General features: G+C 57.8%; 49 protein-coding genes (1 of these 49 running past the window's edge). 31 read left to right on the top strand and 18 right to left on the bottom strand.

The window, feature by feature from the left end; translation table 11 throughout:
- From ACESMW_RS05550 to ACESMW_RS05530, 5 genes are all read left to right on the top strand, one after another.
- Positions 1-441 carry the 3' portion of a hypothetical protein gene (locus tag ACESMW_RS05550; protein ID WP_372986066.1) on the top strand. 309 nt of this gene lie to the left of the window's left edge, so the window shows 441 of its 750 coding nt (coding positions 310-750); its start codon lies off the left edge, out of view; it ends in the stop codon at positions 439-441.
- Between the two features lie 603 nt (positions 442-1,044).
- The gene (locus tag ACESMW_RS05545) at positions 1,045-2,760 is read left to right on the top strand and encodes an NADH-ubiquinone oxidoreductase-F iron-sulfur binding region domain-containing protein (RefSeq protein WP_372986065.1); all 1,716 of its coding nucleotides are present in this window, start codon (positions 1,045-1,047) and stop codon (positions 2,758-2,760) included.
- A gap of 11 nt (positions 2,761-2,771) precedes the next feature.
- Positions 2,772-5,651: a formate dehydrogenase subunit alpha gene (gene fdhF, locus ACESMW_RS05540; protein ID WP_372986064.1), complete on the top strand. Its 2,880-nt coding sequence runs from the start codon at positions 2,772-2,774 to the stop codon at positions 5,649-5,651.
- 142 nt (positions 5,652-5,793) lie between these two features.
- On the top strand, positions 5,794-7,065 hold the full coding sequence (locus ACESMW_RS05535; RefSeq protein ID WP_372986063.1) for a diguanylate cyclase: 1,272 nt from the start codon (positions 5,794-5,796) through the stop codon (positions 7,063-7,065).
- 10 nt (positions 7,066-7,075) lie between these two features.
- Entirely contained in the window at positions 7,076-7,744 is a 669-nt protein-coding gene (locus tag ACESMW_RS05530; protein WP_372986062.1) for a phosphoribosyltransferase, read from the top strand.
- Here ACESMW_RS05530 and ACESMW_RS05525 read toward each other — a convergent pair.
- From ACESMW_RS05525 to ACESMW_RS05500, 6 genes are all read right to left on the bottom strand, one after another.
- Positions 7,725-10,601 carry an EAL domain-containing protein gene (locus ACESMW_RS05525; protein WP_372986061.1) on the bottom strand — a complete coding sequence of 959 codons (2,877 nt, stop codon included), beginning with the start codon at positions 10,599-10,601 and terminating at the stop codon, positions 7,725-7,727. The two genes, ACESMW_RS05530 and ACESMW_RS05525, sit on opposite strands and share 20 nt — an antisense overlap.
- Positions 10,602-10,715: 114 nt before the next feature.
- The gene (locus ACESMW_RS05520; RefSeq protein WP_372986060.1) at positions 10,716-12,275 is read right to left on the bottom strand and encodes an FGGY-family carbohydrate kinase; all 1,560 of its coding nucleotides are present in this window, start codon (positions 12,273-12,275) and stop codon (positions 10,716-10,718) included.
- 1 nt (position 12,276) lies between these two features.
- Positions 12,277-13,854: a glycerol-3-phosphate dehydrogenase/oxidase gene (locus ACESMW_RS05515; protein ID WP_372986059.1), complete on the bottom strand. Its 1,578-nt coding sequence runs from the start codon at positions 13,852-13,854 to the stop codon at positions 12,277-12,279.
- A gap of 3 nt (positions 13,855-13,857) precedes the next feature.
- Entirely contained in the window at positions 13,858-15,462 is a 1,605-nt protein-coding gene (locus ACESMW_RS05510) for an FAD-binding oxidoreductase (protein ID WP_372986058.1), read from the bottom strand.
- Positions 15,463-15,578: 116 nt separating this feature from the next.
- The gene (locus ACESMW_RS05505) at positions 15,579-16,238 is read right to left on the bottom strand and encodes a transglutaminase-like cysteine peptidase (protein ID WP_372986057.1); all 660 of its coding nucleotides are present in this window, start codon (positions 16,236-16,238) and stop codon (positions 15,579-15,581) included.
- An 8-nt stretch (positions 16,239-16,246) separates the two neighbouring features.
- Complete coding sequence (locus ACESMW_RS05500; protein ID WP_372986056.1) at positions 16,247-16,894, bottom strand: type II secretion system protein N; 648 nt, start codon at positions 16,892-16,894, stop codon at positions 16,247-16,249.
- Positions 16,895-17,100: 206 nt separating this feature from the next.
- Between ACESMW_RS05500 and gspE the strand changes: the two genes are divergently transcribed.
- From gspE to gorA, 11 genes are all read left to right on the top strand, one after another.
- Complete coding sequence (gspE, locus tag ACESMW_RS05495; RefSeq protein WP_372986055.1) at positions 17,101-18,609, top strand: type II secretion system ATPase GspE; 1,509 nt, start codon at positions 17,101-17,103, stop codon at positions 18,607-18,609.
- A gap of 3 nt (positions 18,610-18,612) precedes the next feature.
- On the top strand, positions 18,613-19,824 hold the full coding sequence (gene gspF, locus ACESMW_RS05490; protein ID WP_372986054.1) for a type II secretion system inner membrane protein GspF: 1,212 nt from the start codon (positions 18,613-18,615) through the stop codon (positions 19,822-19,824).
- Positions 19,825-19,890: 66 nt separating this feature from the next.
- Positions 19,891-20,343, top strand: coding sequence for a type II secretion system major pseudopilin GspG (gene gspG, locus ACESMW_RS05485; RefSeq protein ID WP_372986053.1), 453 nt, complete (start codon positions 19,891-19,893; stop codon positions 20,341-20,343).
- A 6-nt stretch (positions 20,344-20,349) separates the two neighbouring features.
- Positions 20,350-20,877, top strand: coding sequence for a type II secretion system minor pseudopilin GspH (gspH, locus tag ACESMW_RS05480; protein ID WP_372986052.1), 528 nt, complete (start codon positions 20,350-20,352; stop codon positions 20,875-20,877).
- Positions 20,877-21,251, top strand: coding sequence for a type II secretion system minor pseudopilin GspI (gene gspI / locus ACESMW_RS05475; protein WP_372986051.1), 375 nt, complete (start codon positions 20,877-20,879; stop codon positions 21,249-21,251). Before gspH ends, gspI begins: the two co-directional genes overlap by 1 nt.
- Positions 21,251-22,018: a type II secretion system minor pseudopilin GspJ gene (gene gspJ / locus ACESMW_RS05470; protein WP_372986050.1), complete on the top strand. Its 768-nt coding sequence runs from the start codon at positions 21,251-21,253 to the stop codon at positions 22,016-22,018. The genes gspI and gspJ overlap by 1 nt, the downstream gene beginning before the upstream one ends.
- The gene (gene gspK / locus ACESMW_RS05465) at positions 22,015-23,028 is read left to right on the top strand and encodes a type II secretion system minor pseudopilin GspK (protein WP_372986049.1); all 1,014 of its coding nucleotides are present in this window, start codon (positions 22,015-22,017) and stop codon (positions 23,026-23,028) included. Before gspJ ends, gspK begins: the two co-directional genes overlap by 4 nt.
- A gap of 2 nt (positions 23,029-23,030) precedes the next feature.
- The gene (gene gspL, locus ACESMW_RS05460; protein WP_372986048.1) at positions 23,031-24,335 is read left to right on the top strand and encodes a type II secretion system protein GspL; all 1,305 of its coding nucleotides are present in this window, start codon (positions 23,031-23,033) and stop codon (positions 24,333-24,335) included.
- Between the two features lie 4 nt (positions 24,336-24,339).
- Positions 24,340-24,870 carry a type II secretion system protein GspM gene (gene gspM, locus ACESMW_RS05455; RefSeq protein ID WP_372986047.1) on the top strand — a complete coding sequence of 177 codons (531 nt, stop codon included), beginning with the start codon at positions 24,340-24,342 and terminating at the stop codon, positions 24,868-24,870.
- A 14-nt stretch (positions 24,871-24,884) separates the two neighbouring features.
- Entirely contained in the window at positions 24,885-25,556 is a 672-nt protein-coding gene (locus tag ACESMW_RS05450) for a GNAT family N-acetyltransferase (protein WP_372986046.1), read from the top strand.
- A 26-nt stretch (positions 25,557-25,582) separates the two neighbouring features.
- The gene (gene gorA / locus ACESMW_RS05445; RefSeq protein WP_372986045.1) at positions 25,583-26,944 is read left to right on the top strand and encodes a glutathione-disulfide reductase; all 1,362 of its coding nucleotides are present in this window, start codon (positions 25,583-25,585) and stop codon (positions 26,942-26,944) included.
- A gap of 39 nt (positions 26,945-26,983) precedes the next feature.
- Here gorA and ACESMW_RS05440 read toward each other — a convergent pair whose 3' ends face one another.
- From ACESMW_RS05440 to ACESMW_RS05430, 3 genes are all read right to left on the bottom strand, one after another.
- Positions 26,984-28,939 (bottom strand): ATP-binding protein, encoded by a 1,956-nt coding sequence (locus tag ACESMW_RS05440; protein WP_372986044.1) that lies wholly within the window; start codon positions 28,937-28,939, stop codon positions 26,984-26,986.
- Positions 28,936-29,730, bottom strand: a complete 795-nt coding sequence (locus ACESMW_RS05435) for an ABC transporter substrate-binding protein (RefSeq protein ID WP_372986043.1) — start codon at positions 29,728-29,730, stop codon at positions 28,936-28,938. The genes ACESMW_RS05440 and ACESMW_RS05435 overlap by 4 nt, the downstream gene beginning before the upstream one ends.
- Before the next feature lie 211 nt (positions 29,731-29,941).
- Positions 29,942-32,092 (bottom strand): TonB-dependent receptor plug domain-containing protein, encoded by a 2,151-nt coding sequence (locus ACESMW_RS05430; RefSeq protein WP_372986042.1) that lies wholly within the window; start codon positions 32,090-32,092, stop codon positions 29,942-29,944.
- A gap of 133 nt (positions 32,093-32,225) precedes the next feature.
- Here ACESMW_RS05430 and ACESMW_RS05425 point away from each other — a divergent pair, with 133 nt between their 5' ends.
- Entirely contained in the window at positions 32,226-32,900 is a 675-nt protein-coding gene (locus ACESMW_RS05425; protein WP_372986041.1) for a J domain-containing protein, read from the top strand.
- On the opposite strand, the gene ACESMW_RS05420 is transcribed toward ACESMW_RS05425, so the two are convergent.
- From ACESMW_RS05420 to ACESMW_RS05405, 4 genes are all read right to left on the bottom strand, one after another.
- Entirely contained in the window at positions 32,871-33,881 is a 1,011-nt protein-coding gene (locus ACESMW_RS05420; RefSeq protein ID WP_372986040.1) for a bile acid:sodium symporter family protein, read from the bottom strand. The genes ACESMW_RS05425 and ACESMW_RS05420 overlap by 30 nt on opposite strands.
- Entirely contained in the window at positions 33,878-34,561 is a 684-nt protein-coding gene (locus ACESMW_RS05415; protein WP_372986039.1) for a FadR/GntR family transcriptional regulator, read from the bottom strand. The genes ACESMW_RS05420 and ACESMW_RS05415 overlap by 4 nt, the downstream gene beginning before the upstream one ends.
- Before the next feature lie 86 nt (positions 34,562-34,647).
- A complete protein-coding gene (locus tag ACESMW_RS05410; RefSeq protein ID WP_372986038.1) occupies positions 34,648-36,126 on the bottom strand; it encodes a flavin-containing monooxygenase in 1,479 nt (492 codons plus the stop codon).
- A 107-nt stretch (positions 36,127-36,233) separates the two neighbouring features.
- Positions 36,234-37,133, bottom strand: coding sequence for a LysR family transcriptional regulator (locus ACESMW_RS05405; protein WP_372986037.1), 900 nt, complete (start codon positions 37,131-37,133; stop codon positions 36,234-36,236).
- 115 nt (positions 37,134-37,248) lie between these two features.
- Here ACESMW_RS05405 and ACESMW_RS05400 point away from each other — a divergent pair, with 115 nt between their 5' ends.
- Entirely contained in the window at positions 37,249-38,865 is a 1,617-nt protein-coding gene (locus tag ACESMW_RS05400; RefSeq protein ID WP_372986036.1) for an NADH-quinone oxidoreductase subunit L, read from the top strand.
- Positions 38,862-41,291, top strand: a complete 2,430-nt coding sequence (locus ACESMW_RS05395; protein ID WP_372986035.1) for a YbcC family protein — start codon at positions 38,862-38,864, stop codon at positions 41,289-41,291. The genes ACESMW_RS05400 and ACESMW_RS05395 overlap by 4 nt, the downstream gene beginning before the upstream one ends.
- A gap of 39 nt (positions 41,292-41,330) precedes the next feature.
- On the opposite strand, the gene ACESMW_RS05390 is transcribed toward ACESMW_RS05395, so the two are convergent.
- Positions 41,331-42,299: a beta-ketoacyl-ACP synthase III gene (locus ACESMW_RS05390; protein WP_372986034.1), complete on the bottom strand. Its 969-nt coding sequence runs from the start codon at positions 42,297-42,299 to the stop codon at positions 41,331-41,333.
- A 186-nt stretch (positions 42,300-42,485) separates the two neighbouring features.
- Between ACESMW_RS05390 and ACESMW_RS05385 the strand changes: the two genes are divergently transcribed.
- Positions 42,486-42,728, top strand: coding sequence for a YdcH family protein (locus ACESMW_RS05385; RefSeq protein ID WP_372986033.1), 243 nt, complete (start codon positions 42,486-42,488; stop codon positions 42,726-42,728).
- 13 nt (positions 42,729-42,741) lie between these two features.
- Here ACESMW_RS05385 and hemG read toward each other — a convergent pair whose 3' ends face one another.
- Positions 42,742-44,196, bottom strand: coding sequence for a protoporphyrinogen oxidase (hemG, locus tag ACESMW_RS05380; RefSeq protein ID WP_372986032.1), 1,455 nt, complete (start codon positions 44,194-44,196; stop codon positions 42,742-42,744).
- 303 nt (positions 44,197-44,499) lie between these two features.
- On the opposite strand from hemG, the gene ACESMW_RS05375 reads away from it, so the two are divergent.
- The 3 genes from ACESMW_RS05375 to ACESMW_RS05365 all read left to right on the top strand — a co-directional run bounded on the left by ACESMW_RS05375 (position 44,500) and on the right by ACESMW_RS05365 (position 46,902).
- Positions 44,500-45,375 carry a hypothetical protein gene (locus ACESMW_RS05375; protein WP_372986031.1) on the top strand — a complete coding sequence of 292 codons (876 nt, stop codon included), beginning with the start codon at positions 44,500-44,502 and terminating at the stop codon, positions 45,373-45,375.
- Complete coding sequence (locus tag ACESMW_RS05370) at positions 45,372-46,124, top strand: ABC transporter permease (protein WP_372986030.1); 753 nt, start codon at positions 45,372-45,374, stop codon at positions 46,122-46,124. Before ACESMW_RS05375 ends, ACESMW_RS05370 begins: the two co-directional genes overlap by 4 nt.
- Before the next feature lie 139 nt (positions 46,125-46,263).
- Positions 46,264-46,902: an ABC transporter ATP-binding protein gene (locus ACESMW_RS05365; RefSeq protein ID WP_372986029.1), complete on the top strand. Its 639-nt coding sequence runs from the start codon at positions 46,264-46,266 to the stop codon at positions 46,900-46,902.
- 57 nt (positions 46,903-46,959) lie between these two features.
- Here the strand turns inward: ACESMW_RS05365 and ACESMW_RS05360 are convergent, their stop codons facing one another.
- Together ACESMW_RS05360 and ACESMW_RS05355 are read right to left on the bottom strand one after the other, a co-directional pair.
- A complete protein-coding gene (locus ACESMW_RS05360) occupies positions 46,960-47,526 on the bottom strand; it encodes a tyrosine-type recombinase/integrase (RefSeq protein WP_372986028.1) in 567 nt (188 codons plus the stop codon).
- Between the two features lie 308 nt (positions 47,527-47,834).
- Positions 47,835-48,746 carry a LysR family transcriptional regulator gene (locus tag ACESMW_RS05355; RefSeq protein WP_372986027.1) on the bottom strand — a complete coding sequence of 304 codons (912 nt, stop codon included), beginning with the start codon at positions 48,744-48,746 and terminating at the stop codon, positions 47,835-47,837.
- A gap of 333 nt (positions 48,747-49,079) precedes the next feature.
- Here ACESMW_RS05355 and torT point away from each other — a divergent pair, with 333 nt between their 5' ends.
- Genes torT through ACESMW_RS05315 form a run of 8 tightly spaced genes read left to right on the top strand, consistent with a single transcriptional unit; the run spans position 49,080 to position 56,999 of the window.
- Positions 49,080-50,153 carry a TMAO reductase system periplasmic protein TorT gene (gene torT / locus ACESMW_RS05350; protein WP_372986026.1) on the top strand — a complete coding sequence of 358 codons (1,074 nt, stop codon included), beginning with the start codon at positions 49,080-49,082 and terminating at the stop codon, positions 50,151-50,153.
- 3 nt (positions 50,154-50,156) lie between these two features.
- Positions 50,157-51,704: a sugar ABC transporter ATP-binding protein gene (locus ACESMW_RS05345; RefSeq protein ID WP_372986025.1), complete on the top strand. Its 1,548-nt coding sequence runs from the start codon at positions 50,157-50,159 to the stop codon at positions 51,702-51,704.
- Positions 51,704-52,738, top strand: coding sequence for an ABC transporter permease (locus tag ACESMW_RS05340; protein WP_372986024.1), 1,035 nt, complete (start codon positions 51,704-51,706; stop codon positions 52,736-52,738). The genes ACESMW_RS05345 and ACESMW_RS05340 overlap by 1 nt, the downstream gene beginning before the upstream one ends.
- Before the next feature lie 12 nt (positions 52,739-52,750).
- On the top strand, positions 52,751-53,479 hold the full coding sequence (locus tag ACESMW_RS05335; RefSeq protein WP_372986023.1) for a LamB/YcsF family protein: 729 nt from the start codon (positions 52,751-52,753) through the stop codon (positions 53,477-53,479).
- Positions 53,480-53,516: 37 nt separating this feature from the next.
- On the top strand, positions 53,517-53,756 hold the full coding sequence (locus ACESMW_RS05330) for an acetyl-CoA carboxylase (protein ID WP_372986022.1): 240 nt from the start codon (positions 53,517-53,519) through the stop codon (positions 53,754-53,756).
- Positions 53,757-53,763: 7 nt separating this feature from the next.
- Positions 53,764-55,161, top strand: a complete 1,398-nt coding sequence (locus ACESMW_RS05325; RefSeq protein WP_372986021.1) for an acetyl-CoA carboxylase biotin carboxylase subunit — start codon at positions 53,764-53,766, stop codon at positions 55,159-55,161.
- Positions 55,154-56,029: a 5-oxoprolinase subunit B family protein gene (locus tag ACESMW_RS05320; protein ID WP_372986020.1), complete on the top strand. Its 876-nt coding sequence runs from the start codon at positions 55,154-55,156 to the stop codon at positions 56,027-56,029. The genes ACESMW_RS05325 and ACESMW_RS05320 overlap by 8 nt, the downstream gene beginning before the upstream one ends.
- Positions 56,019-56,999, top strand: a complete 981-nt coding sequence (locus ACESMW_RS05315) for a biotin-dependent carboxyltransferase family protein (RefSeq protein WP_372986019.1) — start codon at positions 56,019-56,021, stop codon at positions 56,997-56,999. Before ACESMW_RS05320 ends, ACESMW_RS05315 begins: the two co-directional genes overlap by 11 nt.
- 371 nt (positions 57,000-57,370) lie before the next feature.
- Here ACESMW_RS05315 and ACESMW_RS05310 read toward each other — a convergent pair.
- On the bottom strand, positions 57,371-57,671 hold a 301-nt coding region (locus ACESMW_RS05310; RefSeq protein ID WP_372986018.1), incomplete at its 5' end, for a tyrosine-type recombinase/integrase.

Raw genomic sequence — 57,671 nt, 5'->3', positions numbered from 1 at the left:
GGTCTGTTTCCAATTACAACGCTTTTTTTGACTTTCGCATACTTTGTTACTAACTATCTAAAATGGCTAGTTTTTTATCCATATATGTTTCTATTTTTCTTTGGAGGGGTTTTTGTAATATTAATTGTTGCCTGCGGTGGCGGCATAAAAAGAGTGGCAGTTCGACTGCTACGGCTGTGCGTTATAGTTGTGTTCGTTAGTTCAGCTAATACAAGTGTAGCTATGTTTGAAGAGTATCTGCCAGCACTCACCAAGGGAATTGCTGTAAAATCAGACTTCAATAGCCAGCATCGCTGCGGTGATTTTAATGGTGCGCCGGTGAAAAATGTTCTTTTCATGCCAAATGGAAGCGTTTTAGCTCAATTACAAACTGGGCATAACACGGAAGCGAATTGGGAGTTTAAGGTCATGGCATGCAAGAGTATAAATTCTAATCAATGAATCAATCCGACCGTGATGCACTGGCGCTCCAAACGGCGTCTTATTCTGGCATTGACGCTGTAGAAAATCCGAAATCTCCACTTCGGTTTGGTAGCATCAGGCAAGCGGAAAGGGAGGTGTTAGCTTACCCCGTTTCAAGCATTATCACTACGGCGGGTACGCCATGGTCGCGATTAACTACCATTCAAAAAGCTGAGAATGGCAAAACGTGGGTGCACTACGAACTTAAGTTGCAGCTATGGAAGTTCAAATCTCCACCCAAAAAATGAAAACGCAACTTATTGAGCGGAAACGTTTTTATCAAAATTGAACGGGCGTAGTTTCACTTGAAAGAAACATCAGTAAGTTGCTGTATTTAAAGAACAATAAATATTCAGGAGGTTCGTCCTGCAACTCCGTGTACGCCGGTTCGATTCCGACCCGCGCCTCCATTATTTCCCCCAACTTCCCGTACCTTGAAAGTTTCAGGTCAGGGTCGACTCCCTATCCAAACAATTTGCGATCATCTGGCGGCAGCACAGGCTGATATGCTTCAATGATTCGTAAATAGTCAGGCCAGCCTACACGGCTGTCTTTTTGTACCTCGGGGCCTGGTCAAAAACAATGAAAACAGAGCAAAAGAAGGTCAAACCCCGGCGCGTTTCACCTCGCGGTCGCCAACTCGAACCCGTCTTACTGGCGGAGCTGCGGGATCTGATCGGTGACGAACGTATCGATTCGACGTTGCGCAACCGGGATCGGCTGATCGAGCACCTGCATGCTCTGCAGGACGCCTATCGTTACCTCTCCATGCCCCGACTCCGGGCCCTCGCTGCTTTCATGAATCTGCCCATGGCCGACATCTATGAAACGGCCACTTTCTACGCCCATTTCGACGTAATTCACGACGAGCAAACGCCACCACCCGAGATAACTCTGCGGGTTTGTGACTCGCTTCCCTGTCGTTTGGCCGGGGCGGAAGCGCTGCATCAAGCGCTGTCTGATGGAGCTGATCCCGAAACGGTGAGGGTACTGCGCGCGCCCTGCATGGGGCGCTGCGACACTGCGCCCGTGGTGGCCGTCGGTCATCATCATGTGCTGAATGCCAACGCCGAGAATGTTGAGGCCGCGGTAGAGCAGGGACAGGTCCAGCCAGAGGAGGCCTCCTGGCAACGTTTGTCAGAATATTGTTCGGCCGGTGGTTATCAGCTGCTAACAGATTGCCGTGAAGGCCGGGTGAGCATCGAATCGCTGGCTAAGGAACTCGAGCATGCCGGCCTGCGTGGCCTCGGCGGTGCCGGATTCCCCACGTTCCGAAAATGGCAGGCCGTTCGAGCTGAGCCGGGACCGCGCTACGCGGTGATCAACGCCGATGAAGGCGAGCCGGGTACGTTCAAAGATCGTTATTACCTGGAACGCGAACCCCATGTATTCCTGGAGGGCGCTCTGATCAGCGCCTGGGCGGTTGAGGCGCAGTCCCTCTACATTTATCTTAGGGACGAATACCCCTGCCTGAACAGGGTGCTGACCGATGCCATCGTCGAGCTTGAGTCGGCCGGCATTGTCGAGTCGGGCTTCGTTATCTTGCGCCGTGGCGCCGGAGCCTATATCTGCGGCGAGGAATCCGCCCTGATCGAATCCCTGGAGGGCAAGCCCGGTAAGCCACGACATCGCCCGCCGTTCGTGGCCCAGAAAGGGCTGTTTGGTCAGCCCACCCTGGTCAATAACGTCGAGACGGTTTACTGGATTCCGCTCATCCACGCCAAGGGCGCCGAGTGGTTCGCCAGTCAGGGGCGGCGTGGTCGTCGCGGTCTTCGCAGCTTTTCAGTCTCCGGTCGGGTTGCCCGGCCCGGGGTTCACCTCGCCCCCGCGGGCATCGCCCTCAATGAATTGATAGAGGAATACTGCGGCGGCATGGCGGAAGGGCATCGCCTGCTGGCCTATCTGCCCGGCGGGGCCTCCGGCGGCATACTGCCCGCCAGCAAAGCAGACATTCCCCTGGATTTCGATACGTTGCAGGAGCACGGCTGCTTTATCGGCTCTGCTGCCGTAATCGTTTTGTCTGATCAGGACGATTTGGCCGCGGTAGCCCGAAACCTTCTGAGCTTTTTCGCGGATGAATCTTGCGGGCAGTGCACTCCCTGCCGTGTGGGTACCGAGAAAATGCTCACGTTGCTGGAACGCGATACCTGGGATGAGCAGACGCTCCAGCAGCTGGCCAGGGTGATGGCAGATGCCTCCATTTGCGGTCTGGGCCAGGCCGCACCCAATCCGCTGCTGAGTCTGCTGCGAGATTTCCGCAGCGAACTCGCCAGCAGCAATCTGATAGCGAAAGGTTAGGGGAGGCAGCCATGAGCCATCGAAAAACAGCCATGAGCGATGCGACAGCAAGCTTTACCCTGACGCTCGACGACGTTGAAGTTCAGGCCTTCGCCGGTGAAACCCTGTGGCAGGTGGCCAAGCGCGCTGGCGAGACCATTCCGCACCTGTGCTTCAAAGACGCGCCAGGTTACCGGGCTGATGGCAATTGCCGCGCCTGCATGGTGGAGATAGAAGGGGAGCGGGTGCTCGCCGCAAGCTGTATCCGCGAGGCAGCGCCCGGCATGGTTGTGCGCAGTGCGGGCTCCGCCCGTGCCCGGGAGGCCCGCAGGGCGGTGCTGGACCTGCTATTGGCTGACCAGCCTGAACGGGCAAAGAGCCCGGATCGATCGAGCCATCTGTGGAATCTGGCGGATGAATTGGCCATCGATGCCAGCGCCGCGCGACAGCGCCTCCCGGCCCGTTCAGAACGCGACGAGCCCACGGTTCACCATGTTGTGCCGCGGTCAGATTCGCTGGCCCACGCCCGGGGCCATGACACCAGCCATTCCGCCATGAGCGTCAACCTGGACGCCTGCATCACCTGCGGCTTGTGTGAGCGCGCCTGCCGCGAGGTGCAGGGCAACGATGTTATCGGCCTGGCGCACCGCGGCGCTGCGTCCAAGGTCGTGTTTGATTTCGATGACCCCATGGGGGACAGCACCTGCGTTGCCTGCGGCGAATGCGTGCAGGCCTGCCCGACCGGGGCGCTGATGCCCGCCACCCTGATTGATGCCGAGGGCCGCGGAGACTCCGGCGTTGCTGATCGCACCGTTGACTCCGTCTGCCCTTATTGCGGGGTGGGCTGTCAGCTGACCTATCACGTAAAAGAGGAGCCTTCTCAAGCAGCAGAGCAGGGGGAGCGCATTCTCTTTGTCGAAGGCAGAAATGGGCCGTCAAATCAGGGCCGGCTCTGTGTAAAGGGGCGCTTCGGCTTCGATTACCCCGCGCACCCGGCACGGCTTACCCGGCCTCTGATCCGCCGGGAGGGCGTGCCCAAGGGGCTCGACCCTGACTTTGATCCCACCAATCCGTTAACTCACTTTCGCGAGGCAAGTTGGGAAGAAGCACTGGATCTCGCGGCAAGCGGATTAACCCGGCTCAAAACACAGCACGGACCAGATGCGCTGGCCGGCTTCGGCAGCGCCAAGTGCTCCAACGAAGAGGCCTGGCTGTTCCAGAAGCTGGTTCGTACCGGTTTCGGCTCCAACCACGTTGATCATTGTACGCGACTCTGCCACGCCAGCTCTGTGGCGGCGTTGATGGAATGTCTGGGATCTGGCGCAGTCACCGCTTCTTTCATGCAGGCGCTCGAGGCCGATGTGGTAATCCTGACCGGCTGCAACCCGGCGGTGAACCACCCGGTGGCCGCTACCTATTTCAAGCAGGCGGCAAGAAACGGCACCAAACTGATTATCATTGATCCCCGCGGCCAGGCCCTGGATGCCTATGCCTGGCGCAGCGTTCGTTTTTCGCCGGGAGGCGACGTGGCGTTATTCAACGCCATGCTCCATGTGATTATCGATGAGGCACTCTTTGACCAGGCCTACATTGATGCCCATACCGAGGGTTTCGAGGCACTGGCAGCGAGTGTTGCGGATATGTCGCCAGAGGTGATGAGCCCGCTCTGCGGCGTTGAACCACAGGCCATTCGTGAAGTGGCCCGCGCCTACGCCGGCGCCGAAAGGGCGATGATCTTCTGGGGCATGGGCATTTCCCAGCATGTGCACGGCACCGACAACGCCCGCTGCCTGATTTCACTGGCCCTGACATGCGGCCACACGGGCCGGCCCGGCACTGGCCTTCACCCGTTGCGTGGGCAGAACAACGTTCAGGGCGCCTCGGACGCCGGCCTGATCCCCATGGTACTGCCCGATTACCAACCAGTGGGAGACGCCCAGCTGCGCGCCGCCTTCGAGGAACTCTGGGGCACCGAACTTGATCCCGAGCCGGGGCTCACGGTTGTCGAGATTATGAACGCCATTCTGGCGGGGACAATAAAAGGCATGTACATCCTCGGCGAAAACCCTGCGATGTCCGATCCGGATCTGACCCACGCCCGGGCCGCGCTCGCCGCCCTTGAGCACCTGGTGGTGCAGGATCTGTTCGTCACGGAGACTGCCCAGTTTGCCGACGTTATCCTGCCGGCCGCCGCCTGGTCGGAAAAATCAGGCACCGTCACCAACACCAACCGGCAGGTGCAAATGGGCCGTGCCGCGCTGGCGCCGCCGGGAGAGGCAAAGGCCGACTGGTGGATTACCCAGGAGGTGGCCCGGCGTTTCGGGCTGGGTTGGGACTACTCCGGCCCTGAGCAGGTGTTCGCCGAGATGAAACAGGGCATGCACTCACTCGATCATATCTCCTGGGCTCGCCTGGAACGCGAAGGTTCCGTCACCTATCCATGCCCCGCCGACGACGCGCCAGGGCAGGACGTTGTCTTCTCTGATGCCTTCCCACGCGCCGGGGGCCGGGCCAGGTTCTCGCCAACTCGGCCGCTGCCACCGGATGAGCCGGTGGATGAGGCCTATCCGATTGTGTTAACCACCGGGCGATTGCTTGAACACTGGCACACCGGCGCCATGACTCGTCGCAGCCGGGTACTGGACGAGCGAGAACCTGAAGCTGCAGCTTTTCTGGCACCTGCGGAGTTGGGTCGCCTGGGCGTAGCGTCGGGGGATGCAATTGAGATTGCCACCCGGCGCGGCAGCATCACCCTGATGGCACGGGCCGATCAGACCATGCCCGATGGCATGGTGTTCGTACCCTTCGCGTTTGTGGAGGCGGCAGCCAACCTGCTCACCAACCCGGCGCTGGACCCGGATGGGAAGATTCCGGAGTTCAAGTATGCAGCGTGCCGACTGAGGCCAGCGTAACTCTCGTCCCCGTCTGTGCATCCCGTTTTCAGCTACACTTATTAGTCTGAATGTTTGTTGGATTTTCAGGTCGCCGGATTGCGTCCGCCGTTAGCTGTCGGGGAGCGCTGGTTGGCCCGAAATACCAAGTCAGAGGGAAAGGATGCAGCTATCTCCGGAAACCCGCCTCAAGGCCATTCTGGATGGCACAGGTGCAGGCACCTGGGAATGGAACCTTGACACCAACGATGTCATCTTCAACGAGCGTTGGGCGAGCATGTTGGGCTACACGCTCGATGAGCTGGCTCCGGTGACCTTTGGTACCTGGGAGCGTCTGTGTCACCCGGCAGACCTTGCCCTGGCCTGGAAAGCCTTACAGAAGTATCTGGATGGCAAGGGGCCGCAGTTTGAGTGTGTCATCCGGATGCGGCACAAGGACGGCCGATGGCGTCACATCCATACCCGCGGGATGCTGCTCAACGGCACACACACTGAACATCCGCGATGGCTCATGGGGACTCATCTCGATGTGACCGAAGAGAAGGTCACCGAGCACCGGCTATCGCAACTGGCGGAATCCCTTCCTGGCATTATCTACACTTTTGTCATGGAACCGGACGGCCGTTACTACTTCACTTACATGAGCAGAAAGGTCGAGGATTTCTTTGGGATTACCCCGGAGGAAGCCTGTTCGGACGCCGGACTGATTTTCCAGCATATTCACCCTGAGGACCTTCAGGCAGTTCACGACTCCATCGCTGATTCATTCAGCAGTCTGGAACAATGGGAATGCGATTACCGGGTCATCAACAGCGGAATGACAGGTTGGCTTCGGGGCGTGGCGAAGCCGGAGCGCGAGCCGGACGGCAAGGTGGTCTGGCAGGGTATGGTGATAAACATTGACGATGAAAAACGCCTGGAGCTGGAGCTCGAACGACTCTCCGTTACCGATGAGCTTACCGGGCTTTTCAACCGCCGCTACTTCATACGCAAACTGGAAGAGACCGCTGCCCAGCAGGACCGTTATGGTGGCGAGTTTTCCCTGGTTGCAGTGGATCTCGATCACTTCAAGGCAATCAATGACGCCTACGGCCATCCAGTCGGAGACGCGGTCCTGCAGCGTTTTGGTGAGTTGATCCTGCGCCGGGTGCGAAAATCCGACGTGGTAGCCCGGACCGGTGGTGAGGAATTTCTCATACTGATGCCGCAAACGTCCCTGGAGAACGCAGCACAGGTGGCCGAAGACCTCCGGCACGCCATTGAGAACGAGAGCTTTGTCAGTGACGAGAGCCGGGATTTCCGGGTCACCCTGAGTGCCGGGGTCGTCAGTTGCAGGGACGAGGTCGTGACGGTTCGTGATTTGCTTTCAATCTGCGACCGATCCCTTTATCGGGCAAAGCGACAGGGACGCAACCGTGTGATGGTTCATCAATGAGGTGTCAGGGATGGCTGATATGCGCTTCAGGGACAGGAAGGACGCCGGTGCCAGGTTGGCGGAGGTGCTGGCAGATATGGGTATTGAGCCCAACGCCGTGGTTCTGGGGCTCCCCAGGGGAGGTGTTCCCGTCGGGTATGAAATTGCCCGCCAGCTGAACTTGCAACTGGATTTCCTTAACATTCGCAAGCTCGGGGTGCCCTGGCAGCCGGAAGTCGCCATGGGTGCCGTGGGAGAGGACGGTATACCGCACCTGAATTCGGATCTGGTGCGTTCGCTGGCGATCGCCTCGGAGCAGATAAAACGGGTAAGGGATCGGGAGCTGAGCGTCATCCGAGAGCGGAAAAAGGCCTATCGGGGCTATGCGCCAACGGCGGATCTTCAGGGTCGGCAGGTGATTCTGGTCGACGATGGCATCGCAACCGGTGCCACCATGGACCTGGCGATTGAAATGGTCAGAACCGCCGGAGCCAGATCACTGATTGTCGCCATTCCGGCCGCGCCGGAGGGCACGACCGACAAATACGGGGATATAGTGGATCACTGCATCTGCCTGCAGGAGCCGGCAGACTTTAACTATGTCGGCCAGTTCTACCGGAATTTTGACCCGGTGACCGACGAGGAAGTGTGCGAGCTGTTGCGGGCAAGCTTTGAGGCTCTCAATCGGGGAGCGTTGTGACCCCATTGCTTAGCAGGCGCTGAAACGTGGCGGCAGGCATCGGCTTGCCGAGGTGGTAGCCCTGCACTTCATCACAGGCCAGTCTGTCGAGCTGCTCCAGCTGGGATGCATTCTCTACGCCTTCGGCAATGACTTTCAGGCCCAGACTATGGGCCATGCGGATGATCGCAAGCACGACCGACGAATTATTGGGATCCGAGCCCATGTCACGGATGAAGGAGCGATCGATCTTGAGTTTATCCACCGCGAAGCGGTTGAGGTATGCAAGGCTGGAATAGCCAGTGCCAAAGTCATCAATGGCGAGATGGATGTCGCGCTGCTTCAACCCCTTAATGGTGTCAACCACCCGCTTGTGGTCACCAATCAGGATGGATTCCGTCAGTTCGAGCTCCAGGTAACGGCCCTCGAAGCCGGTTTCGTCCAGTATCCCGCCAACCGTGTCACACAGGTCACCCCGCTGGAACTGGATCGCAGAAAGGTTGACCGCCAGGGTGATCGGCGGCATACCCTGATCCATCCAGGCCTTACCCTGCCGGCAGGCTTCCCGCAGTACCCATTCGCCGATCTCCACGATCAGGCCGCTTTCTTCGGCAATCGGGATAAAACGTGACGGGGATACCCATTGCAGCTCGGGGTTGTTCCAGCGCAAGATCGCCTCTGCGCCGATGATTTTGCGCGTGGCAAGGTCCATCTGGGGTTGGTAAAAGACTTCCATTTCCTTTCTTTCCAGCGCCCCCCGCAGCTTCGCCAGCAGATTCTGCCGCTCGAATGCCTTCTCCTGCATGGTGGGATCGAACCGGCGGAAGGTGTTTCTTCCCTCCATCTTGGCAGCGTACATGGCGGTGTCCGCATTGCGGGAGAGCGCCGTGAAGTCATCGCCGTCATCGGGGAACAAGGCCACGCCCATGGAGACGGAGGTCGCCAGGTGGTGCCCGTCTACTTTGAAACTGTTGGCGAATAACTGATGAAGCCTCTCCATTTCATGCACGTAGGCCTTCTCTTCGGGCCCGAGCTTGGCCAACACCATGAACTCATCCCCGGATGCACGGGCAATAACATGGGTTTCCGGGGGTAGAGAGCCCAGACGGCGGGAGACTTCCTTCAGCAGGTTGTCGCCTATGGTATGGCCCAGCGAATCATTGATGTCCTTGAAGTTGTCCAGGTCCAGATAGACCAGGGCGTAGCGACTGCCTCCGGGTCTGGCTTGCGCGAGACGGACGTTGACCAGTTCCTCGAATCGGGCCCGGTTCGGAAGCCTGGTCAAGGGATCGAAATGGGCGAGGAACTCGATTCGGGCCAGGTTGGACTTGCGTTTTGTGATGTCCCGCACGAAGGAGAAAAAGCCCGAGGTGAATGTGCCGTCAAAGACGTGGGCGCTGATTTCCACATCCCGGATACTGCCATCCTTCCGGCGCCAGCGGCTTTCCAGGCGCCCGGAGCCTTCAACCATGACCTGGTCCAGCGAGCGCTCGATGGCTGCGGCGTCCAGGTCGGCTTCCAGGTCACGGATATTCATTCCCAGCAGCTCGGTCTGGCTGTATCCCGTGATCTCCTCTGTCGCACGGTTGACCTGGATGAAGTTTGCTTCGTAGTCCATTACCAGCAGACCATCCATGGCGGCCTGAACCATCAGCTCGTAGTTGGCCTGGGTCCTGCGATGGTCGGTAACATCAGTGGCGATGGCTCCGCTTCCGGATAGCTGGCCGTTTTCATCGAGGATCGGGAAGTGCACGGCCTCGAACATCCTCGGCTCATTCTCGAATTCCACGATATCGGTCACCGTGATCGGCTTGCCCAGTTCCCGTGCCCGCTGGTCCTGGCGGTTGATCGATTTGGCCGCAGTGGGAGGAAAGACATCATATACGCTCTTGCCCAGAATCTGCTGATCTTCCAGTCCGAGCAGCTTGCGGAACGCAGGGTTGGTGAGCGTCACGCGGCCCTCTGCATCCATCAGATAGATGAGCGCCGGCGAATGTTCAATGAAGGTTCTGGTCAGGGATTCGCTGCGGGCAAGCTGTGCGGTACGTTCGGCAACCAGTTCCGAGAGGTGCTCTTCGTGGCGTTTCAGGTCCCGGAACAGAAACTGGTAGGGCCTGATCAGACCGGTCACCAGCACGCCCCGGTAGATCAGGTAGGCAGACACCAGGAGTAAATAATGGCCCAGTTCGTTGGCAAAGCCATAGACACTGACATACCGGGTAAGTGTCAGGGTTGCCAGGATGTTGAATATCAGGGAGGTCTGGATCAGGTAGAAGACCGGTGTGGCGAAGCGACGTCTCTGGCGGTATAGCAGTGCCATGGTGACCGCGAAGATCCCGGCAATGATGTACTCGGAGGTAACCTTGAAGGGGGTCAGTCCGGTGCCTTCCAGGTAGCTGTCCGGAAATATTCCGGAGAATACGGCTAGTCCCAGAATCACGGCGGCCGCGCCAAAGACCGCGAACGGTAACATCAGGCTGATACGCCACCTCACCGCCATCACCCCGATCAGGAAAGCAACTGCTTCGAGGTAGCGGAAGGCAATCCACAACTGGGTCGGCAGATTACCGTCATCCTCGGGGAATATGCCGATGCCCTTGTAGCCGATGGTATGAAGGAGCTCAAGGGATGCGATGAAAATAGCGGCTGTGCCGATAACTCCGAGAAAGCTGTTGGTGGCCCAGTGCCGGGTGTGCCAGGCAAGTGCGAACAGCCCTGCCAGCACGACAATACGGAGCATCTCTACGAGGGTATGGAAGAGCAGAAAATCGTTACGGGCAATCAGGTGCAGGGAGAGCAGGACAACAACAAGCCCGACGACTTGCGGCAGGGCAATCGGCAGGTCGGTTTTTGGGGCTTGGCTCTGGTACCGTGACATGGGCCTTCTGCAATCAGACTTTCAAGGGTTCAAGTCTATACCACTGCGACATTTTCGGCTCGGGTCTGATGGAAATTACTGACCTCCGGAGACCATGGCCAGTGCTGTGAATTATCAGTGGGGATAGCCCGTTATGTCACGAATTTTTCGGTAGATGGGCTGCAAACGCGGGTACATGTCCAGGTACACCTCGGAATAGAGCCGGTTATACAGCGCATGGGTTTCCGGATCGGGCTGGAAGCTGTCGCCAACGCGGGTCATGGCAGAGACGGCGGTTTCAAAGTCCGGGTGCAGGCCCAGCCCCACGGCCGCGTCGATGGCGGCGCCCAGGCCTGACGTTTCGTAGGTGTGGGGTCGCTCAGCGGGCAGGCCGAAAATATCCGCAGTCAGTTGCATGGCCGCATCGCTCTGGGAACCGCCCCCGGCAACGCGAAGCCGGCGGATGGGTACGCCACTGCGCTTCTCAATCCGCTCCTTGCCCTCGCGCAGGGCGTAGGCCAGGCCCTCCAGGATCGCCCGGTAGATGTGTGCCCGGGTATGCACGTCCCCGAAACCGATGATGGCACCCTTGGCTTCCGGCCCGGGTTGGCGGACACCAGGCGACCAGTAGGGTTGCAGCATGAGCCCCATGGAGCCGGGAGGCACATCGCGCACCAACTCATCGAAGAGGATTTCCGGTTCAATGCCTTGCTGTTCGGCAATTTTCCGCTCCCTCAGACCGAACTCCCGCTTGAACCAGCTGACCATCCAGAATCCACGATAGATCATCACCTCCGTGGAATAATGCCCGGGCAGGGCGGCCGGATAGGGCGGCATCAGGCGCACAGGCTCCACGTAACGCGGGCTCGTGGTATTGATGGTTGCCGTTGTGCCGTAGCTCATGCAGCCAATGTCCGGGGTCAGACCGCCGGACCCCAATACCTCACAGGCCTTGTCCGATGCCGCTGCAATGACGGGGAGTCCCTCGGGCACGCCGAGGTGCCGGGCGGCCTCCGGGAGCAGGGCGCCGAGCGTGTCACCGGGGGACACCAGTTCCGGTAGCTGCTCGGGAGTGATCGGCATGGTCTGCCATTTGAAATCACGTTTGCCCGCCCAGCGGTGCTTTTTGTAGTCAAATGGCAGATAACCGACCTGGCTGCCGGTTGAATCCCGGTATCTGCCGGTCAGGCGAAAGTTGAGGTAGCCAGAAAGCAGCAGGAATTTGTGGGTTTTCGCCCAGATTTCTGGCTGGTTCTGGACGATCCAGTTGGCCTGGGTTTTCTCGCGAAAGCGGGCAATGGTGTCTTCCAGACGGGCCAGTTTGAACAGCCAGCCCCAGGGACCTCTGATTGGCCCGTCAACCCGGGCGTGACGCTGATCGAGCCAGATGATGGCCGGGCGCAAGGGACGGCAGTCACGATCCACGTTGATGACTGTGCCCCGCTGGCTGGTGACGGTGACGCCGGCCACCTGTTCCGGGCTGGCATCGGTGCTTTGCCAGAGCCTGTTGCAGGCTGCCCCGAGGCTCTCCCAGAAATAATCCGGATTCTGCTCGGCCCAGCCGGGTTGTTCCGAGAAATAGGGCTCGATTTCCTGCTTGCCCTTGCCAACGAGGTTGCCCTGGGTGTCGAACAGCAGGGCCCGGACACTCTGGGTGCCGTTATCGATGGCCAGGATAAGTGGTGTATCGCTCATGTCAGGCCTCACCCTCCGGCAGGCTGTAGGCCTGCGCATACAGCTTGAGGTAGCGTTTTTCTTCCTGCTCCCATTGTTGGTCGGACCAGCCAAGCAGCGGCTGACAATGGCGCGTTATCTCTGGCAGCAGCTCCGCCGCGCCGCCGGGAACCACCAGGCCGAGGCGGGTCCGGCGCAGCAGCAGGTCGTCGAGATGGACAACCTGCTCATGTTCGCAGGCCCAGGCGAGCTCTGCCCAAAGCACTCCGGTATGGCCAATGGGCCCGAGATTGGTAGCCGCAACAAGGGCCTGGGCGTTGGCGCCATACCAGCCCTGCAGGCGCTGCCAGGTCAGGAATGGTATCCCGGCCGGTCGCTTTGTGGGCGCCGGCCGGGTGAATACCGGACTGGAATCGGGGCGTAGAAGGTTCCGGCGCTTCTCGCCGAGGCCGAGTTCAAGTGCCTCCCGGGCAATGCGCCGGAAGGTCGTGAGCTTGCCGCCGGCAATGCTGACCAGACCGTTATCCTCACGCAACACATGCTCCCGGCTTTCCTTTGACTCGGCCTTACCGGACCCATCGGTCACCACGGGGCGTACGCCGGCCCACGTGGACAAAATATCGTTACGGTCCAGGCCAGCCGAAGGGAAAAGCCGCCCGGCAATAGTCATCAGGTAGTCCACTTCTTCCGGGGTAATGCCGGGCTCACGGTTAAGATCTCCGTTGTGATCGAGATCGGTGGTGCCAAGTACCGTGGTTCCTGCCCAGGGAAAAGCAAACACCGGCCTCCGGTCTTCCGGATGCAGCAGAGAGACGGCACAGGACACCGGCAACCGGCGCCAGGGCACCACCAGGTGGCTTCCCCGTAGTGGCCGTATTTCCAGAGGTTTTGTGGTGTTTGCCTGTTTTTGAAGCACCGAGGCCCAGGCGCCCGTGGCGTTGATGACCAGAGGTGTTTTGACCGTCACTGTATGTCCGTCTTCGGTATCCACCAGCTCAATACCGCTGATCCGGCCTTCGTGCCGGCGCAGGGTTCTGGCCTCGGTGTAGTTCAGGCAGACTGCGCCGTCCCGCCGGGCCTCGTCCAGGATGCGAAGCACCAGGCGGGCATCGTCGGTCACGCCATCCAGGAACAGGCTGGCACCGTTCAGGCACTTTGGGGTGAGTCCGGGCACCCATTGCAGGGCTTCCTGATGATTCAGGTAGCGCCGGGTTCTGACGCCGGCAATGCGATCGTAGATGCCAAGCAACAGCTGAAATAGCTTCGGGCCGGGAAAGTTTTTCCGGAAATGGGGCATAACAAACGGGAGTGGGTCCACCAGCCCCGGTGCCTCTTGCATCAGGCGCTGTCGCTCGGTTACCGATTCCCGGGTTAATCGGATTTTTCCGCTGCCCAGATAGCGGAGGCCTCCGTGGACCATCTTGGAAGACCGGCTGGATGTGCCCCAGGCGAAGTCTTTCTGTTCCACCAGCAAGGTCCGGAGCCCGCTGCCCGCAGCTTCCCGGGCAACCCCGGTACCGGTGATTCCGCCCCCGACCACAACCACATCGAATTCCGGATTGGCGGTGGCCAGATCTGCAAGGCTTCCCTTTCTGGCCATGGTTTACTCCACCAGTGTCTTGGGGTTGAGCAAGGCGTCGGGATCAAATTGGTGACACAGGGTCCGGATGGCCTCCATCCCCAGCTCGCCTTTTTCGACCGGAAGGTAGGGCGCATGATCCTTGCCGACGCCATGTTGATGACTGATCGTGCCGCCATTGTTGACGATCAGTTCGGAGGTTGAATGCTTCAATTTCTGCCAGCGTTGCAGGGTTTGCTCGTAGTTGTCACCGACGCGGAACACGTATGTGGTGTAGATGCTGCAGCCCTGGCCGTAGAAATGGGAGAGGTGAGTGAACACGTGGGTTCGTTCCTGCTCGTCTGAAAGGCCTTCACGAAGATTGGATTCGATCAGGTGCATCAGGTTGTCCACGTTCGACCAGTCAGTGGCGGTTTCCAGGGTGTCCACCGCATAGCCGATTTGCCAGAGGGCCTCGCGCAGATAGGGCATGGTGAAGCGTTTTTCGGCCCACTTTTCACCCATCCGGGTGCCGGTGTAGATGCCGGAATATTCCTTGCAGACAGCCCTGACCTGGCTCAGTGCGGCCTTGCACTGGCGCTGGGTGCCGGTAACTCCGAAGGTCATCATGCATTTGCCCTGGCCCGCTCCGCGGAACGCCAGGAAACGCTCAAGAAGACCGATCAGGGCCGGGTGTCCGGCCAATGCCAGCTGGGTTTCGGTTTCCACCGGGTTACTCAGGCGCAGCATGGACAGTTGCGTTCGTTGCTGGACCAGCTTCCGGCAGGCGGTGCGGGCACTGTCCCAGTCGGGAAAGAAGGCTACATGGAAGCTTTCATGTTCCGCCAGTTCGCTGACCCGGACTTTCACCTCGGTAATGATGCCCATGCGGCCTTCCGAGCCCAGGATCATTTCCCGGATGTCCGGGCCGGCGCTGGAGGCCGGGACTGTGGGTATTTCCAGGGTGCCCTTGAGCGTTTCGATACGGCCACCGGCAAACATCTGCTCGATCCGGCCGTAGCGCAGGGACTGCTGGCCGCTGGAACGGGAAGCCACCCAGCCGCCGATGGTGGAGAGTTCGAAGGACTGGGGAAAGTGGCCGAGGGTATAGCCATGGGCACGAAGCTGGGATTCCACCAAGGGGCCGGGAGTGCCGGCACCAAAGGTCGCGATCTGACTTTCCCGGTCCAGATCGGTCAGCTGGTTCATGTTGGCAAGGCTCACAGTCAACACCGGCTTGCCGGTGTCTGCCGGATTGATGTGGCCGGCGACGCTGGTTCCACCACCATAGGGGATCAACTGAATCCCGTGCTGTCGCGAATAGCTGAGTATTGCCTGGATATCATCATTGGTGCGGGGCAGGGCAACGCCGTCCGGGAATCGGCCAATGTCGCCGCTACGCATCGCCAGCCAGTCCGGCAGGCTCTGACCCCGGGCGTGGCGGACCCGGGCTTCCGGCGTGAGGTCGATCAGTTGCTGGATATCCGGGCCGGGGGCGAGCCGGGATTCGGGAACACCGGCACAGACAGCCTCGAGAGTTGTGTCACTCAAGGGCTGTCCCTGCCCGATACGTCCACCGAGAAAGGCCTGACCTTCCCTGGGTAGCTCAAGTGAAAACTGGTCGTCGCCCCAGCCGTTCCAGCGTCTCATGCAGTACTCCGTCTGAATCCTTGGTTGGTCTGGCATTCTAGCGCTTCAGGTCTGCCCGTCATTGTCGGGTGACGACATTCGGGGTGTCATTTGCCGCCATTCCATTGTCGGGGGTATCAGGGCCGGAGGGACTGGTCCAGGCGTTTGTTGAGTTCTTTCCAGCGCGAGAGTTTTTCGGATTCCCCCGCTCGCGTCTGCTCGCCGCCGGATTTATTGAGCCAGAGGCCCTCTCCGTTGAAGCTGTAAACCGGTTCCAGATCAGTGCGTTCTGAAGCAGGTTTAATGTCATTTATAAGGTTATCAAGAATCAGCGGATCGGCATCCGGCTCGGGGTACCAGGCCAGAACCATGTGTGCCTGGTTCAGTTCGAGTGCTTTTACATAAACGATCCGAAGCTGGCTGTCGGGGACGCCCATGGACTTGAGGGTGAGGTATTTTGCAATGGAAAAATCCTCGCAGTCCCCAGCGTTCGTGGTCAGCAGTTCAATCGGGGTTGCCCAGTAATCCTCTTCTCCCCAGTGCCGGATATCACTGACAAAATTGACCCGGTTGAAGAACGAGTTGACCAGCCGGAGCTGACGGTCGATTGGCGCATTGGTGGCCAGGTCGTGCAGCCGCTGCCAGTCTTCCAGGCGTTGGTGGGCCTCCTGGCCAAACTCCTGAAGCACATAGTTCATCAGGCGGTTGCCCAGCTCCAGGGCACTGACCAACGAGACAGCAAGCAGCAGGGGGACCCAGCCGGAGCGGCGGCACAGTCCTGGCGCTGCCGTGGTCATGGCTGGACCTAGTTGTTGTTCCGGAGGCGTTCCCGGAGCTGTTCGAGACGCCGGCGGATTTCCTCACGCCGTTGCTCATCGGCGCTCGGGGTGGTGGGCGAGTTGGCGGTCTGGGACGAACCGGAGGCTGCCGTATCGGCTTGCTCGGCCTGGTCGTCAGCAGTGAAGGACATGCCGGAGCGATTGGCCTCTTCGGGGAAGTACAGATTCTCCAGCTTGCCGGAGCGTTCGATAATCACCCGGTTAGGGAATACGGACCGCAGGGTGGCATTGCCGGGGAGTTCGTCCCCCACCAGGTAGACTTCGGTCTTGCTCTTGTCGTCCTCGATCAGCGCGCTGCCGGGAAATTCACCACTGGCGGCAAGCACACCGCGCAGGAACAGCCTGAGATTGGTCTCGGGCAGGTTTTCGGTATCAAGTTCGGCAGGCTCGCTATCGGCGTTCGGGGAACCAAACAAGGTGAGGGCTGCCAAATCCACATCGGGAACATCCCGGGCACCCGGCAGGGATTGTTGAGCGGGCTGGCCGTTGGCAGAGAGGGTCGGCTGGCGTTCTGTCTGCCAGAACCGGTATCCCTGCCAGGCGGTAACGGCCAGCATGGCTGCTCCAGCAACCGTCGCGAGAACCATGGGGAGCCGTGGGTGAATTGACAGCATCGATCATCCTGAGTGCTTGGTGGGCCATTAAAAGGCCCACAGGTTATCAGACTGCAACGTTTTAGTGGCAGTATAGTGTATAGAGTTATTCAGCGGGTCCATATCCTGTGGTAGCCTTTCTGAATTAGTTGAATCAAAAAGGGTTTCCGGGCCAATGAGGCTTGGATTGCCGACAAGAAGATTGCCTGACGAAAACGAGGACGACCTTGACCACCGAGACCGAAGTTCAGCCGCAGGATGCTCCGCTGGGACGTCTTCCGTTTACCTTCGCCAAGCGCAACGGGGTGATCCTGACACGTTCCGAAGACGGTGAGCCGATCATCCTGGTACGTCCTGGTGCGTCCCACTCGGCGGTTGCGGAGGCCAATCGTCTCAGCGGTGGCCGGGCCAGGTTCTCCGCCATCGATCCCGCGCGCTTCGATCAGGCGCTGAACGCGGCCTACCAGAGTGATTCCGCTGAAGCCATGCAGATGGTTGAGGGTATCGGCGATGACATGGACCTCGCGTCCCTGGCGGATTCGGTGCCGGAGACCGAAGACCTGCTGGAACAGGAAGACGATGCCCCGATTATCCGGCTGATCAATGCCATTCTGACCGAAGCCGTGAAGACCAACGCCTCGGACGTTCATATCGAGACCTACGAAAAGCAACTGGTGGTGCGCTTCCGGATCGATGGTGTGTTGAGAGAAGTGGTGCAGCCCAAGCGGGCGCTGGCGCCGTTGCTGGTATCCCGGATCAAGGTCATGGCCAAGCTCGATATCGCCGAGAAACGGATTCCCCAGGACGGCCGGATAGCCCTGCGAGTGGCCGGTCGGGAAGTGGATATCCGGGTCTCCACCATGCCATCCTCCAGTGGTGAGCGGGTGGTACTGCGCCTGCTGGACAAACAGGCCGGCTCAATTCGCCTGGAATCGCTCGGTATGGCCGGGCGGGATCTCAAGGTTCTCCGCAAACTGATCTATCGTCCCTATGGCATCCTGCTGGTGACCGGTCCTACCGGCTCCGGTAAATCCACCACGCTGTATGCGTCGCTGCAGGAGATCAACGACCGCAGCCGGAACATTCTCACCGTTGAGGATCCCATCGAGTACAACCTGCCCGGTATCGGCCAGACCCAGGTCAATACCAAGGTGGACATGACGTTCGCCCGGGGCTTGAGGGCGATCCTGCGCCAGGACCCGGACGTGGTCATGATCGGTGAGATCCGGGACCTGGAAACCGCCGAGATCGCGGTGCAGGCCAGTCTGACCGGTCACCTGGTGCTTTCGACCCTGCACACCAACACGGCGGTCGGTGCCATTACCCGTCTGATGGACATGGGAATCGAACCCTTCCTGATTTCCTCGAGTCTGGTGGGCATTGTCGCCCAGCGCCTGGTTCGCGTGCTTTGCCGGGAATGCCGGGAGCCCTACACGCCGAGCGAGGAGCATTGCGAGTTCCTGCAGCAGGACCCGGCCAATCCACCGACGATTTATCGCGCCAAAGGCTGCGAACACTGCAACCAACTGGGCTACCGGGGACGTATCGGTATCTATGAGGTGGTGGAGATCAACGAGGAAATTAGCTCGCTCATCCACAAACGCGCCGGTGAGCTTGAGATGGAAAAAGAAGCACGCAAGGGCGGTCCGAGCATCCATGCCGATGGGGTTCAGAAAATTCTTGATGGCGTCACCACGGTGGAAGAGGTTCTCCGTGTAACCCACCGGAGCCAGTAAGCCATGCCAGCATACGAATACAAGGCTCTGGATGCCCGAGGCAAACAGAAACAGGGTGTACTTGAGGCCGATGCCCCCAGGGCTGTGCGCCAGCAACTCCGTGAAAAGGGATTGACGCCGCTGGCGGTTGAGCCGGCGGTGGAAAAACAGCGCCGGGCCAGTCCGCTCAGTGGCCGGGGGTCACTGACTGCCTCCGATCTTGCGCTGGTGACCCGTCAGCTGGCGACGCTGATCCAGTCCGGTATACCGGTGGAGCAATCGCTCAGTGCAGCAGCACAGCAATCCGCGAGGCCACGGATCCGCAGCATGCTCATCGCAATCCGGGCCAAAGTCATGGAGGGCTATAGCCTCGCAGACAGCCTGGGCGAATTCCCGAAAGCGTTTCCCCGCCTCTACCGCTCCACCGTTGCCGCGGGCGAGCATGCCGGGCACCTGGACCTGGTGCTGAATCGCCTGGCCGATTACACCGAGAACCGGCAGGAAGCCCGTCAGAAAATCCAGCTGGCGGCGATTTACCCCATCATTCTCAGCTTCGTTGCCATTGCCATCGTGGTCTTCCTGCTGACCTATGTGGTTCCGGACATCATCGAGGTGTTCCTGAAACAGGGCCAGGAGCTGCCGGCACTAACCATGGCCATGCTGGCCATGTCGGAATTTCTCGGCACTTATGGTGTCTATCTTCTGATCATTCTGGTTGTGGCGCTGGTCAGTTTCCGAGTGGCCTTGCGCAAACCCGGTTTCCGGAAGCGGTTTCACAAGCGGTTACTCCATCTGCCACTGGTTTCCGGCATGGTGCGGGGGGTGAATACCGCCCGTTATGCCAGTACCCTGAGCATCCTCACCACCAGTGGTGTGCCGTTGGTGGAAGCCATGCGAATCGCTGGTGAGGTGTTATCCAACGATTACCTTCGGGAACGGCTACGGGATGCCGCCCGCAAGGTGAGCGAAGGCGGGTCGTTACACAGATCACTGGATCAGACCGGCTACTTCCCGCCGATGATGCTGCACATGATTGCCAGCGGTGAGGCCAGTGGCGAACTTGATAGCATGCTGGAACGAACAGCCCGGATGCAGGAAAACACCCTGCAGTCCAAGATTGCAGCCATTGTCGGCCTGTTTGAGCCGATGATGCTGCTGGTCATGGGTGTGGTGGTTCTGATTATCGTGTTGGCAATCATGCTGCCGATCCTGAATATGAGCAACCTGGTTGGCTGACATCCGGGCCCGGGGCCCGGCAGTTCTATTCCGGGAAAGGAATCCATAGCAACGACGAGTGAGAAAATGACGAGCAAGACTATGCACAAACGTTTCACACAGCGCGGTTTCACCCTGATTGAAATCATGGTGGTCATGGTGATCCTCGGCCTGCTGGTGGCGATCGTGGCCCCCAACATCATGGGCCGGAGCGACCAGGCCAAAGTCACCATTGCCGAGACACAGCTCAAGAACATCCAGAGTGCTCTCGACCTGTATCGGCTGGACAACAGCCACTATCCCTCTACTCAGCAAGGGCTGGAAGCCCTCGTGTCCAGGCCCAGTGGCAGCCCGGAGCCCAAGAACTGGAACCCGGACGGCTATCTCAAAAGTGTTCCGGAAGATCCCTGGGGTAACCAGTTCCAGTACGTGAGTCCCGGCACTGAAGGCCCTTACGATCTGTATTCCTATGGTGCCGACGGTCAGGAAGGCGGTGATGACGCCGCCGCAGATATCAGTGTCTGGAAGACCAAAGGCTGATCGGCTGTGCAGCACAGGACAACGCAAAGCGGCTTTACGCTAATCGAAATTCTCGTTGTCCTGATCGTGGTGGGTCTGCTTGCCTCCCTGGCGGTATTCACCCTGGGAGGCAGTTCCCAGCAGAGGGAGCTGGAAAATGAGGTCCGGGAGCTTTATCTCCTAATGCAGACCGCCTCCGAACAGGCGGTGCTCAACAATCTCGAGATGGGAGTCAGGCTGGAAGAGGGTGGTTACCAGTTCGTGGCCTTCCAGGACCGAAACGCCGAGTGGAAAGCTTCCGGCGAAAGGATTTTCCAGCCCAGGGCGTTCCCGGATTGGCTGGTGGCGACCGAATACATTGAGAATGATGCCCCCAGGCTGGCGTCCGACGAGGATCGCCAGCTGCCCGATATCGTGTTTTTTTCCAGTGGTGAAACCACGCCCTTCCAGATCGAGTTTACCGTGGGCTCGGACACCGACTACATGCATGTGCTGGAGTCTGACGGAGTCACCGGAATCCATTGGCGCAAACCCGGCTCAGAGGACGAGCTCTGATGGAACGCTCCCGCGGTTTTACCCTCATTGAGGTTCTGGTTGCGTTGCTCGTTTTCGGCCTGATTGCCACCGCGGCCGCCGAAGTGGGCAGCCAGTATATTTCCAGCTTCGAACGAATCAGGGACAAGACCCTGGCCGGATGGATCGCGGACAATCGCATCAACGCTATCCGACTCCAGGAAGAGCTTCCCGGCATCTCCGAGAATTCCACCGACACGGATTATGGGCCTTTCCGGTGGCAGGTAACGACAGCGGTGAAAGCCACGGCGGAACCCAGTATGCGCCGGATCGAGGTGTCGGTAGCCAAGTACACAGACGAGCGAAGTGATCCGGTGCCACTTCACACGCTGTCGGCATTTGTGGGGGAACAGTGATGCGCCAGTCCGGCTTCACCCTCATGGAAGTGCTGATTGCGGTAACCATCACCGCAGTGATTGGCCTCGGTGTCTGGCAGGTCATCAATGGTGTGGTCAATTCCAGGGACCGGGTCAATGAGCTGGCCGGAGAGTTCGACCGCATCCAGCGCGCCATGCTCCTCCTGGAGCGGGATATCACCCAGGTAGTGAATCGTTCCGCCCGGGATGTGTATGGTGACTTCCAGCCTGCACTGACCAGCCGCGAGGAAGGGTATGCTTTGTTGCTGACCCGTCAGGGCTGGCGTAATCCGCTTGGACTGCGGCGCAGCGGATTGCAGAGAGCGGGCTGGGAATACACCGGCACTGAGCTCTTTCGCCGTTACTGGCCCACGGTGGACCAGGGCCAGGAAGACAACAGCGAGAATGTTCTGCTTCTCGAGGACATTACCGCCTTTGAGGTGCGTTTCATGAACAGTGAACGCAGCTGGCAGGAAGACTGGCCATCGGACGATGACCTGGCTGGCCTGAACCCCGGGGACCGCCCGGAATTCCCGTTTCCCCTCGGTATTGAAGTCACCATAGAGCACGAGCGGTTTGGCGAGCTGGTCCGTACCTTTGCCCTGCCGGACTTTGATCCGGCGGCAGCTCAGGGCCTGGTCAACCAGGTTAACGAGGCGGCCACGGAAACAGACGAGGAAGAAGAGGACGAACAACAACCCGAACAGCCAGGGCAGCCGCAACCAGGCCAGGAAACCACTACCCAGCAGGGTGGAGCTGCGGGATGATGTTGTTTCGGGATCGCTCATTCGGAAACCGGCAGCGCGGTGTTGCTCTGGTGATGGTGCTGCTGGCAATGGCCCTGGTGGTGATGCTTGCCTCAGGCATGACCCAGCAACTCAATATCCGTGTCTTCCAGGCCGGGCATTACCTGGCCCAGCAGCAGGGGCAGAGCATCGCCCTGGGTGCCGAGGCGTTCGCCCGGCGAATCCTGGTCCGGGATTTCGAGGAGGACAAGGAAGATGGAGCGATGGTCGACAGTCTCGATGAGTTCTGGGCGATGAACGCGGCTATCCTTCCCCTCGATGATGGCAACAGTGTGGTTGAAGTGCAGATTGATGATCTGGGTGGCCGGTTCAATCTGAACGATTTGGTCACGCCGGCCGGGCAGGTGGACACCCTCGCCAAGGATCGGTTTACCCGACTTCTTATGGTTCTGGGGGTCTCCAGCATTAACGCGGATGCCCTGATCGACTGGATCGACAGCAATGACCAGACTATCAGTGCCTATGGCGCCGAAGATGGCCAGTACCTGATGGCCGACCCCGGTTACCGGGCTGGTAACCAGCCGTTTGTTGACGTTACTGAGTTGCGGCTGATCGAGGGCATGACCGAGGAAATCTACCAGGCTTTGCGGCCCCATGTCGCTGCGCTACCGGTCAGTGGCGCGGGAATCAACGTTAACACCGCGACTGGTCCCGTGCTGCAATCCCTGCACGAGGAATTATCCGAGGCGGCGATTGCCTCCGTCCTGGAAAAACGGGAAGAGGAAGCCTTCGGGAATCTTCAGGATTTCCTCGCCTTACCGGAGTTTGCCGGCCTCGGGCTCAAGACCACAGGGCTGACCCTGCAAACCCGTTTTTTTGAAGTTGTTTCAAGGATTACCTACGATAATCGTGTTGTTAATATGGTCAGCACCGTTTTCCGTAACGGGGAAGGTGAGGTCCGGACGGTTCACAGGGATACCGGACAGAAAAACCGAATTACCAAAGAGCCGTTTACCATTTCAGAAGGATAGCCATGTCTTATCGCCTTTTTGTCCGGCCGGTCCCGCCCTTTGCGGATATCGACGCTAATCCGGATGCCCAGCTGTACAATTGGGTGCTGCAGGATGCCACCGGTGATGCTCAGGCCCGCGGCACCGGGGATAACCGGGACACCATCGAGCAGACCCTGGCCCAGAACGCGCTGGAAAACGTGTTGCTGGTGGGTCTGATACCCGGCGAGGACGCGCTTTTCTGCATCGCCGATATCCCGGCCAAGCAGAGCCGTTTCATCCTTCAGGCTCTGCCCTATGCGGTGGAAGAGCAGATCGCCCAGGATATCGACTCTGTTCACCTGGCCCTGGGCAAGCATTCCGAAGAGGGCTACCGGGTCGCTGCCATCGATCGGGAGCGCATGGGGAACTGGATCACCCTGTTCTCGGGGTGGGAGAATGCCCGCCTTGATGCGATCTATCCGGATGCGTCACTTTTGCCATCGACTGACGGTGGCTGGAGCATCTGCCTGGATGGCGAGGTAGCCATGCTGGTCAGCGATCGTGGCGAGTGGTTAAGCATGCAGGCTGCCAATCTTGGCATGTTCGCCCATACTCTGGCCGTACCGCCGACTGAGGAGGTGATGGCCGAGGTTCCGGTTACCGTGTACGGAACGCAGGACGAACTGGAGTATCACCAGTCAGTGATTGCGGAGCTGAGAGCACCGGGGCGGCTCGTGGTCCGTCAGGAAGAGCTGGATCTGATGCCCCTGGAGCTGCTTGCCCATGCCCATCACCATCATCTCTGTCAGCCGATCAATCTCTGCCAGGGCGCATTCTCGGTCAAGGCCGGCAAAGACAGTCCCTTCAAACCCTGGAAGCCGCTGATTGCGGTGGCTTCAATCTGGTTTGTCATTCAGGTGGCGTTCGAGGCCGGAATGGGCTTTTATTACCAGGGGCAGGCGGAAGAACTTGAAGAACAGGTCATGGCCATTTATCGCGATGCCTTTCCCGATGACCGTCGCACCCATGCCGGTAACGTCCGGCGGGTTCTTGAAGGTCAGCTAAGGGTTGCCGGATCCCGGGGCCCTGAACTCGACTTCATCGCGCTGATGAAATACACCGGTCAGCAATACTCACAGTTACCGTCCTCCGGCTCGGTGACCTTCAACTCGGTCAACTACAGCAAGGATCGGGGCGAACTGGTAGTGGACATCCGTGCCGACAGTTACGATCGTCTGAGCGCGCTTCGGAACGGCTTGTCGGGGCAGGGGCTTGAGGCCCAGATCGGGTCGGTCGTCAACGAATCCGGCGGCGCCCGTGGCCGTTTGACGGTATCGGGAGGATAACGGAATGTTGGAACGTTTGAAGGAACAGCCTGCCGTCGCCAAGCTGGTAGCGCAGTACGACCAGTTGCCCCGTCGTGACCAGCAGGCGTTGAGCGTGCTCGCGATTGCCGTCCTGGTGGGGATTCTCTATTTTGCCGTGTGGCAGCCGGTTGCGGGATTCCATGACCAGGCGGTCAGCGCCCGCGATAATGCGGCGGAATTGCTGGGCTGGATGCAGGCCAACGAACCAGTCATCAAGGGATTGGCGGGGACCTCGTCGTCCACCTCTTCGACAGCGGTAGACAAGCCGGCCGACGGCCGGGCGCTGATGGCCCTGGTAACCAGTTCCGCCCGCGAGGCAGGTCTGGCATTGCAGCGTTTTGAACCCAGTGGTGACGATGCAATCCGTGTCTGGATGGACGGCGTACCCTACGCCGATGTTGCATCCTGGCTTGAAAGGCTCAACACAGAACATGGCGTGGTCATCGACCAGGCTGCCATGGACCGGGGCAATGACCCGGGTAAGGTTTCAGTTCGTTTGACACTGACCATTTGAGAAAGGGGAAGGCGATGACTGACGGCAAAGACAACAATAACAATCCCGAGCCGGTAATTGTGCGTCTGGACGATACCGCCCGGAACGAAGCACAATCCATTCTTTACCACGCTTATCGCAATGAGCCGACGTTCCAGTACCTGTTCGATCACCGGCGACCGGGCTACGACCAGCGTATCCGCGCCACGGTACGGGAATTGATCGACCTTTACTTTGAGTATAATCAGGACGCTATCGGCGTCATGGTGGATAATACACTGGTGGCGGTGGCTTTCGTGGGAGAGCCCGAACTGCGGATGAACCTGGCCGAACAGTTCAGCTGGCGCATCCGCATGGTGTTGACTACCGGTTTTGCATCCACCCGCCGTTACCTCGATTATCACGAGAAAATACGAAACATGCTGCCCCAGCCCCAGGCGCACCAGCTGCCGCTGATGGGGGTGGATCCGAAATACCAGAATCGTGGCTATGGCCGGTTACTGCTGAAGACGGTTGAACGGCTTTGTAGCGAAAATCCCCGGGGCAGCGGCCTGGTATTGGATACCGGCAATAGCCGCTATCTGCCATTCTACGAATCCGAAGGGTTCAGGAGCCTGGGCAAGATTCGTCTGGGTGATTACGAGGACCACGTGCTGTTCCGGGAACTGAAACCGGAAAGCAAAGCAGCAGCCTCTGGACCCGGTTGAAGTCATTTTCGTCAACAGGAGAAACTGTGTCTGACAGTCTGGATTATGATCTGATCGTTATCGGCGCCGGTTCCGGCGGTGTCCGCCTGGCCCGGATGTCCGCCCAGCGAGGGGCGAGGGTAGCTGTCGTCGAGTCGCGATATCTCGGTGGAACCTGTGTCAACGTCGGCTGCGTCCCGAAAAAGCTGTTTGTCTACGGCGCACACGTGCACGATGAGCTGGAAGACGCAGCTGGTTATGGCTGGAACGTTCCCCTGGGTGATGTCAGTTTCGACTGGTCCACGCTCGTGGCCAACAAGAACGCTGAAATCGAACGCCTCAACGGCATCTATGGCCGCCTTCTCGAAAACGCCGGGGTAACGATAATTCAGGGCAATGCGACCCTGCAGGATGCCAATACCGTTCAGGTTGGCGATACCTCCTACACTGCCAAACACATCACCGTTGCCACCGGCAGCTGGCCGGTTGTTCCTGATGTACCCGGCAAAGAGCACATCCTGACTTCAAACGAAATGTTCTACCTGCCGCAGCTGCCGAAACATGCGGTGGTCTGGGGTGGCGGCTACATCGCGGTGGAGTTTGCCGGCATCCTGGCCGGCCTGGGTATTGAAACCACCTTGCTCTACCGGGGAGAGCTGTTCCTGCGCGGCTTTGATGACGACATTCGTCATTTTACAGAGCAGGAGATGCGCAAGAAAGGCGTCAACCTGCAGTTTGGCACGACGATCGAGGCTGTCGAGCCCAACGATACCCACTACCAGGTCAAGCTCAGCACTGGCGAAACCCTGGACACCGGTCTGGTCATGGCGGCGACCGGGCGCCGGGCTCTGGTTGACGGTCTTGGTCTGACCGACCTGGGCGTGGAGCTGAGTGCCTCAGGCCATATCGTGGTGGATGACGCTTTCCAGACCGCCGTTCCTTCAATCACTGCGCTTGGCGATGTGATTGGCACTCCTCAGCTGACACCGGTGGCCCTGGCACAAGCCATGGTGCTGTCCCGTCGACTGTTTGGAGACGGGCAGGGCGAGATGGACTACACCGCGATTCCAACAGCGGTTTTCTGTCAGCCAAATATCGGAACCGTCGGCCTGACCGAGTTCGAGGCCCGGGATAAAGGCCACAAGCTGAGAATCTACCGATCCGAGTTCCGACCGATGAAATACATTCTGAGCGGCCGTGACGAGCGCTGCCTGATGAAGCTGGTGGTTGACGACGACTCCGACAAGGTGCTCGGTGCCCATATGGTGGGTCCGGATGCCGGCGAGATCATTCAGGGCCTGGCGGTTGCCATCAAGGCGGGAGCGACGAAGGCGGAGTTTGATTCCACGCTTGGCATCCACCCGACCTCCGCAGAAGAGTTTGTCACCATGAGGGAGCCTGTCGCCTGACAGTCCGGGCCAGCCTGACGAGAGGGCTGGCCCTTCCCCTTATTCTTCCCGAATGACCGTCCAGCGGCCCAGAACTTCCTGAAGATTCTCCTTCCGGACTGGTTTGGCCAGGAAATCATTCATTCCGCTACCAAGACAGATGGATTCCGTCGCCGGCAGCACGTCCGCCGTCAGCGCAATGATCGGAATACCCTGCTGGCCGTTACTGCGTTCCCATTCCCGGATACGGCGGGTTGCCTCGTAGCCATCCATGACCGGCATCTGGCAGTCCATCAGGATCAGGTCATAGCCGGTATGATTGCGTTGGACGATATTGACCGCTTCTTCGCCGTTTGCCGCCGTGTCAGTGCGAAATCCCAGGCGATTCAGCATTGCCGACGCTACGCGCTGGTTTACCGGGTTGTCTTCCACCACCAGGGCATGGGATACCCCATCGTCCGGGCTACGGGCAGGGGCTGTTTTCCTGGTGGCTCCCGAGGTGACTGTTGGCCCCAGCTCGAAGGGCAGCTCAAAGCGGAAGCAGGAGCCCTGGCCGAGGTCGCTCTCAACATGGATGTGACCACCCATCAGTTCCACCAGTCGCTGGACCAGTGAAAGGCCGAGGCCGGTGCCGCCATATCGGCGGGTATTGCCGGAATCCAGCTGTTGGAAGGAATTAAAAATGTCATGCATACGCTCGGCGGGCATACCCGTTCCCGAGTCGTTTACAGCACAGTTGAGCACAATGGTGTTCTCCTCCAGGGGAAAACAGCCCGCCCGGACAGTGATGGTGCCCTCGGAGGTAAACTTTATTGCGTTGTCCAGCAGGCCCGCGATGATCTGCCGCATTCTTCCGGGGTCACCAACGACAAGGGCTTTCTCGGGCCACTCGCCATATAGCTCTACGCTCAGAGACAGACCGTGCTGCTCGGCCTGGTGGCGGTAGGAGGCCGCGCAGTTGTTGATGACATTACGGAGATCAAACTCACGGTTTTCCAACCGTATCTCGCCACCATCCATCTGGGCATAGTCGAGGATGTCGCTGATAACGGTCAGCAGGTCTTCGGTGGATTGTCGGGCCGTTGTCAGGTAGTCACGCTGCCGGCTGCTCAGCGGTTCCTCTTCAATCAGGTCGACCATTCCCAGAACGCCATTAAGGGGGGTACGTAGTTCATGGCTCATGGTGGCAAGGAACTCAGATTTCGCCTGATTGGCGGCTACCGCTTTCTCCCGGGCCGATTCCGATGCAGCCAGCACCTGATCATGGTTTGCCTTGAGGGTTGCAAGGTGTTCAGCAAGCTTATTAAGTTTATTCTCTATCAGATTGATATCACGGGAACTTCCGGAAGTTCTCGAAACGGCCTTAGCGTAATCACGGTTGATCAGACGGTCGATCCGTTCCGACAGAGCCTGAATGGGCGAGAGAATATTGCCGAGGAAGTGCCGTACCACCAGAACCGTAAACAGCAGCAATGAGGAACCAACGGCGATGGAGGTCCACAGGATTTCCTGTTGTCTTGCCTGTAGGGCAAGCGTACTGACGCCGACCTCAATGGTACCGACCCTCAGTGCCCCTGAATCAAATCCGAACTCTGGTGCAAACCACTCGTTTGCGTCATTGGCCCCGATCTTCAGAGGCACTTGCAGGATCTCCGTTTCGAATGTCAGGTAGTCTCCGGCTTCTTCTGGTGGGGGCTCGCTGGTGGCCCGGACCATGCCGATTTCTTCTCCCATGACATCTGTTACCCGAACCCAGGCTGCGTTACTGTATTTGAGGGATTGGGAAAGAATCTGTTCCAGCGCAATGCTGTTGCCCGACACTACCGGATACTCCAGCGCGGGAGCGAGGCTGTCAGCGAGCATTTGTCCGCTCGCCATCAGATCCCTGCGCGCGTCCTCGAGCCGGGCCGAGGTGAAAAAGACCATCAGCACGATGAACATCACCACGGCGGGTAGGGCGCCGAGAAGCAAAAGTTTGCGGGAAAGGGAAATCCTGGTGGTTGTGGCCCTGCTCATTCTTCAGAACCCTCATACTGCGACCGTGCCTGATCCAGCTCTTGTTCGAGGGTTTCCTTGTCAGGCAATGGAATGTTCAGGGATCGTGCCACCTGGCTGTTAATCTCCACGCTGTATTGATCAGGGTAGTCCGGAGCCGGCAACTCACCGGCGCCAAAGTAATGATGCAGCTGTTCTGCAGCGGCTTTCGCCATGGCAGGGAAAGGTGCGTACCCCGATGCCAGTGCCCCCGCCTTGACATAGGCGTGGCTCGGGCCAATGACGATCCGGTTGCGACGGTAGGTGGTCAGCAGGATGTGCTTGATGGTACTGGGGTTATAGATACGGTCATCGGGCCCGGCGAGCAGGAAATCCCCGTAACTCAAAGCCCTGACCAGGGTCGGAATAAGATCCTTCTGGGAATCAACGATGAAGACCCGGGGCTGTAGACCCATGGCAGGCAATTTATCGAGCACCGGCTCATATAGCCCGGCCGTCTCGGTACTGGCAATGATGGCCACCTTGGTCGCCTGGGGCAGGACTGCCTTGCCAATCAATGCCTGAAGTTCCAGGGGAACATCGTAATAAACCGCTGATATCTGGCCCGGGCTGCGTAACGCATAATCCTTTATGAAAGGCCGTTCCACCAGCATGGCAAGGATAGGGGCGCGGCGATTGGCCTGGCGCACCCTGGAAAAGGCTGAGGGGCCGATGGTTACGATCGGGTTGTCATCCGGGGTTGCAGTCTGCCCATTGGTCAGTGGGCGCACCACGATGTTCTCACCCAGCGCACCCCCCAGCAATTGGGTCATGTGCTGGTCCAGGGCGGAGTTGCCAGAGCCCGCCAGGTAGACAGTACGAGGGCCAGATTCCTGACACCAAGCCAGGGTTGAAAACAGAAGAAACAAAAGGCCATACAGAGAGCTGCGATTCCGGGCCCTGCTATTCTGATTATTGACCTGCTGCAGTTGAACGATCCTTTTCATACCTTCCCGGGTCACAGGCTATCCTTGGCTGAAAAACTCAGAACCGGATTCCGGCTTCAACGAAAAACTGGTTATGATCCTCAATCCGGTTGTCCGGACTCATCCATGCCTGTGGATTCAGATAGTGTTGCATCGTGAGCGCCAGCACGTAACTGTAGTCTGGCGCGTCCACCCGTTTGGCGAGCCGGAAATCCGCACGCTCAAAACGGGTATCCCTGACCTCGTTCGTCCAGTAATAGGCCACCGAGGAAGTGAGGTCCATCGGGAGTTCCTGGATCCAGGCGAAGCTGCCGGAGTGCCGGGCGGATAACCGACCCAGCAAATCAACTGCGTACTGTTGATCGCTTTCGTATAGGGCGGCTGGATCACCAATGTAGCGGCCATCCTGGTCGAGATAGCCGTAGGTTGCGCGCAACATCGTCCCCGGAAACTCCAGTGAGGTTTCAATTTCAAATCCCTCCTGGTCCAGATCAACGTTGTTGTCGATGGTCCATTCCTCTTCGTTGAGCACGCCGCTGATCATGTCGTTCAGGTCATCATTGAAATAGCGTATTTCCGTGGAAAACAGCGCATTATCCAGATGAAACTGGCCGAAATAACTAATCTCGCGAGATGTGATCCATTCCTCCTCAAGGTCCTCACCAAGGGTTGAGGTTTGGGGGTCGACTAGATCCTCGATAAGAAACCGCACCCCTTCAAGCGCCGTAAATGGTGGCTGGACATTGGCTGGACGGTATGACCAGTCCGGATCCTGCTCAAACGCATCCGGTGTTCGCACGGCACGGGAGTACACAAACCGAAGCGCGTGGTTATCATTGAAGATGAAATTCGAGGCGGCCCGGGGAGAAAAATAACCTTCACGGGTTGTTGTGGTTTTCTCGTAGTTCCCGCCGGCGTTGAATGTTACCCACCGGGTCGGGGAGTATTCCACGTTGGCGAATACCCGGCTCTGGTAGTTGTTGCCCCGTCCATTGAAGAAGGTTTCCGAATCGAAGGTATCCTTACGATAGCCTACCCCTGATACCAGCTTCAGTTCCGGATTGATCAGCAGCGTATCCTGCAATTCGAATTCCTGTCGGGACTCTTCAATGTCCTCGTTCAGATCAGCGATGAAGAAGAGATCCGGGTCGCTCGGAAAAGGGTTGTCCGGCGGCAAAAGCGTAGAAAATTCGTCTGCGGGGATGGCAATGGACCAGCGCTGTCGTCGTTTCTGGTCCTGATAACTTGCTTGCAAATGGTAGAAGTGGTTCTGGGATGTCCCGCCACTAAAGCGGATCTGAAGGTAGTAATCGTCCATGAGAATATCCGGATTGGTCACTGCTCCCAGTTTTCCGGATTTATTTTCGTCCTCTTCATTGACTCCCTCCAGAACACCTGCCCGGAAGTCAACAGAGTGCCGATTATCGATTTTCAGAATGCTGTCAAAGTTGAAATTGTTGGTGTCATGGCCGTCATGGAACGGAACCGGCTCGCCGCCCTCCAGCTGAGAGTCGAAGCCGTTGGATTTGCGTTTTTCGTAGGACAGTCGCCAACTGCCACCGGGACTGGCATCTCCGACAGAGGTAAACGTTCTCAGATAACCCCGGGAACCGGATGCGGCATAGGCCTCGACACCGGCCGTGTCGTCGGGTGAACGGGTAATGATGTTAACGGTACCAAGAAAGGCGTTGATACCATAGGCGGCAGAGTTGGGGCCCCGGCTGACCTCGATGCGTTCGATATTCTCCAGCGCCACCGGCATGGCTAACCAGTCCACATCAGCAAGACTCGCGCGGTATGCTGTACGTCCATCGATCAGGACCTGAAGCCGGCGCTGTTCATACTGAGATGTGCCGTGGTACGTTGCCACGGGATTGGTACTGCCCCGGTCGCCTACGACCATCCCGGGTACCAGTCTCAAGGCTTCCACCAGGTTCATGATTCCGAGGTCGCGAATCATGTCACCGGTAAGAATGGTAGTGGTACCGGGTACCTTGAGCTTGGATTGCCTCAGCCGGGTAGTGGTCAGCACTTCAGGAAGTTCGGAGAGTTCGCCATCAAGGGCGAAGATTTCTGACGATAGTAAGGGGTCGGAAACCTGGGCATGGGCCGGCAAAGATGCAGCGGAGACCAGCATCAGAGCGTAAGGGAATGACCGGCGGCGCGGCAGGTTTATGAAACTTAACTGCAATCTAGTCGAAACACTCATGAATCACGTTCTATAATCTGCCGGTCTCAGGGGGTTAAACACTGTATTCTTGTTGTTTTACCTATCGTAGGGGACTACACACGGTTTGTCTCTCAATATTGTAATCAATCTCGGGGCTGGGAGTTACAGCTATATGAATTGCTGGGAAATCCTTGGAATCGAACCAACCAGTGACCGTCAGCGAATACAGCAGGCGTATGAACAGCAGCTGAAATTTGCCTCCGCGGATGAGGCCGAAGCGCTCCGCAGAGCGTTTCAGGAGGCCAGCGGTGAGTCGGCACCGGAGTCTGCCGCCGTCGTTACGTCAGAGCCGGGTTATGGCACTGCGCAAGAGGAAGATCGTGGGGAAGCCGTCGAGGCGGCAGCTCCTGTCAGAGAAAGGCCCCTGGACGCGGAGGAAAGTCAAATCGTCCGTGAGGTGATCATCCAGATTAAAGCGTTGCTGAATGATTCCCAGCGGAGCAAGGATGTGGGTATCTGGAAGGCGATTCTGTGCGACCCGCCTGCCGACAAGCTGGCGCTGCGCCGGGAGATTGCCGGTCAGCTGGAGCCGCAGTTGCGACCGATGGCGGAAAACGGCAGCCTGGCAGCCCCGGTCACCCGTTTTCTGGGCGAGTGGTTCGACTGGTACAGCCTGCAGGACGTACCTGAGGAACCGGCTGATGAACGAAACTACCCGGAACCCGGCATGGCCGAGGATCAGCCGGAACAGCCGCCCCAGATGGTGAACTTCTGGCCGGCTGTCATCGGCTGGATTGTGGGGCTGATCATCCTGGCGTCAATTTTCGGCGGTATGGGCGGGGGATGATTCCCTCGCCTGTTCAATCTTCTCGCGATATTTCTGGGCCAGAATGGCCCCGACAATCACCTGGATCTGGTTGTAGCACATGATCGGCAACACGATCATGCCGAAGCCGGGGTGACCGGAAAACAACACCTTGGCCATAGGTAGCCCCGATGCCAGGCTTTTCTTTGATCCGCAGAACACCACGGCAGTCTCATCCTCCAGGCTGAAGCCGAAGCGCCGGACCAGGAACCGCGCCATCACCATGAAGAAGCCCAGAAGTGCAAAACACAGGGCGATGGCAAAGACGATGGCCTGCAATGGCAGGTTCTGCCAGAGCCCGCTTACGACCGAATGGGAAAATGCGGAATACACGATCAGCCAGATCACGCATTGATCGTAGCGCGCCATGAGTTTCTCGTTCCGGGCCAGGTAACCTCCCAGCCAGGGCCGCATTGCATGGCCCACGGCAAACGGCAGCAACAGCTGCATCACGATATCCTTCAGCGCCTCGGCCACCGAAAACCCTCCCGCACCGGACGTACTGACCAGCAACAATAACAGGAACGGTGTCAGCATCATGCCGAAGACATTCGAGGCTGCCGCGCTACAGATCGCCGCCGGGACGTTGCCCTTCGCCATCGCGGTGTAGGCAATGGAAGAGGAGACCGCCGAGGGCAGAACACCCAGGTAAAGGAAGCCAAGCCCAAGGTCTTTCGGCATCCACGTGGGGATGATGTCCGAGAGCGCGTTGATAGGCAGAACGGCCAGCGGAAAGAAGACGAAGGTGAGGGCGGTGATCAGGATGTGCAGGCGCCAATGGGTCGCGCCGGCAATGATCTGTTCCCTGGACAGCGCGGCCCCGTGAAAAAAGAACAGGAGAGCCACGGCAACAGTGCCGGCCGTTGTCAGCCAGTCCGCTGCAGAACCGGTAGCAGGAAGGAACGAGGCAAGGACGATGGCCCCGAGTAACAGCAGGGTAAAGGTATCAACGCGCAACTTCATGAAATGGCAGCTCCCGGATTGAGGGCATCAAGGCTGGGTTGCAGCAGTTCCCGGGCCAGTTGCCCGGCCTTCGGGGCCTCACCGCGACGGATGGCGGCCAGCAGCAGTTCGTGGTCTTCCTGGGACGGTTCGGGAAGATCGGCATCCATCTCGGTGCGCTCGATGGTCTGGCTGACTCCATGGGAAAAATAATCATAGAGCTCGAGCAGGGCAGGGTTGTGGGAGGCCATGACCACGGCATGGTGAAATCGCTCATCGTGTTTGATGCGCTCCTCAAGGTTGTTGGCGGAGCGCGCGCGGGCATCAAGGGCATCGGTCATGCGCTTGAGATCGTCCTCCGTTCGCCTCAGTGAGGCCAGCTTGGCGGCCTCGGATTCAAGCATGATGCGGACCTCCAGCTGGTCGGCCAGCTCGGTGCGGGCAATACGCCGCAGCGTTTCGCCGGCATCCCGTGTGGCGCGCACATAGGTACCGTCGCCCTGACGGGTTTCCAGCATTCCCACGTGTACCAGCACACGGACGGCCTCACGGACGGTGTTACGGCTCACGCCGAGGGACTCGGACAGCTCCGACTCCACGGGGAGCTTGTCTCCAAGGCCCCAGTCTCCTTTCTCGATCGCCTGCCTGAGACTCTCGATGGCGGTTTCCACCAGAGAACCTTTTCGGATTCTTTCCAGCATAACATGATCATCCTTCTATAATATGACCCAATCATCCTATGAATAGCTGGAGAATTCAAAGGCAGCGGAACTGCCGTTGGAGGTGGTCAGTTGGCGGGGTTCAGGAACTGGTAATCGGCGGTCTCCACGTGCCGGGTGGCAAACCGGTAGGTGAAGGTAAAGCCCGGCCAGTTCACGGTGTTCTTGCCATTCTCATCCAGGTACCAGGAAGTACAGCCGGTATCCCAGACTGTTCCCTCCAGCCCGGTCTGAACCACCTGGGAGAAACGCTCCTGACGGTCCTCGCGGACATCCATGGCGGCTCCCGGGTACTTGTCCAGTGCTTTCAGGCAATCGAGAACGTAGTGGAACTGGGATTCGAGCATGTACAGAATGGAGTTGTGGGCCAGGTTGGTGTTGGGCCCGTAGAGCATGAACATGTTGGGAAACCCGCTGACAGTGATGCCTTTGAAAGCCACCGCGCCGTCCTTCCAGGCCTCATTCAGGTTCCTGCCGTTGCGCCCGATAATAGTGATCGGTGACAGGAACTCGGATGCCCGGAAACCGGTCGCCAGTATAATGGCATCGGCCGGGTAGTGAGCACCGTCGGCGGTGACCACACCGTCCGGTGCAACCTCTCGGATAGCGTCGGTGACCAGGTTGACGTTGGACTGGTTGATGGCCGGGTACCAGTCGTTGGAAATCAGGATTCGTTTACAGCCAATCTGATAATCCGGGATGATCTTCCGGAGTTTTTCCGGGTCAGTAACCCGTTTCTGCGCCTCCTTCCGCGCCTGTCGGGCAAAGATCTCCAGCAGGCCATTGAAACGAGTGAAGGCCAGTGCCCGGCTTTCGTTCTTCCAGTAGATCAGGTATCGGTAGAGCCGGTCCCAGACCGGCAGCTTGCTGAACAGCCACTGCTCCCAGGGCTTGAACGGGCGATCCGGTTTGGGCAGGACCCACGCCGCGCTGCGCTGGAAGAGGTTGAGTGTGTTCACCTGTTTGGCGATTTCGGGCACAAACTGGATGGCGCTCGCACCGGTGCCGATCACGGCGACCTTCTTCCCGGTGAGATCGTAGTCGTGATCCCAGCGGGCGGAATGGAACATTCGTCCCCGGAACTGGTCCAGGCCTTCGATGTTGGGCCAGGCGGGCTGGTTCAGCTGCCCCGTCGCGGTGATGAGAATGCGGGAGGTGAGCGTTTCCCCGGAGGTCAGGGTGACGTTCCAGCGATTCAGACACTGATCAAAGTTAGCCTCTGAAACCTCCGAATTGAACCGGATGTGCTCAGCAAGCCCGTACTTTTCAACGCAGTGCTCCATGTAATTCAGGATTTCACTCTGCAGGCCGAATTTGCGGGACCAGTCGTGCTTGGGCTCGAAGGAATAGGAATAGAAGTGCGACTGGACGTCACAGGCGGCGCCGGGATAGGTGTTGTCGCGCCAGGTACCGCCTACCCGGCTGGCTTTTTCCAGCAGAGTAATGTTGTGGTAGCCCGCTTTCTTGAGCTGAATCGCCATCCCCAAACCGCCAAAACCGGTGCCGATGATGACTATGGACGGGGACTCGGTGTTTGCTCTTTGCATGATTCTCGCTGCCCGGATGTTGTTATTTTCATGGACTCATCCCGAGTATACGGCGACCTACGAAAGGAATGTATGACTTATTCGCACATTGGCGTTAGTCAGAATTCTCAACCGGGCAGGGAGGTTAGCAGCTCATCTGCAGGTTGAGTCAGCAGTTCCGATACCAGCGATTGCTGGAACTGGCGGCGGATGCTGATCGCATAGAACTCCTCGTAGACACCGGGCAGGGCTCCGTAATCCTGCAATACCCCGGCTCGCAGTTCATCCCTGACCACAACCGGCGGCAACACCGCAAAGTTTCGGGTATCACGGGTAAGCAGTCGCATCATGGCCATGTCATCCACTTCCGCGATGATGTTCGGGTAGATGCCGTGGTATTCGCAGATCTGGTCGAAGGCCTGACGGATATGATTGTCCGGGCCGGGCACGATCAGGTTCTTCCCGTGCAGGAATTTGGGCAGGTCAGGCATGCTGTCATCACTCGGCGGGCCGATAACACTCACGGGTTGCCGGGCCAGGCGCCTGGAACGCCAGGGATTCTGCTCATCGCCCTGGACCGGCTGATTGGAGAGAATCAGGTCCAGCCGGTGGGCAGACAGGCGCCTGAGCAGATCATCAAGGCTACCGCTCTGGAGCTTCAGTTCCAGATCCTTTCGCCCCAGCAGCGGCCTCAGAAATCCCTCCTGAAAGTTCCTGGATAGCGTGGCAACTGCGCCGACCTTGAGAATCTCCCGATTGGTCTGGCTCCCGGAACGGAACAGCGCAGCCAGTTCCTCTCCCTGCCGGAAAATATCCTCGGCGTAGTTGAAGGCAACGCGTCCCGCCTCAGACAGCCGCAACCGGCGTCCCTCACGGATAAAAAGGTCATGCCCCAGGCTTTCCTCCAGTTTTCGGATCTGACCGGACAGGGCCGATTGGGAAATGTGAAGTGATTCCGCAGCCTTGGTCAGATGACCGACGCGGGCCACGGTCCAGAAATAGTAGAGGTGGTGGTAGTTCAGTCGCATTCGAGCATTCCCGGATTAAACGTTCTGTTTAAGTGAACGATATGATATTTATAAACCATTTTTATCAATGCTGCACTCCCGGCAAAGTATGCGGACGCGATGAAGGGAGTTAAGCATGAACGAGAGCTTCAGTTTTTTATCCATTCCGGTGCTGATTGGCTGGCTTTTGCTGCCAATCAGTTTCTTTGCCGTTGCCGTTTTCAGTAACTGGACACGTAACCCTCTCAAACTCCGCCATTGCTGGCGCATTTCCGAGGGCCTCCTGTTGGGAGCACTGACAACCACGGGCATCGTGGGTGTGCTTTTGTTGCTGGATGCCTGGCTGATTGACACCGGACTGCCGGAAATGGGTGCCCGCCTTGGCCTGTACCCGGACGCGCTGGCCGTCTGGATGGGCCTGATGGTGGCGTTCATCGGATGGGTGATTCTCCGGTACGCCCGTGATTATCTGGCCGGCGATCCGGCACGGGAAACTTTCCTGCCCTGGTTCCTGACCACGCTGGCCTCTGTGCTCCTGCTGGTGTTTACCGACCACATGCTGGTACTGGCAGGAGCCTGGATCGGTGTCAGCCTCGCGCTGCACCAACTACTGACGCTTTACGGAGACCGGCCGGAGGCGCGGCTCGCCGCAGCCCAGAAATTCATTGCCAGCAGGCTCGGGGATGTGTGCGTTATCGCCAGTGTGCTGCTGCTTTGGAGTCATTACGGCACGTTCCGACTGCCCGAGATGATCGCCGCGGAAGCGGCTGTAGGCCAATCTTCCGCAGCACTGACGCTTGCCTCCGTACTTCTGGCGGTGGCTGCGATCCTGAAATGTGCCCAGATTCCCTTCCACGGCTGGCTGCTGCGGGTCATGGAAGCTCCCACACCGGTTTCTGCCTTGCTCCATGCCGGCGTCATCAACCTGGGTGGTTTCCTGTGGCTGCGACTGTTCCCGGTGTTTGAGGGATTCACCGCCGGCCATGCGCTGTTGCTGGTGGTGGGCGGGGGCACAGCCCTGATTGCGGTACTCACCATGATGACCCAGACCTCTGTCAAACATGCCCTGGCCTGGTCTACCATCTCCCAGATGGGCTTCATGCTGTTCGAAATCGCGCTCGGGGCCTATGTGCTGGCGCTGCTGCACCTGCTCGCGCACTCCCTCTACAAGGCACATTCCTTCCTGGCGTCGGGCCGGACGGTCAAGGTCTCCGCCATCTCGTTCCACTCCGGCTTAGCAACCGGCGGCAACATCATGCTGGCCGGTGCCGGTGCGGCACTCGCCACCCTGATTCTCTGGTTCTGGCCCGATCTGGTGCAGGGCAAATCGGTGCTTGCCGGCCTGTTGGTCCTCGCGGTTACCAGCGTCATCCTCGGCATTCCAAACGGTGCCAGCAGCAAAACACGGGCGCTCGTCATGACCATGGCCCTCATGCTGGTGCCGCTCTATGGTGCATTGCACGCCGTCCTTGGGGGTGCATTCGGAGCGCACGAACCGATGGTGCCGCCCCTTGAGGCTTCCATGGTTGCCTGGGCAATCCTGATCGCGCTGGCACTGCTCTCTGTACTGATCCTGGTTGCCAGCCGGGCGAGGGCAGTCCGTGTTCTCCAGGCGAGGTTCAGCCTGGGGCTGCGCCTTGAGCAGCCTTTCGAGCAGATCACCCGCAAACTCGCCAGTGATGCGCTGAACGTTCCGCACAAAGCCCGCGACCACCTGTCCGGTTATCCCGCTACTGCAGGAGAAAGATCATGACCGCTAAACTCGCCGTTGCCCTGGCGGCCCCCGAGAAAGAGGTAACCGCCTTGCTGTCGGGAATCTGCCAGACGATTGCTCCGATCTGGCCGCTGGACCGCTGGATCGCCGTGAATCCCTGGTGGGGATTGCGTGACCTGCCCATGATTGGCGCAGCCCGCAAACTGCAGCGCAATGCCGGTATAGGTGTGCTGATGCCCGCCGAGTTCTACCTGAACGCCTTGGAAAGCGGTCGGATCCGGGAGGAGGATCTTCTGGAGGCGATTTCGGAGCGGGAGCTGGAGGTGTCGGTCGATGCCGTCATTGGTGCTCTGAAACGCAGTCCCGGTGGCACCCGGCAGGTGTTCTCCGCACTGGAACATTTTGCGGCGCCGGATTCCCGGCCGTCCCCGGCGGCGGAGGTCAGGGAACAGGTTGGCCGTATCTGCGCACGATTTTTTGACCAGAGACAGTCGCGGTGGCGCTCTGAGGATGACTCCGGAAGTCTGTTCGCATTCTGGCTGGACCAGACCCGCATCGATCCCTGGCCAGGCAAGGGAACGGAGCTTGGAGTTACTCGCGAGGCACTCGCCGGACTCCCAACCGATTGGCATCAGGCGGCCGAACGGATTATCGAAGGCCTGCCCTATACCGAGGGTGAACTTGAGGCCCTGGGTCACAGCCTGCTTGGCGGTATGCCGGGATGGGCTTCCTGGTGCCGGGGTGTTGACTGGCGCGCGGGACTGGAAGGCCGTGGCTCCCACGTTTGTGACGAACTCCTGACGATTCTTCTGGCCTGGGAGTGGCTTGCGATCGACCGCCTGCCGGTGAAGCGTAAGGCAGCATGGCAGCGCAGCCGGGGAGCCTGGACGGACACCGCGAGCGATTCACCGGCGCTTGATCTTCAGGAAATGGGTCCCTGGCTTTTCCAGCGGGCATTCGAACTGGCGTGGACCCGGAGCCTGGAGGACCGGCTGATCAAGGCCGCGTCTCACCACGAGAAGGACAAGGTAACGCCACCGGCCATTCAGGCGGCGTTCTGTATTGACGTTCGTTCCGAGGTGTTCCGGCGCCATCTGGAATCAGGAAGACCGGGAATCCAGACCATCGGCTTTGCGGGATTCTTCGGCGTTCCTGTGACCCATCAACAGCCGGGGCCCAGGGAAGATGAGCCGCGGCTTCCGGGCCTGCTGGCACCCAGTTACCGGTTCAATGAATCCACCGGGAACCTGACGGAAGATATGGACCTGAACCGTCGCCTGGACCAACGGGAGATGACCAGGGAATCAGTTCGGAAGGGCAAGTATTCCAGTCTTTCCACCTTTACCCTGGTGGAAACAACCGGGCTTGCCTGGGCATGGAAACTGATCCGTGACAGCCTGAACCGGAATTCCGCTTCAGCATCCGGTGAGGAAGGGCTCGGGGAAGGACGCCTGTGCCACGTGCACGGAGGTGATCCGGTCCGGGACGAGGAAAGGGTCGCAATTGCCGAGAACCTGTTGCGGGGCATGTCGCTCACCGGCAACTTTGGCAGCCTTCTGTTACTGGTTGGCCACGGAACCCACACCGACAACAACCCCAACGAGGCCGGACTGGCCTGTGGTGCCTGCGGTGGCAAGAATGGAGGTATCAACGCGAGGATCGCCGCCGAGCTGCTCAACGACCGGATTGTTCGCGAGGGGTTGGCAGAGCGGGGTATCCGCATTCCGGATTACTGCTGGGCGTTGGCGGCGGAGCATTGCACGGTCACGGACCGGGTCAGAATTATTGGCCGTGACCGGGTCCCAGACTCTCACCTGATCCGGCTTGAGGAGCTGGAGCGGGCCCTGGCGGAGGCCGGTTACGAGACCCGCCGTGAACGGGCCACCAGCCTGGGGCTCAACGGGGTCACGGACGAACAGCTGGAGCAGGAGCTGAGCAGACGCACCAACAACTGGGCGGAAATCCGGCCGGAATGGGGTCTGGCCAACAACGCGGCGATTATCTTCGCCAAACGCCAGCGCAGCCGTGGTGCCAATCTTGGTGGTCGCTGCTTCCTCCACGACTACGACCCGGCTCTGGATGAGGACGGTAAGATCCTGGAAGCACTGATGACCGCCCCGATGGTGGTGGCAAACTGGATCAACCTCCAGTACTTCGCCTCCGTCACCGCGCCCACGGTCTACGGTGCCGGCAACAAGCTGCTGCATTCCGTGGTGGGAGGCAATCTCGGAGTAATCGAAGGAAATGGCACAGACCTGCGGATCGGCTTGCCGATCCAGTCGGTCCACGACGGCCGCCTCTGGAGGCACGAACCCATGCGCCTGACGGTTGTCATAGACGCGCCGGAAGCCCGTATCCGGGCGGTACTGGAAAAACATCCGGACGTGGCGGCGTTGGTGAACAACCAGTGGTTATGGTTGTACCAGCTGGGCAGTGGGGGAGAGTTGATTCCCTGGAAGGGGTGAAGTCGGGGTCAGATGAACGCTTTCATCTGACCCCTTCTTTCAATACCGAAGCAACGCCGACCCCCAGGTAAACCCACCCCCAAAGGCCTCCAGCAACACCACCTCATTGCGCTTGATCCGCCCGTCCCGCACAGCCACATCCAGCGCCAGGGGAATGGACGCCGCCGACGTATTCCCATGCTTGTCCACGGTCACCACCACCTGATCCATCGGCAACTTAAGCTTCCTGGCCGTCGCCGAAATGATCCGCAGGTTAGCCTGATGCGGCACCAGCCAGTCCACATCGGTCTTTTCCATGTTGTTGGCTTCAAGGGTCTCATCGACGATCTTGCCCAGGGTATTCACTGCTACCTTGAAAACCTCGTTACCTTTCATTTCCACAAAGGCAAGACCGGCCTTCACCCGCTCGAAGTCATTGGCAATGCCGCAGGGCACCTGCAGCAGCTCTTCGTACTGGCCGTCTGCATGGATATGGGTTGAGAGAATGCCGGTTTCCTCGTTGGCCTCGAGGATCACTGCACCGGCGCCGTCACCAAACAGTACACAGGTACCGCGATCTTCCCAGTTGAGGATCCGGGAGAACACTTCTGCGCCAATCACCAGGGCTTTCTTGCTGCTGCCGGTCTTGATGAACTTGTCCGCAACGGACAGGGCGTAGACAAAGCCGCTGCACACAGCCTGGATATCAAAAGCCGGGCAGCCATGAATTCCAAGGCGGGCCTGGAGGATGCAGGCGGAGCTCGGGAAGATCTTGTCCGGGGTTGACGTGGCAAACACGATGAGATCGATGTCTTCGGCTTTGATGCCGGCTGCTTCAATCGCCCGGAGCGAGGCCTGCTCGGCGAGATCCACCGTGGTCTGTCCGTCCTCGGCAATGTGGCGCTGTTCGATGCCGGTACGTTCCCGAATCCACTGGTCGGAAGTATCCACCAGAGACTCCATGTCCTTATTGGTCAGGATCTTCTCCGGAAGATAGGAGCCGGTGCCAACGATTCGGGCGTAGGTCATGCTTGTTATTCCTCAGGTATACGGTGTTACTGACTGGCATTGGTTGCAATAGTGCCATCCTATACCTTGGGGGCTCCGGAGGTTATTAGCGATTTGTCAAAGACCCCACAGGAATGTTCCAGTTCTACTATGATGAGGGGAGAGCCAAACGCTCGCTCAAATTCAGTTAATCGGAGGCCAATCACTATGGGCATCACCAGCCACGAACTCCACAAGGAATTCCCCGAATACAAGGATCGGATTGAAGAACTGAAGGCCAACGATCTGAAATTCAGTGAGAAACTCACCCGATACTCGGAGTTGGACCAGGAAATCGAAGGGCTGGAACAAAGAGGCGGACCCATCAGTGATGACAAGATGCACCGGTTGAAGACGTGGCGAGCGCAGCTCAAGGATGAGCTCTACCAGACATTAGCAAACGGTAAGTAAATTCCGCTCACCCTTAGTTTTTATGCGGAACTGGCAGCGCCAGCCGTTGAGTGCTGGCGAACCTATCGGCGCTCAACAGTTTTCTGGCCATGGCGAAACCGTTATCGATACAATCGCCTACACTGATACCATCCCGCCAGTTTCCCATCAGGTGAAGGCCTGCATATTTTTGCGCAATGTCATCGATCTTGGCTATTCGTGCTAGATGGCCAACCTCGTACTGCGGTATGGCGTGCGACCACCGAGCCACTTTCGTGAATACTGGACCGGCGTCTATATCGAGTATCTCACTTAGTTCTGTATTGACTGTGTTTATCAATTGCTCATCTGACCATTCACCGACAGACGGGGTTTTGCGACCACCTATAAAACAGGTGAAAAGCACCCGCCCGGCTGGAGCGCGTTCCGCAAAAAGTGCAGAGGAAAACAAAGCGCCCAAGGTTTGCTTTTTTTCTGTGCTGGGGATAAGCATGCCAAAGCCATCTAGCGGGTGTTTGATAGCATTATCCGTGTAACCCAACACAACAGCGGCAAGTGGCGGATAAGGAATAGTTTCCAGCGCAGATTGGAGTTGAGCGTCCACGCTTTGCATAAGCCTCCCGCTGACCCATGCTGGAGTGGTGAGGATCAGGTTGCGGGCAACAAAAGCTTTTCCCTTCTGATCGAGTACATGCCACGTTTGATCACGTTGAAGGATTTTTTCCACTTTGCTGCCGGTTACGATGCGAACGTTGGGTAGCTGCTCCAGCTCGTCTCTAATTCCATCGGTCAAGGTGGAAAGCCCCTTTGGGAAGCTCACAAGCTTGCCGCGCCACTTGTCAGGAAAACCATCCTTACGATCTTGAGCCTGCCGTTTTTTGCTGCTGCGAATTTGAGCAATTCCCCCGCACAGTAGTGACCCATACGTCTGTTCGAGGCTGTGGAGGCGAGGGAAAGCTGCCTTGGCTGAAAGCTGTTCCGGCACCCCGGCATAAATGCCTGAGACAAATGGGTCAACGAAATAGTTGAGTATATTCTGACCGAGACGTCTTTGAATGAAGACGGCAAGTGTTTCTTCATGTGATGCAGGTTTTCGGAAAGGCTCTTTGAGAAGGTGGCCCCAACCCTCAGTTCCTATGAGCGGACTTTTTAACGCTGATTTCAAGCTGTCAGGCAAGGCAACTGGCTTACCATCTTTGACGACGTAACGCCTACGACTGGCGGAGGGCGGAAAGATGACTTTTTCCGTGAGGCCCAGTGATTTTATCAGGTGATATAGCCCAGGTTTTGCCATGAGCGTGTTGGGCCCGAGCTCCATGAGCCATCCTCGCTCGTTAACTGACCGGATATTTCCGCCCAATTGTTCGTCGGCCTCAACCAAAGTGACGTTTTTCTTGTGGCGGCCGAGCTCAAGAGCAAGTGAAAGGCCAGTAATACCACCGCCAACGACAAGGAAATAGGACTCTTTGGTGCGAGTGATTCCCTGCATATAAGCCCTGAACGACTAATGGAAAGTTGAAATACTCCATTCCAAGGTTAGCAGTTCCATCAAACTCAGAGAAGCTTGAGATATAACCTAAGAACAGAATGGAATTTGGTTTGCAGGCCGGCCTCAGGTGGACGCCATTTATGCCAGACTTGCATAACCTTATAATGCGACGTACTATCATTTGCATTCACGAAAGAGACACTAGTGAGGATCTCCATGCGGTCGACCACCCGTCTTCATGCTCTTGTGCTCAACCTTACGCTGCTCCTTGTGGCTCCAGCGCTGAAGGCCGCTGACATTCGATTGTCCTTGCCTCCGGATCCTAACGCCCTGCCGATCTTTGTGTTGGAGGCCAGGCAGGCGCAGTTCCTGCCGGCAGATAACCTCATCCTGATCTCCAACCCGGCCGGCGACCCGTCCGGGATGCGCGCACTCATACAGGGCAGGCGAGTGGATTTTACCCTGTTCAACCTTGTTGGTGGCGTGCGTTTCTACCAGGGTGGCCTTCAAGATCTGAGCTTGGTCACGCCTTGGGTGTGGCAAGGAATCTACCTGCTGCAACCAGTCGGCGCTGGTCCGCTCGAAACGCTTGAATCCCAGCGAGTACTGGTTGCTCCGGGCACATCCACTCCACCTCACGTGGTGACCGAGAAGGCCCTGGCCAGCATAAACATCCGGCCGGAATTTATCACTGGAGGCGCGGGCGCCGTCCTGATGCAGCAGCTGCGGAGTTCAGAGCGGGCTCCAAGAGGGGTGGCGGCTCCCGAGCCGTTGGTTAGCTTGATACTGGATCAACAGGAAGCCCAGGAATGGGAGCAGCGCTGGGAAATTCGTCTCGACCCTGCGCAACATCTCGGCGGGACTATTCCCCTAGGGGCGCTCTGGCAGGCCCACCCGGATGTAGAACCCGGGACCCGGGAGCGCCTGGTCGCTGCGCTCACCGAAGTTGTAAGCTGGCTCGAGGATCCTGCCAACCATGCAGAGGCTGCTGCGATAGCCGCGGCCAGCTATCGGGACTTCTTTCGTATGCCCGTTCCGGAAGCCACCTTCAGAAAAATGCTCCGTGCAGAGCGCGTTCAGTGGCACGCAGCCACCGGCGACATGACACGTCAGACAGTCGTTGACTACCTCGATAGAGTCTTCGACATTAGCGCACCCGAAGGTATGTTCCTCCAATGAGTCTGCCTCGCCTGCTGACACCGTTTGCCGGCATGACCCTGCTGGTGATCGGTTGGTGGCTGCTGGCCCGCCAGATACCCGAATCTATCCTGCCGGGTCCTGGCCCAGTGCTTAATCACTTGGTCTCTGCCTTATCCAGGGCAACGCTGTGGCGGGATACCGCCGTCACTCTGACCAACGTTACGGCCAGCTTCGTGATCGCCATGACTGGCGGCACCCTGCTGGGGCTCTGGGCTGCGTCTTCACCCTTGGTCGAACGACTTCTCCACCCTGTGATCGTGATCGTCGAAGCGGCACCCACCATCGCCTGGCTTGTTCTAGCCATTCTCTGGCTGGGCTTGGGAGCAGGACCGCCGATCCTGGTCGGTGTCAGCATGGCACTCCCTTTGATCGTTATTGCAACCAGTCACGGCCTGCGGCAGATCGATGCCGGCCTGATGGATATGGCACATGTTTATGGCCTGTCACGCTGGATTCGCCTGACACGCATCCTGCTTCCTTCCCTGGCATTAACTCTGGCTGGTGCCGCCTCGGGAGCACTGTCGGTTGCCTGGCGCGGCATCATCATGGCCGAGGCTTTCTCCGCCAGCCAAGGTCTGGGGCCTTCTCTGTGGGGCAGCTATCTCTACGGTGAGATCAACGACGTATATGCGGTCATTTTGTGGATCATTGTGCTGGGCCTGGCCCTTGAGTACCTGTTGGTTCATCCTGCCAGGCAACTGATCAGGAGACGGCTCGATCATGAATGAACACCACCATTGCAATTGCTCCGCTAGCCCACTCGAAGTGGCGTCACGACCGTTCGCTGGAAAAGTGGGGGAACCGCTGTTAACGCTGAAAGGCCTCAGCCGTCGATTCTCTACAGACGCCGGCATCCAGGGAGTTGACATGACGGTGCGAGCTGGCGAGATCGTCGGCATATGTGGCGTGAGCGGCTCTGGTAAGTCAACTCTGCTGCGGCTAATCGCCGACCGGGAGACCCCAACGGCGGGGCGTATGGAACGGGGATTCGAGCGTCTGGGCATGGTGTTCCAGGAACCCCACCTGCTTCCATGGCTTACCGCAAAGGACAATGTGGCGCTTGTGAGACGTAATGGCACTGAGGAGAGCCGCAGTGCTGCCGCGGATGCTCTGACATCCGTCGGTCTAGGCCACGCTCTAGACCAGTATCCCGCACAGCTCTCCGGAGGCATGCGCCAGAGGGTGGGTATCGCCCGCGCGCTAGCCGCGGAGCCAGACCTGTTACTGATGGACGAACCATTCTCGAGCCTGGACTACTTCACCTCAATGGATCTGCTGGAGCTCGTGCGTCAGCGAGTCCTGGAGCGCCATATCACAGTAATCTTCGTCAGCCATGACGTAAGAGAACTCGTCCGACTGTGCGATCGTGTGGTGGTGATGGGCGGCTCACCAGGCCACCTGATCGACGAGTTACCCAATCCGTTTCCTCATGGCGAGCGCGAACAGCATCCTGGCGCCTTGGCCCGCTTCGAGGACAAGGTACTCACGGCGATCCGTCAGGGATAGCCATGAGTAGGGGGCTTCGGTGCAATACAAACAGTACTGGTATTTTCCCAAGTCCGTTCAAACCAGCCGTTTCCGTCCTTCAGTCCGCCTGCGGGCCTGTTCGGAATTTACGTAGACCGACTCCGTAAAGGTTGCGTTAGCGTGCCCGAGCTCTTCGCTGATGTGCCGGATATCGCCACCGGCCTCTATCGCCTGGCTGGCGCCGGTATGCCGAAGGTAGTGGGTCTCGGATCGGATCGCCAGCATCTGTTTGGCTTCATCGGTGAAACCTTCTCGCTCCATTCGATCCGCGGTGGCCACCATGGCTTGTTCATAGATTCGCTGAACCTGTCTTTTACCGATCGCATCTCCCTTTTTGGAGGGAAGGATCGGTGTGGATTCGCCGGGAACGGGCAGGGGGGAGGTGAGTCCCAGATGTAAACGCCATCGTTTCAGGTAATCAAGGTAGGCATCAGGCAGAGTGACCTGACGGGTCTTGTCGCCCTTGCCGAAAACGGAATAGACCCAGTAGGGCTCGCCATCCACGATGGTTCGCCTGAAGTCTCCGAAGGTTCGCGTCCGCATCTGGCCGCGATCCAGGGGCCGGGGCGCGAGGTCGCTAACCCGGAGGAGCAGGCTTTTCATCGTTACGTTCACGAAAAGATGGCGCTCGTAGCTGGTTTTTTCGCTGGCCCGTTGGACGAGCACAAAAGGAACTAAATTTCTGGAACGCGAAATCGATGACTCGGGCTCACAATTCTATGGAAAGTGCTGAAGAAACTTAAAGTTGATTCTAGATTAATGAAGGCGATTGAGTTTCCACACACAGCACTAAATTCGCCAGCCAGATTAATGAAAAGGAGGCAATGATTTCGTAGGCAAACGCCTGCATGATTTTCAGTCGGTAGTCCTCGGTCTAGAGCATGAAAATTTGTAAAGGGTCGATGGTGTGTTCATCGCGCGTCAGGCTCTTCACCAACATGCATGAATTCGCGGAAAGCGGAAACGGCGGTGTTTTGCTCGACATTAGTGGCCCAGGCGAGACCGACATCCATTGTCGGTATCCGATCGGCCAGTGAGGTGACCTCGACGCGACGACCATCGAGCGACCATGGCCGATAGACCATGTCAGACAGAATCGTGACCCCCATGCCGCTGGCAACCATTGAACGCACGGCTTCAACTGAACTTGTCCTGAAAATTGTATGTGGTCGGTAGCTCGTGCGGTTCCAGTAGCGCTGCGTCGTGTTACTGGCTTCGTCGACTGTTAGCATGATGTAGGGCTGGGCAGCAACATCGGCCAGGGAGATCGATGGCAATTCGAGAAGGGGGTGGTTCGCCGACAGCCACAGTCTGCGGCGTGATTGCAGCAGGGTTTCATAGGATATTCCCTCCTGATCGACGATATTAGATGTCAACATCACTGCTAGATCAAACATCCCTGAAGCAAGCCCGTCTTCGATTGCAGCTCGCGAAGATTCGGTTAACTGCAGGTCCACACCGGGGAACACGCGAAGGAACCGCTCAATATAAGTTGGAATATAATAGCCAGCAACCGTGTAGGTCATTGCCAAACGAAGAGTGCCCTTTACGTCATCCCTCAAGCGGCGCGGGGACCTGACTGCTTCTTCCATCGCAGCCAATATTCGCCGGGCGTGATCAAGAAAGATATTACCCTCGTAGGTCAGTGCCACACCACCAGCATGCCTGGCAAGCAGCGGGGTTCCGACAATTTCCTCGAGCTGTTTTACAGCCGTCGTCACTGCAGATTGGGAAACGTTAAGCTCTAAGGCTGCCCGTGAAATCTGACCCAAATTCGCGACGGCAATGAAGTAACGAATCTGTCGAATTGTAGGTATATTCATAATTTTTATAATAACTATTTAATTAATTGAGTGAAAAATATTGCCGGATTGCACTGGACTCCCGACGTCCTCCGTCATTGCATTCGCCGAACCTGCCTAATTTTTCCTTCATCTTCTGCTATTAGATAAATAACCCAATCACATTTGAACCGCCTTGCCATGTCAACATGAGCTGCGGGAGGGTAGTAATCAGTGTATCAAATTATAAGATAATGGGTCTTTGAAAATCGTATTATACAAATTTCCTATTACATCTTATGGTTTTTACATCGCCTTTCCAAAGGGGATTGGCGTTGCGGCATCACCGCTCCGTTCATATCAGGAGAAACAATAATGAAAAAAATCCTCAGCGCATCGACTGCGACCGTGGCAATGGCATTTGCTCTATCCAGCAGCGCAATGGCCGAAGAATGGTACCCCTATCCTGTCGAAGTCTGGACCCCGCCGTTCAACATGGAGAGCCCACGCAGCAAGGCCGATTACGAACCACTCGATGAAGCCTCGCAGAAATGGAATCTCTGCGTTTCTTTTCCACACATGAAGGATGCCTACTGGCTGGGCGTCAACTACGGAATCACCGAAGAAGCCAAACGGCTTGGGGTGAAAGCCACAGTTACCGACGCGGGTGGCTACACCAACCTCAATACTCAGATCTCGCAGATTGAGGATTGCGTTTCAGCAGGCGGTGATGCCGTTATTATCGGCGCTATCGCTTATGACGGGCTTAACAGTCTGGTCGCTGAGATCAGTGAGGATGGTATCCCGGTCATCGACGTTATCAATGGAATGTCGTCCGACAAACTCTCGGCCAAGTCGCTGGTATCCTTTGGTGAAATGGGTGCCAAAGCTGGCGAGTTCCTGGCCGACCTGCATCCTGCCGGTGGTGAATCAGCAAAAGTTGCCTGGTTCCCGGGACCCGCCGGTGCCGGTTGGGTCGAAGCGGGTAATGCTGGCTTTCTGGGCGCGGTAGAGGGTTCGGCTATCGAGATGGTAGAAACCAAATACGGCGACACTGGTAAGGAAGCCCAAGCCAAGCTCGTCGAGGATACCCTCCAGACTTATCCGGATCTTGATTACATTGTCGGCACTGCGGTCACTGCAGAAGCGGCCATCCCAATCCTGCGTTCACGCGGTCTGACGGACAAGGTTAAGGTCGTTTCCTATTATTATGCTCCGGGTGTTGATCGAGGTATCGCACGTGGCCAGATCCTTGCTGCACCAACCGATTCTACGGTCATCCAGGGTCGCATCGCTGTCGACCAGGCAGTGCGGATCCTGGAAGGCAAGGATTATCTGAAGCACGTCGGTCCTGAGCTCTATGTAGTAACAAAGGAAAACTACGACGAGTTTGACCCGGCTTCGACCCTGGCACCAGCGGGCTTCCGTCCGGTCTTCTCGGTAGAGTAAGCCATGTTGGATTCAATCAACAAACAGAAGAGTTGTGGGGAGGCGGGGGTAACCCCGCTCCTCCAGACCAAGGGCATTACCAAGGATTATCCCGGTGTCCGGGCGCTTGATGGTGTGGATTTCGAACTGCGTGCCGGCGAAGTCCATGTACTGTTCGGTGAGAACGGTGCAGGAAAGTCGACCCTGATTTCCATTTTGGCTGGTGCCAACCAGCCGAGCACGGGTCGAATCACCTACAAAGGCAAGCCGGTGACACTTGATTCAGTTCACGACGCTCGCTCTCTCGGAATATCTGCGGTTTTCCAGGAATTTTCACTGATCCCTCAAATGACGGTGGAAGAGAACCTGTTTCTCGGTGCCGAGCCCAGGCGCGCCGGGCTACTCGATCAAGCCCGCATCAGCCGCGAGGCACAAGAGACGCTTGAGGAGCTTGGCTTCGCGCTAAAACCCGATCAACTTGTTGATCGCCTCACCCGCGCAGAGCAGCAGATGGTCGAGATAGCCAAGGCGTTCCGGTCCGAGCTCCAAGTATTAATCCTAGATGAACCTACGGCCTCACTCACCACGCACGAGACTGACCAGTTGTTCGAGTTGATCGCTGGCTTGAAGAAACGCGGGGTCGGAGTCATCTACATTACTCACCGAATGGCCGAAATTCGCCGGATTGGCGACCGTATCACTGTTCTTCGCGACGGCCGCTACATCGATACTGTCAATGCGGCGGAAGCGACGGAGGATGATCTGGTTCAGCTCATGACTGGTCGTGTGGTCGGCGCCATTTTTCCGGAGCTGAACCTGAATGCGCCAGGCGATGTGGTGCTTGATGCCAGAAATGTCACGACGAACGACGGTTTAGTGGTCGACGCATCGGTGACTGTGCGGGCTGGCGAGATTGTTGGCATGGCCGGCCTGGTTGGGTCGGGCAAATCGGAATTGATGCAGGCATGTTTCGGTGCCATGGCAATCCGCACTGGGACCGTAATGCTGAATGGCCAAGGTATCACCGGCCACACTCCAAAACGCAATATACGCGACGGCTTCCTCTATCTACCTGCCGATCGGCACAACGAGGGCCTGATGATGACGCGCTCGGTGCGGGAGAATGTTGCGCTCGCTTCACTCGACATAGAGCCATTCTCGAAAGGTATTTTTATCAATCGCGGTGGCGAAAAAAAGGCGGTCGAAGCCCTCACCACACGGCTCAATCTGTCGCCGCCGCAGATAGAACGTACGGTCGAACACTTTTCCGGTGGCAATCAACAAAAAGTGATGCTCGCCCGTGCCCTGACTCGCAAATATGACTTGATCGTTTTCGACGAACCAACAGTCGGCGTAGATGTTGGCACCCGCGCTTCCATTTATGAGTTTATTGTTGAACTCGCACGCGGCGGCGTGGCCATCGTCCTTATCTCGTCCGATTTGCCCGAAATACTACATCTTACTACCCGCGCCTATGTTTTTTTCCATGGACGGACTCAGGCCGAATTACAGGCCGACCAACTCACAGAGGAGAAGGTGCTTGCCCATTTCTTCGAAAAGGAGGCCTGTTAATGGCTGAGCAATCTGTTACTGCGTCGAACGCTCCGGCTATCGGCGGCCTTGGGAACTTGACCAAGCGTCTGTTCGTCAAGCTTGGCATTCTGCCGTTTCTCCTGTTCATCGCGATGATTGTGTTCACGCTGTTGTCGGAGAATTTTCTCACGCTGCAGAACATGATGAACGTGCTTCGTCAATCGGTCTACCTAATGATTGTTGCCCTCGGGCAGATGCTGGCATTGCTTACCGGGGGCTTTGACCTGTCGGTTGGCACGGCGCTGGCACTGAGTTCGGTGGTTGGGGCTATGGTTATGGCGGCCATCTTCGCTATCGCCCCCGACATGGTCTGGTTGGCCATTGCACTCGGATGTTTGTCCGGCATTCTGGCAGGTGTCACGATTGGCATCGTCAACGGTGCGGGTGTCGCCTTCTTCAACGTGTCGCCTTTCATGGTGTCGCTCGGCATGGCATCAGTCGGTTTCGGCATTGCACTCTACCTGACCGGTGGCGTGCCTGTTTACGGCATGCCAATGGCCTTCAGTGATACCTTCGGCTACGGTTACCTTCTCGGTATACCAGCCCCGGTATTCGTCGCTGCATTACTGGCCTTCGGCCTATACGTATTCCTTTACCGAACGCCCCAGGGCCGGTATTTCTATGCGGTCGGCGGCAACCTTAAGGCTGCATCGCTGTCCGGCATCAACACCAAAGCCACGCTGTTTTTCACCTATGTTCTGAGCGCTTTTTTCGCCGCTGTCGCCGGTATGCTTTTGACGGCACGAATTGATACAGGGGAGGCGAACATTGGCGCTTCGATGCCATTGGAATCAATCGCCGCCTGCGTCATCGCCGGGGTAAGTTTGAGAGGTGGTGTAGGGCGCCTTGAGAGCGTCGTACTCGGCGCACTTTTCATCGGTCTCATTCAGAACGGCATGAACCTGGCGCAAATCGAATCCTATTTACAAACCGTAGTGCTTGGCATTCTGCTGATACTTGCGGTCATCGCAGACCAGATCAGGCTTCGCTACGTTGCCTCCCTCAAGAATTAAGGAGATCAAACAATGCATGTGGATGTTAATTGTGACATGGGCGAAAGCTTCGGCCTTTACAAGATGGGTGACGACGAAGGGATGATGCCGTACATCACCCAGGCTAACATAGCGTGTGGTTTCCATGGCTCCGATCCTAACCATATGCGCAGCACGGTAGAGCTGGCGCGCAAGAATAACGTCAAGATCGGCGCCCATTTCTCGCTCCCCGATCTGCCCGGATTCGGACGGCGCGAAATGAAGATTGGCCGTGAGGAAATGGCCAATATCATCCTCTATCAGATCGGTGCGCTGAAGGGCTTCCTTGACGCCAGCGGTGTCGAATTGTCCCACCTCAAACCACACGGCGCACTCTATGGCATGGCAGCACGGATGGAGCACATCGCGAATGCCGTTGCCGATGCCGCCGAAGTCTATGGGGTGCCAGTGCTTGGTCTGGCCGGTACGCAGCACGAATTGGTGTACAAGGAACGTGGCATTCCCTTCTTGGCGGAGTTCTATGCCGATCTGGAATATGATGACAACGGAAGCCTGATCATCACACGGTCGCACGGAGAGGTAGACCCCGAATACGCGGCATCCCGAGTTCTCGAAGCCATGCGCAATGGCAAAGTGGACAGCGTCAGCGGAAAGTCATTGTCCGTGCGCGCCGAAACCGTCTGTGTCCATTCCGATACGCCCAATGCCGTGGACATCGCCAAGGCAGTCAACGAGGCAATCGAGCAGCTTAAAACCGCTTGAGACAACGCCAGAACAACTACAATCAGGAGGCATTACAATGGCTAAGCATGAAGTAAAATCACCCATCCCAGGAACGTTCTACCGTAAACCGGCACCGGACCAGGCGGCCTACGTCGAAGTCGGCGATACCGTAACCAAAGGCGATACCATCGGTCTTGTCGAGGTCATGAAAACCTTCCATGAAGTGAAAGCGGATGCAGATGGAACGATTGCCGACTTTCCGGTCAGTGACGGTGAACCCGTTATGGCGGGACAGACTATTGCCGAACTGACCTGAGGTGATCATGAACAACCGAGGCATTCAAAAATTGCTGATCGCCAATCGGGGTGAAATAGCAGTCCGAATCATCCGCGCCGCCCGGGATCTCGGCATTGCTACCGTGGTTGTGCACAGTGACGCAGACACCGATAGTCGAGCCGTGCAGATGGCGGATGAAGCGGTCAACATCGGGCCACCTCAAGCGGCAAAATCCTATCTTTCTATCGATGCGATCCTGAGTGCGGCGAAGGAGTCTGGTGCCGACGCTATCCATCCGGGTTATGGCTTTCTTGCCGAAAATGCAGACTTTGCAGACGCTGTAGCCGACGCAGGCCTTTTTTTCGTAGGACCGGACGGCGATACGATTCGCCTGATGGGCGATAAGGCGGCTGCGCGGAGCGAGGCGAATAAGGCGAATGTACCAACGGTGCCAGGCAGTGACGGCGTCATTGAGGACATGGACGCGGCGTCAAAAATAGCAGAGAGCATTGGCTTCCCCGTAATGATCAAGGCGTCCGCCGGAGGTGGCGGTCGCGGGATCCGTGTTGCCCATGATGCCGATGAATTCCGGAAGCTTGCTCCCCAGGCTTCCTCGGAGGCAGCAGCAACATTCGGTGATGGAGGCATCTATATAGAGAAAGTCATCGAGCGTGCCCGGCACATCGAAGTCCAGGTATTAGGTGATGGCGAAAACGTCGTACATTTCTTTGAGCGTGAGTGCTCTTTGCAGCGCCGCCGCCAGAAGGTGTGGGAAGAAGCTCCATCTATCGCTCTGGATAATCGGGTTCGCGAAGAACTGCACCGCTCGGCTGTCGCGCTGGCAAAGGCTGTCCACTATAAGGGCGCCGGCACCATCGAGTATCTCTATGACGACGAGACAGGGAACTTCTATTTCATTGAGATGAACACCCGCATCCAGGTCGAGCATCCTGTGACCGAAATGATCTGTGGTGTCGACTTGGTCGCCGAGATGATCTTGATCGCTGGCGGCACAAAGATGCGCGTTACACAGGAAACAATACGCAGAACCGGGCACGCTATCGAAGTGCGGTTAAACGCAGAGGATCCGGCTAATAATTTTATGCCGTTTCCCGGTATCGTTGGCAAATTACTCACCCCGGATGGGCCGGGTGTGCGTTTCGACCACATGCTCTATCCGGGCTATGCCGTTCCGCCTTTTTACGATTCGCTGCTGGGCAAGCTGATTGTCTGGGCCGAAGATCGCGACCGTGCTTTGATGCGCCTCAAACGCGCCCTAGGCGAGCTTCATGTCGAGGGACTGCCCACCACCTCGCCACTGTTCCAGGCTTTGGTCGAGAGTGAAGAGCTGCAGCAAAGTGCTGTCCATACCCGTTGGTTGGAGCCGTGGCTGGAAAACAACCTTGATCTTATCAAACAAAAAGGGGCTCAAACTCATGAGTAGTCGATACACATTTGGCGGCGATGAGCACATTTTCGTAGAAGTCGACGAAGAAATGTCGCTTGAGGCATTCTTTGTCTCGCTCTCTATGACCAACGCTGTGCGCAACGCCAACATCAAGGGCGTTACCGAAATCTGTCCGGCCAACGCCTCGTTCCAGATCAAGTTTGATCCGGATGTGATTCACCCCAACGACATGATGAAGGAATTGAAGCGGCTGGAAGCCGAGTCGGAGCAGGGTGACAATGTTCTGGAAACTCGCATTATTGAAGTTCCCGTCTTTTACCAAGATCCCTGGACGCACGATACCCTGATGCGGTTCCGCGAACGCCATCAGGATCCTGACGCAACCGATATCGAATACGCAGCCTCGATCAATGGTTATGACAGTGTAGAGAAATTCATTGAGGCGCATTCCGGATCGCCCTGGTTCGTTTCAATGGTCGGCTTTGTGTCCGGCCTACCTTTTCTCTATCAGATGGTCGACCGGTCGCGTCAGATTCAGGTGCCAAAATACCTTCGCCCACGCACCGACACACCACGGCAAACGGTCGGCTATGGCGGCAGCTTCTCATGCATCTATTCCGTGCGCGGCGCCGGAGGCTACCAGATGTTCGGCATTACCCCGATGCCGATTTATGACCCGGAGCAAACTGTTCCCTACCTGAAAGATTTTATGGTTTTCTTCAAGCCGGGGGACATCGTCAAGTTCAAGCCAATCACCCGCGAAGAATATGATGCGGCGATTGCCCAGGTGCAGGCGGGCGAATTCATGCCCCGCATCAAAAACGTTCGGTTCTCGTTAAGTGAATTCAATGCCGATATGGACGGTACCAACGCCAAGCTGATGGAGGCCCTTTATGACCGTTAATGTTATCTCAGCCGGTATTGCCACCACGATCCAGGACTTGGGACGGCCGGGCTACTATCATCTTGGTATTCCCATGGGTGGGGCCATGGACCGTCTGGCGCTCAAAACCGCCAACCTACTTGTTGGCAACGATGAGGGAGCGGCCGGGCTCGAATCCGTATTCGTTGGGCCGGAACTTGAATTCACCCAGGATGTGACCGTCGCCGTATGCGGTGCAGAACTGCCACCGAAAGTGGATGGTGAGCCACGCGATACCTGGACTGCCTTCACCGTGAAAGCCGGCCAGGTGTTGTCCTTCGATTTTCTGAAATCCGGTGCGCGAATCTACATTGCGATTTCCGGCGGTATCACCACCCCCATGTACCTTGGCAGCCGCTCGACCTATGCGATCGGGGCGCTCGGAGGTGTTAATGGCCGCCCTGTCCAGCCCGGCGATTCACTGCCCCTCGGCAAAAGTAGCAGAACGGTTAAAGACGGATTAACGGTACCCAAGGAGCTGAGACGAGGCCCGTCCTACCCGGCCGAGCTACGTGTGGTGCCCGGGCTTTACTGGCACCGACTCACTGAACAGGCCCAGAGCAATTTTTTTGAGGATACCTGGAAAGTTGCTAACGAAGCCGACCGCATGGGTTATCGCTTTCAGGGTGGACGAAAACTTGAGTTCGTGGAACGCGAACAGCCGTTCAGTGCCGGGGCCGACCCGTCCAACATCACGGACGCGTGTTATCCGTACGGCTCAATACAAGTACCGAGCGGATCCGAGCCGATTGTATTGCATCGCGATGCAGTTTCGGGTGGGGGATATTTCATGTTAGGTACCGTTATTTCAGCTGACATGGACCTGATCGGTCAGTTACAGCCTAATACCCCCGTTCGGTTCGTTAAAGTGGATATGGAGGCAGCCCTTGCCGCGCGTAAGGAGCAGGCGACCATCATGGATGAGATTCGCGAAGTATTGAGCCAAAGATGACAGGAACACGTCCTGAAATAGCTTGACGGTTTGTGACGAAGTCGGCGACATACAGTCGCTGACTTCGTTGGTCGTTAGCGAGGTTTCGTGCTATCAAGTCGAGCTTAACGACCACAGAAAGTATTAACCCGAGAGTTCCGTGAGACACCCCTCAAGGATCGCCAGCCCCTCTTCAAGCACCACATCTTCAATTGTGACCGGCATGAAAAAGACGCGTGTGCCACATGAGACGCCTGCCTAGAGTAATTTCTAATATTACGCGACCGTTAGAATCATTTTCCAAGTGAGGTTATTGTCAGGAACCGGATTCTGCCAATTCCGGCAGAGCTAATTCGGGATCAGGATCAATGCCAACATTTTTTCGAGTTCATTCAAACCAGGCGTCTCCGACCCTCGGTTCGGCGCCGTGCCTGCTCTGAGTTCACGTAAACTGATTCGGTGAAAGTCGCATTGGCATGCCCGAGTTCTTCGCTGATGTGACGAATATCCCCTCCAGCCTCAATAGCCTGGCTCGCACCAGTGTGCCTTAGGTAATGGGTTTCCGACCGGATCGCCAGCATCTGTTTGGCCTCGTCGGTGAAACCTTCTCGCTCCATTCGATCCGCGGTGGCCACCATGGCTTGTTCATAGATTCGCTGAACCTGTCTTTTACCGATCGCATCTCCCTTTTTG

The sequence above is a fragment of the Marinobacter sp. genome (genome assembly GCF_041690455.1).
Lineage (GTDB): Bacteria > Pseudomonadota > Gammaproteobacteria > Pseudomonadales > Oleiphilaceae > Marinobacter.
This window is presented reverse-complemented; position numbering and strand designations above follow the sequence as displayed.

What these genes read in the sequence shown, in the direction of transcription:
- ACESMW_RS05545 (WP_372986065.1), top strand. Translation starts at nt 1,045, where the DNA reads ATGAAAACAGAGCAAAAGAAGGTCAAACCCCGGCGCGTTTCACCTCGC.
- fdhF (WP_372986064.1), top strand. Translation starts at nt 2,772, where the DNA reads ATGAGCCATCGAAAAACAGCCATGAGCGATGCGACAGCAAGCTTTACC.
- ACESMW_RS05535 (WP_372986063.1), top strand. Translation starts at nt 5,794, where the DNA reads ATGCAGCTATCTCCGGAAACCCGCCTCAAGGCCATTCTGGATGGCACA.
- ACESMW_RS05530 (WP_372986062.1), top strand. Translation starts at nt 7,076, where the DNA reads ATGGCTGATATGCGCTTCAGGGACAGGAAGGACGCCGGTGCCAGGTTG.
- ACESMW_RS05525 (WP_372986061.1), bottom strand. Translation starts at nt 10,601, where the DNA reads ATGTCACGGTACCAGAGCCAAGCCCCAAAAACCGACCTGCCGATTGCC.
- ACESMW_RS05520 (WP_372986060.1), bottom strand. Translation starts at nt 12,275, where the DNA reads ATGAGCGATACACCACTTATCCTGGCCATCGATAACGGCACCCAGAGT.
- ACESMW_RS05515 (WP_372986059.1), bottom strand. Translation starts at nt 13,854, where the DNA reads ATGGCCAGAAAGGGAAGCCTTGCAGATCTGGCCACCGCCAATCCGGAA.
- ACESMW_RS05510 (WP_372986058.1), bottom strand. Translation starts at nt 15,462, where the DNA reads ATGAGACGCTGGAACGGCTGGGGCGACGACCAGTTTTCACTTGAGCTA.
- ACESMW_RS05505 (WP_372986057.1), bottom strand. Translation starts at nt 16,238, where the DNA reads ATGACCACGGCAGCGCCAGGACTGTGCCGCCGCTCCGGCTGGGTCCCC.
- ACESMW_RS05500 (WP_372986056.1), bottom strand. Translation starts at nt 16,894, where the DNA reads ATGCTGTCAATTCACCCACGGCTCCCCATGGTTCTCGCGACGGTTGCT.
- gspF (WP_372986054.1), top strand. Translation starts at nt 18,613, where the DNA reads ATGCCAGCATACGAATACAAGGCTCTGGATGCCCGAGGCAAACAGAAA.
- gspG (WP_372986053.1), top strand. Translation starts at nt 19,891, where the DNA reads ATGACGAGCAAGACTATGCACAAACGTTTCACACAGCGCGGTTTCACC.
- gspI (WP_372986051.1), top strand. Translation starts at nt 20,877, where the DNA reads ATGGAACGCTCCCGCGGTTTTACCCTCATTGAGGTTCTGGTTGCGTTG.
- gspJ (WP_372986050.1), top strand. Translation starts at nt 21,251, where the DNA reads ATGCGCCAGTCCGGCTTCACCCTCATGGAAGTGCTGATTGCGGTAACC.
- gspK (WP_372986049.1), top strand. Translation starts at nt 22,015, where the DNA reads ATGATGTTGTTTCGGGATCGCTCATTCGGAAACCGGCAGCGCGGTGTT.
- gspL (WP_372986048.1), top strand. Translation starts at nt 23,031, where the DNA reads ATGTCTTATCGCCTTTTTGTCCGGCCGGTCCCGCCCTTTGCGGATATC.
- gspM (WP_372986047.1), top strand. Translation starts at nt 24,340, where the DNA reads ATGTTGGAACGTTTGAAGGAACAGCCTGCCGTCGCCAAGCTGGTAGCG.
- ACESMW_RS05450 (WP_372986046.1), top strand. Translation starts at nt 24,885, where the DNA reads ATGACTGACGGCAAAGACAACAATAACAATCCCGAGCCGGTAATTGTG.
- ACESMW_RS05440 (WP_372986044.1), bottom strand. Translation starts at nt 28,939, where the DNA reads ATGAGCAGGGCCACAACCACCAGGATTTCCCTTTCCCGCAAACTTTTG.
- ACESMW_RS05435 (WP_372986043.1), bottom strand. Translation starts at nt 29,730, where the DNA reads ATGACCCAATTGCTGGGGGGTGCGCTGGGTGAGAACATCGTGGTGCGC.
- ACESMW_RS05430 (WP_372986042.1), bottom strand. Translation starts at nt 32,092, where the DNA reads ATGAGTGTTTCGACTAGATTGCAGTTAAGTTTCATAAACCTGCCGCGC.
- ACESMW_RS05425 (WP_372986041.1), top strand. Translation starts at nt 32,226, where the DNA reads ATGAATTGCTGGGAAATCCTTGGAATCGAACCAACCAGTGACCGTCAG.
- ACESMW_RS05420 (WP_372986040.1), bottom strand. Translation starts at nt 33,881, where the DNA reads ATGAAGTTGCGCGTTGATACCTTTACCCTGCTGTTACTCGGGGCCATC.
- ACESMW_RS05415 (WP_372986039.1), bottom strand. Translation starts at nt 34,561, where the DNA reads ATGCTGGAAAGAATCCGAAAAGGTTCTCTGGTGGAAACCGCCATCGAG.
- ACESMW_RS05410 (WP_372986038.1), bottom strand. Translation starts at nt 36,126, where the DNA reads ATGCAAAGAGCAAACACCGAGTCCCCGTCCATAGTCATCATCGGCACC.
- ACESMW_RS05405 (WP_372986037.1), bottom strand. Translation starts at nt 37,133, where the DNA reads ATGCGACTGAACTACCACCACCTCTACTATTTCTGGACCGTGGCCCGC.
- ACESMW_RS05400 (WP_372986036.1), top strand. Translation starts at nt 37,249, where the DNA reads ATGAACGAGAGCTTCAGTTTTTTATCCATTCCGGTGCTGATTGGCTGG.
- ACESMW_RS05395 (WP_372986035.1), top strand. Translation starts at nt 38,862, where the DNA reads ATGACCGCTAAACTCGCCGTTGCCCTGGCGGCCCCCGAGAAAGAGGTA.
- ACESMW_RS05390 (WP_372986034.1), bottom strand. Translation starts at nt 42,299, where the DNA reads ATGACCTACGCCCGAATCGTTGGCACCGGCTCCTATCTTCCGGAGAAG.
- ACESMW_RS05385 (WP_372986033.1), top strand. Translation starts at nt 42,486, where the DNA reads ATGGGCATCACCAGCCACGAACTCCACAAGGAATTCCCCGAATACAAG.
- hemG (WP_372986032.1), bottom strand. Translation starts at nt 44,196, where the DNA reads ATGCAGGGAATCACTCGCACCAAAGAGTCCTATTTCCTTGTCGTTGGC.
- ACESMW_RS05370 (WP_372986030.1), top strand. Translation starts at nt 45,372, where the DNA reads ATGAGTCTGCCTCGCCTGCTGACACCGTTTGCCGGCATGACCCTGCTG.
- ACESMW_RS05365 (WP_372986029.1), top strand. Translation starts at nt 46,264, where the DNA reads ATGACGGTGCGAGCTGGCGAGATCGTCGGCATATGTGGCGTGAGCGGC.
- ACESMW_RS05360 (WP_372986028.1), bottom strand. Translation starts at nt 47,526, where the DNA reads ATGAAAAGCCTGCTCCTCCGGGTTAGCGACCTCGCGCCCCGGCCCCTG.
- ACESMW_RS05355 (WP_372986027.1), bottom strand. Translation starts at nt 48,746, where the DNA reads ATGAATATACCTACAATTCGACAGATTCGTTACTTCATTGCCGTCGCG.
- torT (WP_372986026.1), top strand. Translation starts at nt 49,080, where the DNA reads ATGAAAAAAATCCTCAGCGCATCGACTGCGACCGTGGCAATGGCATTT.
- ACESMW_RS05345 (WP_372986025.1), top strand. Translation starts at nt 50,157, where the DNA reads ATGTTGGATTCAATCAACAAACAGAAGAGTTGTGGGGAGGCGGGGGTA.
- ACESMW_RS05340 (WP_372986024.1), top strand. Translation starts at nt 51,704, where the DNA reads ATGGCTGAGCAATCTGTTACTGCGTCGAACGCTCCGGCTATCGGCGGC.
- ACESMW_RS05335 (WP_372986023.1), top strand. Translation starts at nt 52,751, where the DNA reads ATGCATGTGGATGTTAATTGTGACATGGGCGAAAGCTTCGGCCTTTAC.
- ACESMW_RS05330 (WP_372986022.1), top strand. Translation starts at nt 53,517, where the DNA reads ATGGCTAAGCATGAAGTAAAATCACCCATCCCAGGAACGTTCTACCGT.
- ACESMW_RS05325 (WP_372986021.1), top strand. Translation starts at nt 53,764, where the DNA reads ATGAACAACCGAGGCATTCAAAAATTGCTGATCGCCAATCGGGGTGAA.
- ACESMW_RS05320 (WP_372986020.1), top strand. Translation starts at nt 55,154, where the DNA reads ATGAGTAGTCGATACACATTTGGCGGCGATGAGCACATTTTCGTAGAA.
- ACESMW_RS05315 (WP_372986019.1), top strand. Translation starts at nt 56,019, where the DNA reads ATGACCGTTAATGTTATCTCAGCCGGTATTGCCACCACGATCCAGGAC.